Origin of the sequence: Streptomyces sp. NRRL F-5630 (genome assembly GCF_000719475.1) — a bacterium.
GTDB lineage: Bacteria > Actinomycetota > Actinomycetes > Streptomycetales > Streptomycetaceae > Streptomyces.
Map to the genome: position 1 here is coordinate 1 of NZ_JOGO01000031.1, position 57,501 is coordinate 57,501.

Genomic DNA, 57,501 nt, shown 5'->3' on the forward strand with positions numbered 1-57,501 from the left:
GGGTGCGGGTGGGGCGGTGCGGGGGCGGGCATGGAGAGGGGGACACCGCCGGAAAACGATGTCCCCCTCGTACCGCTTCAGGGACCTACGACTCCTTGCGGGCCGCCGTCAGGCGCTCCGCGTGCTCCTGGAGCGAGGCGACGCCCGTCGCGCCCCTGCCGAGCGCCTCGATGCCCTGCACGGCGGCGGCGAGCGCCTGGACCGTGGTGAGGCAGGGCACGGCGCGCGCGACGGCGGCGGTACGGATCTCGTAGCCGTCGAGACGCCCGCTGGTGCCGTAGGGCGTGTTGACGATGAGGTCGACGCCGCCCTCGTGGATGAGCTGGACGATCGTCTTCTCGCCGGCCGGGCCCTCGCCCTCGTACTGCTTGCGCACGAGGGTCGCGGGGATGCCGTGCCGCTGGAGGACCTCGGCGGTGCCGGAGGTCGCGAGCAGCTCGAAGCCGTGCTGGGCGAGTTCGCGGGCGGGGAAGATCATCGCGCGCTTGTCGCGGTTGGCGACCGAGATGAACGCGCGGCCCTTGGTGGGCAGCGGCCCGTACGCCCCGGCCTGCGACTTCGCGTACGCGGTGCCGAAGACGGCGTCGATGCCCATGACCTCGCCGGTGGAGCGCATCTCCGGGCCGAGCACGGTGTCCACGCCGCGCCCCGAGGGGTCGCGGAAGCGGGACCAGGGCATGACGGCCTCCTTGACGGAGATCGGCGCGTCCAGCGGCAGCGTGCCGCCGTCCCCGGTGGCGGGGAGCAGCCCCTCGGCGCGCAGTTCGGCGACGGTGGCGCCGAGCGAGATGCGCGCGGCGGCCTTCGCGAGCGGTACGGCGGTGGCCTTCGAGGTGAAGGGCACGGTCCGCGAGGCGCGCGGGTTGGCCTCCAGGACGTACAGGATGTCGCCGGAGAGCGCGAACTGGATGTTGATGAGCCCGCGCACGCCGACGCCCTTGGCGATCGCCTCGGTGGAGGTGCGCAGCCGCTTGATGTCGTAGCCGCCGAGCGTGATGGGCGGCAGGGCGCACGCCGAGTCGCCGGAGTGGATGCCGGCCTCCTCGATGTGCTCCATGACGCCGCCGAGGTAGAGCTCCTCGCCGTCGTAGAGCGCGTCGACGTCGATCTCGATCGTGTCGTCGAGGAAGCGGTCGACGAGGACCGGGCGGGAGGGGCTGATCTCGGTGGACTCCTCGATGTACGCGGCGAGCCGGGTCTCGTCGTAGACGATCTCCATGCCGCGTCCGCCGAGCACGTACGAGGGCCGGACGAGGACGGGGTAGCCGATCTCGTCGGCGATGGCCTTGGCCTCGGCGAAGGTGGTGGCCGTGCCGTGCTTGGGCGCGGGCAGCCCGGCCTCGGCGAGGACGCGGCCGAAGGCGCCGCGGTCCTCGGCGGCGTCGATGGCCTCGGGCGAGGTGCCGACGATGGGCACCCCGTTGTCCTTGAGCGCCTGCGCGAGGCCGAGCGGGGTCTGCCCGCCGAGCTGGACGAGGACACCGGCGACGGGTCCGGCCTTCTGCTCGGCGTGGACGATCTCCAGGACGTCCTCCAGGGTGAGCGGCTCGAAGTAGAGCCGGTCGGAGGTGTCGTAGTCGGTGGAGACGGTCTCGGGGTTGCAGTTGACCATGACGGTCTCGTAGCCCGCGGCGCTGAGCGCGAAGGAGGCGTGGACGCAGGAGTAGTCGAACTCGATGCCCTGGCCGATGCGGTTGGGGCCCGAGCCGAGGATGATCACGGCGGGCTTCTCGCGCGGCGCGACCTCGGTCTCCTCGTCGTAGGAGGAGTAGAAGTACGGGGTCCGCGCGGCGAACTCGGCGGCGCAGGTGTCGACGGTCTTGTAGACGGGCCGCAGCGCGAGGGCGTGGCGGACCTCCCGCACGACGTCCTCGCGCAGTCCGCGCACGGCGGCGATCTGCTGGTCGGAGAAGCCGTGGCGCTTGGCCCCGGCGAGGAGTTCACGGGTCAGCTCGGGGGCCTCGGCGAGTTCGTCGGCGATCTCCTTGAGGAGGAAGAGCTGGTCGACGAACCAGGGGTCGATCCGGGTGTGGTCGAAGACCTCCTCGGGCGTGGCCCCGGCGCGGATCGCGGCCATGACAGTGTTGACGCGGCCGTCGGTGGGGCGCTCGGCGACGCGGAGCAGTTCGTCCTTGTCGCCGGTGGGCCCGGCGAAGTCGAACTGGCTGCCCTTCTTCTCCAGGGAGCGCAGCGCCTTCTGGAACGCCTCGGTGAAGTTGCGGCCGATCGCCATGGCCTCGCCGACCGACTTCATGGTCGTCGTGAGGGTGGAGTCGGCGGAGGGGAACTTCTCGAAGGCGAAGCGGGGGGCCTTGACGACGACGTAGTCGAGGGTCGGCTCGAAGGAGGCCGGGGTCTGCTCGGTGATGTCGTTGGGGATCTCGTCGAGCGTGTAGCCGACAGCCAGCTTCGCGGCGATCTTGGCGATCGGGAAGCCGGTGGCCTTCGAGGCGAGAGCGGAGGAGCGCGAGACGCGCGGGTTCATCTCGATGACGATGATCCGGCCGTCCTCGGGGTTCACCGCGAATTGGATGTTGCAGCCGCCGGTGTCGACGCCGACCTCGCGGATGATCGCGATGCCGATGTCGCGCAGGCGCTGGTACTCGCGGTCGGTGAGGGTCATGGCCGGGGCGACGGTGATCGAGTCCCCGGTGTGCACGCCCATGGGGTCGAAGTTCTCGATGGAGCAGACGACCACGACGTTGTCGTTGCGGTCGCGCATGAGCTCCAGCTCGTACTCCTTCCAGCCGAGGATGGACTCCTCCAGGAGGACCTCGGTGGTCGGCGAGAGCGTCAGGCCCTGACCGGCGATGCGGCGCAGTTCCGCCTCGTCGTGCGCGAAGCCGGAGCCCGCGCCGCCCATCGTGAAGGAGGGGCGCACGACGACGGGGTAGCCGCCGAGCGTCTCGACGCCGGCGAGGACGTCGTCCATGGAGTGGCAGATGACCGAGCGCGCGGACTCGCCGTGGCCGATCTTCTTGCGGACCTCCTCGACGACGCCCTTGAACAGGTCGCGGTCCTCGCCCTTGTTGATCGCCTCGACGTTGGCGCCGATGAGCTCGACGCCGTACTTCTCCAGCGTCCCCGCGTCGTGCAGGGAGATCGCCGTGTTGAGCGCGGTCTGCCCGCCGAGGGTCGGCAGGAGGACGTCGGGGCGCTCCTTGGCGATGATCTTCTCGACGTACTCGGGCGTGATCGGCTCGACGTACGTGGCGTCGGCGATCTCCGGGTCGGTCATGATCGTCGCCGGGTTGGAGTTGACGAGGATCACGCGCAGACCCTCGGCCCGCAGGACGCGGCACGCCTGGGTGCCCGAGTAGTCGAACTCGGCGGCCTGGCCGATGACGATCGGGCCGGAGCCGATGACCAGGACGGACTGGATATCGGTGCGCTTAGGCACGCTGGCCCTCCATCAAAGACGTGAAGCGGTCGAAGAGGTACGCGGCGTCGTGCGGACCCGCGGCTGCTTCCGGGTGGTACTGGACGCTGAAGGCGGGCCGGTCGAGGAGCTGGAGCCCTTCGACGACGTTGTCGTTGAGGCACACGTGGGAGACCTCGACGCGCCCGTAGGGGGTCTCGGAGACCTGGTCGGTGGGCGCGTCCACGGCGAAGCCGTGGTTGTGCGCGGTGACCTCGACCTTGCCGGTGGCGCGGTCCTGGACGGGCTGGTTGATGCCGCGGTGGCCGTACTTGAGCTTGTACGTGCCGAAGCCGAGCGCGCGGCCGAGGATCTGGTTGCCGAAGCAGATCCCGAAGAGCGGCGTGCCGCGCTCCAGGACCTCGCGCATGAGGGCGACGGGGTGCTCGGCGGTCTCGGGGTCGCCGGGGCCGTTGGAGAAGAAGACGCCGTCGGGGCTCACCGCGTAGACGTCCTCGGCGGTCGCCGTGGCGGGCAGGACGTGCACCTCGATGCCGCGCTCGGCCATGCGGTGCGGGGTCATGCCCTTGATGCCCAGGTCGATCGCGGCGACGGTGTACTTCTTGGTGCCGACGGCGGGGACGACGTACGCCTGCTCGGTCGCGACCTCGGCGGAGAGGTCGGCGCCCTTCATCTCGGGGGCCCGCCGGACCCGCTCCAGGGCCTCGGTGTCGCTCGGGAGCGTCTCGCCGCTGAAGATGCCGACGCGCATCGCGCCGCGCTCGCGCAGGTGGCGGGTGAGGGCGCGGGTGTCGATCCCCGAGATCCCGACGACGCCCTGCCGCTCCAGCTCCTCGTCCAGGGTCCGCCGCGAGCGCCAGTTGGACGGGCGCCGCGCGGGGTCGCGGACGACGTAGCCGGCGACCCAGACGCGGCGGGACTCGGGGTCCTCGTCGTTGACCCCGGTGTTGCCGATGTGCGGGGCCGTCATGACGACGACCTGGCGGTGGTAGGAGGGGTCGGTCAGGGTCTCCTGGTAGCCGGTCATGCCGGTGGAGAAGACGGCTTCGCCGAAGGTCTCCCCCACGGCCCCGTAGGCACGGCCGCGAAAGACACGGCCGTCCTCCAGGACGAGTACGGCCGCGGGCGTCTGCGGGCGCCCCTGAGTGGAGGTCGTCATCGTGCGGCGCCTTCCGTCGTGGTGGTCGGGTGGTTCTGCGCGGGGATGCCGCTCGCGGCGTTGAGGGCGGCGACCCACGCGGGGTGCTCGGCGGCCCGCTCGGAGCGGAAGCCGGAGTCGATGAGGGTGTCCCCGTGGGCCCAGGTCACGACGAGGAGGCCGTTCTCGGTGAGGACCTTCCCGGCGATGCCCTTGTCGAGGCGGGCGCCGCGGAGGGCGGCGGTGGGGACGAAGAAGTCGGGGGCGCCCTGGCGCTCGACGGTGAGCCCGGCGGGGCGCAGGCTCAGCTCGGCGCGGCTGCGCGTGCCGAGGCCGTGCGCGACGATCCGGTCGAGCCACTGCCCGGCGGTCGTCGAGCCGTGGTAGCGGCCGGTGAGCGTGAGGCTCGGCTCGGCGGGGTCCTCGGGGACCCCGGGGAGTGCGGGCAGGCCGGACTGGAGGGTGCCGCGCCACTTCCAGCCCTCGCGCATGAGCCAGTACACGAGGGTGACGAAGAGCAGCAGTCCGACGATCCAGCCGACGCGGCCGGCCCAGTCGGTCACGTCGGCGGACTTCTGCCCGTCCGCGAGCAGGGTGTCCGCCGTGGCGGTGAGGTAGGTCACGCGAGGGTCCCGTCGACGAGGGTCGCGCGGCCCCGCAGGAAGGTGTGGGTGACGCGTCCCGGCAGGTCCAGGCCCCGGTAGGGGGTGTTCCTGCTGCGGGAGGCGAACCCGGCGGGGTCCACCGTTCCACGGTAGCCGGGGTCGAGCAGCGTCAGGTTCGCGGGCTCACCCGCGGCGATCGGCCGGCCGTGGCCTTCGAGGCGGCCGATCCGCGCCGGCCGGAAGGACATGCGCGCGGCGACGCCGGCCCAGTCGAGGAGCCCGGTGTCGACCATGGCGTGCTGGACGACGGAGAGGGCGGTCTCCAGGCCGACCATGCCCATCGCGGCGGCGGCCCACTCGCAGTCCTTGTCCTCCTGCGGGTGCGGGGCGTGGTCGGTGGCGACGCAGTCGATGGTGCCGTCCGCGAGCCCGGCGCGCAGGGCCTGTACGTCGGCCTCGGTGCGCAGCGGCGGGTTGACCTTGTAGACGGGGTCGTAGCCGCGGACGAGCTCGTCGGTGAGGAGGAGGTGGTGCGGGGTGACCTCGGCGGTGACGTCCCAGCCCTTGGACTTGGCCCAGCGGACGATCTCGACGGACCCGGCGGTGGACACGTGGCACACGTGGAGGCGGGAGCCGACGTGGGCCGCGAGGAGGACATCGCGGGCGATGACGGACTCCTCGGCGACGGCGGGCCAGCCGCCGAGGCCGAGTTCGGCGGAGACGACGCCCTCGTTCATCTGGGCGCCCTCGGTGAGGCGCGGCTCCTGCGCGTGCTGCGCGACGACACCGCCGAAGGCCTTCACGTACTCCAGGGCGCGCCGCATGATCACGGCGTCGTCGACGCACTTGCCGTCGTCCGAGAAGACCTTCACGGCGGCGGCGGAGTCGTGCATCGCGCCGAGTTCGGCGAGCTTCTTGCCCTCCAGGCCCACGGTGACGGCGCCGACGGGCTGGACGTCGCAGTAGCCGGACTCGCGGCCCAGGCGCCACACCTGCTCGACCACGCCCGCGGTGTCGGCGACGGGGAAGGTGTTCGCCATGGCGTGCACGGCGGTGTAGCCGCCCTTGGCGGCGGCGCGGGTGCCGGTGAGGACGGTCTCGGAGTCCTCGCGGCCCGGCTCGCGCAGGTGGGTGTGGAGGTCGACGAGGCCGGGCAGCAGGACCTGCCCCTCGGCCTCGACGACGCTCGCGCCGTCCGCCGCGATGCCGGGGCCGACCTCGGCGATCGTCCCGCCGTCGAGGAGGACGTCGGCGGGGTCGCCGCCGAGGACGCGGGCGCCGCGGATCAGGGTCTTGTTCACGGGGGTCACGGGTTACTTCTCCTCGGCCTGGGCGGCGGGTCGGCTGTGGGTGGGGGCGGGTTCCTGGCCGCCGAGCAGGAGGTAGAGCACGGCCATGCGGACGGAGACGCCGTTGGCGACCTGCTCGATCACGGTGCAGCGCGGCGAGTCGGCGACCTCGGCGGTGATCTCCATGCCGCGCACCATCGGCCCGGGGTGCATGACGACGGCGTGCTCCGGCATCCGCGCCATGCGCTGCGCGTCGAGCCCGTAGCGCCGCGCGTACTCGCGCTCGGTCGGGAAGTACGCGGCGTTCATCCGCTCGCGCTGGACGCGCAGCATCATGACGGCGTCCGCTTCGCCCAGGGCGGCGTCCAGGTCGTAGGAGATCTCGCAGGGCCAGGTCCCGGCGCCGACCGGGAGGAGGGTCGGCGGGGCGACGAGGGTGACGTGGGCGCCGAGGGTGTGGAGCAGGTCGACGTTGGAGCGGGCGACGCGGCTGTGCAGGATGTCGCCGACGAGGGTGACGCGGCGGCCTTCGAGGCCGGCGCCCATCGCCTCGGGGCCCAGGAGCCTGCGGCGGAGCGTGAAGGCGTCCAGGAGGGCCTGGGTGGGGTGCTGGTGGGTGCCGTCGCCCGCGTTGATGACGGCGGCGTCGATCCAGCCCGTCGTGGCGAGGCGCTGCGGGGCGCCCGAGGCGCTGTGCCGGATGACGACGGCGTCGACGCCCATCGCCTCCAGGGTCTGCGCGGTGTCCTTGAGCGATTCGCCCTTGGAGACGCTGGAACCCTTGGCGGCGAAGTTGATGACGTCGGCGGACAGGCGCTTCTCGGCGACCTCGAAGGAGGTGCGGGTGCGCGTGGAGTCCTCGAAGAAGAGGTTGACCACGGTGCGGCCGCGCAGGGTCGGCAGTTTCTTGATGGGGCGGTCGGCCACCCGCGCCATTTCCTCGGCGGTGTCGAGGATCTGGACGGCTTCGTCGCGGGAGAGGTCGGCGGCCGAGATGAGGTGTCGCATCATCCGGGGCTCCTGGGGGCAGGCAGGGGGAGGTCGGGGGGTACGGCGGCGGGGCGGCGCTCGGCGCGGGGGGACCGCTCGCGGGCGTGCGGGCACACCGGCTCACCCGTTCGGGCGAGCGGGGGTCTTCGGGTGCGCGCTAGCGCGGGGCGGTGCCGCCGAGCAGCACGGCGTCGCGGCCGTCCTCCTCGGTGAGCTGCACCTTGACGGTCTCGCGCAGCGAGGTGGGGAGGTTCTTCCCGACGTAGTCGGCGCGGATCGGCAGCTCTCGGTGGCCCCGGTCGACGAGGACGGCGAGCTGGACGGCGCGGGGGCGGCCGATGTCGCCGAGGGCGTCGAGCGCGGCGCGGATGGTGCGGCCGGAGAAGAGCACGTCGTCGACGAGGACGACGAGGCGTCCGTCGAGCCCTTCGCCGGGGATCTCGGTGCGGCCGAGGGCGCGGGCGGGCTTGAGGCGCAGGTCGTCGCGGTACATCGTGATGTCGAGCGAACCGGTGGGGACCGGGCGGCCGGTGATGGTGGCGAGCTTCGCGGCGAGGCGCTCCGCCAGGTGCACCCCGCGGGTGGGGATGCCGAGCAGCACCACGTCGTCGGCGCCCTTGGCGCGTTCGACGATCTCGTGGGCGATGCGGGTGAGCACCCTGGCGATGTCGGGGCCTTCGAGCACGGGCCTGGGCCCGCCGGGCTCCTCGTCGAGGGGGTGCTCCGGGGTGGGGCTGTCCATCGAGGGACCTCCTTCTCCGCCTCACGGGACGGCTCTTAAAGGACGTCTGAATTGCGCCACCCACGCTACCAGGGGCAAGAATGAGGAGGGGCACCCCCCTGCCCCCGGGGCCGGTGACACCTGTCACCACGCCGGGAGCGGTTTCGGCGGGAGGTCCACCTGTTCCGCTTGACGCAGGCAAATCACGCTGCGTAACCTCACCGTGAGTCACCAGCCCTCTCGGCTGGCCGCACATTGTCACAGTGTCCGGGGAGCTATATGTCCAGCGAATACGCCAAACAGCTCGGGGCCAAGCTCCGGGCCATCCGCACCCAGCAGGGCCTCTCCCTCCACGGTGTCGAGGAGAAGTCCCAGGGGCGCTGGAAGGCGGTCGTGGTCGGTTCGTACGAGCGGGGCGACCGCGCGGTCACCGTTCAGCGTCTCGCCGAGCTGGCCGACTTCTACGGGGTTCCCGTCCAGGAGCTGCTGCCGGGCACCACGCCCGGCGGTGCGGCCGAGCCGCCGCCCAAGCTCGTCCTCGACCTGGAGCGTCTGGCCACCGTTCCCGCGGAGAAGGCCGGCCCGCTCCAGCGGTACGCGGCGACCATCCAGTCGCAGCGCGGGGACTACAACGGCAAGGTCCTCTCCATCCGCCAGGACGACCTGCGCACCCTCGCCGTGATCTACGACCAGTCCCCCTCGGTCCTGACCGAGCAGCTCATCAGCTGGGGAGTGCTGGACGCGGACGCGCGCCGGGCGGTGGCGCACGAGGAGGGCTGAGACCCGCCTCGCGAGAGCACGTGAAAGGGTGAGCCGGACAAACCGGCTCACCCTTTCGGCGTCATCGCGGCGGGGCGATCGAAAGCCCCGTACGGCTCGGCGGCGGCCTGAGCGGCGCCTTGGCCCTCCCCCGGCCCCAGCCGCCGCTCGCGCGGGGCGGCGAGGCGCCGCGTGCCGCTTCGGGGCGGCGAGGCGGAGGCAGCCCGCACGGGCGCGTACGGCTCCTCGCGGCCGGGAACGTGCGCGGCAGGGCTCACGTAATGGCCCCACGCCGCGCGCGGAAAGGGCCCGCCCCCGGCTCCGAGGAGACGGGGGCGGGCCCTTCGCCGTACGGCGGCGGTCAGTCGTCCTGGCCGCGCAGTTCGGGCTTGAGGTTCTTGAAGCGGCCGAGAAGACCGTTGACGAAGGCCGGGGACTCGTCGGTGGAGAACTCCTTGGCGAGTTCCACCGCCTCGTCCATCACGACCGCGTCCGGCGTCCCGTCGACCCACACGAGTTCGTGGGCACCGAGCCGCACGATGTTGCGGTCGACGACCGGCATCCGGTCCAGCGGCCAGTCCACCGAGTATTTCGCGATGACCTCGTCGATGCGGCGCGCGTGCTCCGCGTACCCCTCGACGAGCTCCATCGTGTACTCGCTGACCGGCGGCTGCTGGGTGTCGCTCCGGGAGTGACGCACCCAGTCGGCGAGCACCGTGAGGACGTCGGTGCCGCGCTGGTCGGCCTCGAAGAGGATCTGGAAGGCGCGCTTGCGTGCCGTAGTGCGAGCAGCCACAATCAGCCGTTCACTCGGCCGAGGTAGTCGCCGGTACGGGTGTCGACCTTGATCTTCTCGCCGGTGGTGATGAAGAGCGGGACCTGGATGGTGTGCCCGGTCTCCAGCTCGGCCGGCTTGTTGCCGCCGGTGGAGCGGTCGCCCTGGACGCCCGGCTCGGTGTTGGCGATGACCAGCTCGACGGCGGCGGGCAGCTCGATGTAGAGCGGGTTGCCCTCGTACATCGCGACGACGGCCTCGAAGCCCTCCAGGAGGTAGTTGGCGGCGTCGCCGACGACCTTCGGGTCCACGTGGATCTGGTCGAACGTGTCCATGTCCATGAACACGAAGTACTCGCCGTCCTTGTACGAGAACTGCATCCCGCGCTTGTCGACGTTGGCCGTCTCGACCTTGACGCCGGCGTTGAAGGTCTTGTCGACGACCTTGCCGGAGAGCACGTTCTTCAGCTTGGTGCGCACGAAGGCGGGGCCCTTGCCGGGCTTGACGTGCTGGAACTCGACGACGGACCAGAGCTGGTCGTTGTCGAGCTTGAGCACCAGGCCGTTCTTGAGGTCGTTCGTGGAAGCCACGGTTGCGGAATCTCCTGGACGATGGGGCCTCTCCCCCAGGTCCTGGGGACCTCGGGAAGAGCTGATGGACGACCGCGGCACCGTCCCGGCCCGAGGGCCGTCTGCCCTAGAGCGCGAGCAGCTCCTTGGTCGTGATGGTGAGTAGCTCGGGCCCGCCGTCCGCCTCGGGGCGCACGACGAGTGTGTCATCGATCCGGACCCCGCCCCTGCCCGGGAGGTGGACCCCCGGTTCGACGGTGACCGGCACACAAGCGTCCAGTTTACCCATGGCGGACGGGGCGAGCTGCGGGTCCTCGTCGTTTTCCAGCCCCACCCCGTGTCCGGTGAGCGCGGGCAGGTCCGCGCCGTGCCCGGCGGACTCCAGCGCCTGACGGACCGCCCGGTCCACGTCGCGGCAGGCCGCGCCGGGCAACAGGGCCTCGCGACCGGCCCGCTGGGCGGCGAAGACCGCGTCGTACAACTCGACCTGCCACTCCTCGGGCGCCGTCCCGATGACGAACGTCCGCCCGATTTCGCTGCGGTATCCGCGGTACGTGGCCCCCAGGCACACGGAGAGGAAGTCGCCCTCCTCGACGCGGCGGTCCGTGGGCCGGTGCCCGGCGAGCCCGGCGTGCGGGCCGGTGGCGACGGAGGTGGCGAAGGCGGCGCCGTCCGCGCCGTGGTCGACGAGGCGGCGCTCCAGCTCCAGGGCGAGGTGGCGCTCGGTGCGCCCGACGAGGATCGACTCCAGGAGTTCGCCGAGGGCCTGGTCGGCGATCTCGGCGGCGATCCGCAGCGCCCCGATCTCCTCCTCGTCCTTGACGAGCCGCAGTTGCTCGACGCCGCGCCCGAGGTCGCCGAGGCGCAGGCGCGGCGCCGTGTCGGCGAGGGCGCGGTGGCGGGCGACGGTGAGGTGGTGCTCCTCGACGGCGAGGATCTCGGCGCCGTCGGCCGCCGCGGTCTCGGCGGCGGCGACGGCGGGGTCCGAGGCCGGGCAGGCGAGGACGTGGACGCGCAGCGCGTCGTCCGCGAGCCCCCCGGGCGGGCTCGCGGCGAAGAGGATGTCGGGCCCTCCGGGCTCGGCGCCGAGCAGCAGGACGGAGCCCTCGGGGGCCGCGCCGCCGAGATAGCGGACGTTGGCGGGGCGCGAGACGAGGGCCGCCGTCTGGCCCGCTCCCGCGCACAACTGCCTCAGCCGGTCCCTGCGTGCCGCGTGCGCCTCAGCCATGGCCCGAGCCTAAGGGGGCGTGGCACGGGCCGCCGGAGTTGTGCGTCCGACCGGGTAGCGGGCCCCCGGGCGGCCTGCGCGCGGGGCAGCGGCGCAGGCACGGGGCGCCGCGGCCGGGCCGCTCCCGTCACTGGGGCAGGGGCGCCCGGCGCCGGGACGGGGAGGCCCGGCGGCGCGGCCCCGGGGCGCTCACCACGGGGGCGGGCTGGCTATCGCGCGGGCGAGGACTTCGTCGAGCCGCTGGGCCGTGGCCGGCACGTCGAGCTGCGAGTTGTCGATGATGGGCAGTCCCGAGCCGTACCAGCCGGCCATGCGGCCGTGGATGCTGGCGACCTCCTCGTCGCTGAGCCTGCGGTTCCCCGTGCGTTCGGCGTTGCGCTCCAGGACGACGTCGAGCCCCGGCAGGAGCACGACGGGCAGCAGCCCGGGGCCCACGTGCCGCTTCCAGCCGCCGAGACCGACGACGGGCCGGTCGGGGAAGACGGCGTCGTCGATGACGCAGGAGATGCCGTTGGCGAGGAAGTTGCGCGCGGCGAAGCCGCAGGTGCGGCGGGCGAGCCGGTACTGCACCTCGGAGTTGTCGTTCCACCCTGCCTGCGGGTCGGCGAAGCCCGCGTGCACCCACTCGCGCACGTCGTCGAGGCTGATGTGCGCGGTCGGTACGGGCCGCCGCGCCGCCCAGTACCGCGCGACGGTCGTCTTGCCCGCCCCGGCGGGCCCGATGAGGAGCACGGCGAGGATCGTCGCGCCCGTCCCGGCCTGCGGCCCCGGGACGACGCTCGGCGCGGCCACGGGTGCGTCGGGCGGCAGCGCGACATGCCCGGTGCCGTCGGGCGGCAGCGTCCGCCCGCCGGGGTGCGGCGGGGGCGCGTGGCCCGGGCCTGGCGGGAGCGGTACGGGCCCGGGGAACGGCGGGACGAGGCCGGGCGGCGCCGCGGGGCCGTCGACGCCCGGCACGGGCCCCGTGGCCGGGGTGGGGCGCAGGGGCAGGGTCGGGGGGCCGCCGTGCTGCGGACCACTGGGCTGCGGAGCGCTGTGCTGCGGGCCGCCGTGCTGCGGGCCGCCCTGCTGCTGGCCGCTGTGCTGCGGCCCGCTGTGCTGCGCGCCGTCGTGCGCAAGGCCTCCGTGGGGCATGGCCCCGTACGAGGGGCCGCCGTGCGGAGTGCCGCCGTGCGGAGTGCCGCCGTGCGGAGTGCCGCCGTGGGCCGGGCCCTCGGGGCCGTGCCCGTGCGGGGACCAGGAATCGTGAGGCGGGGTCGCTCCCGCGGAATGCCGCATCCCGTGCCAACTCCGTCTCGTACCGGCTGCTTGCGGGCGGTTCGCGCGGGAGAACCGCACGCGATGCCCGGTGCACGGTACCGTTCCCCGCCCTCGCGCGGGAAAGCGCGAGGGGCCGGAAGACCTCCGTACTCACCCCGTACGACGGCCTCCGGCCCGTGTGCGCTCCCCGCCCGCTCAGTCCTTCGCGATCTCCCCGTACGCCGCCAGGAGCACCGCCGGGTCGGGGCCCTCCAGGACGACCGGTTTGGCGAGGCCGTCGAGGACGATGAAGCGCAGGAGGTTGCCGCGCGACTTCTTGTCGAGCTTCATGTTCTCCAGCAGGCGCGGCCACTGGTCACCTCGGTAGCCCAGCGGGAGACCGACCGCTTCGAGCACCGCGCGGTGGCGGTCGGCGGTGGCGTCGTCGAGACGGCCCGCGAGGCGGCCGAGTTCGGCGGCGAAGTGCATCCCGACCGAGACCGCCGCGCCGTGGCGCCAGGCGTAGCGTTCGTTCTTCTCGATCGCGTGGCCCAGCGTGTGACCGTAGTTGAGGATCTCGCGGCGTCCGGCCTCCTTGAGGTCGCCCGAGACGACCTCGGCCTTGACGCGGATCGAGCGCACGATGAGCTCGGCCGTGTGCGGTCCCTCGGGCGTGCGCGCGGCGACCGGGTCGGACTCGATGAGGTCGAGGATGACCGGGTCGGCGATGAACCCCGCCTTGATGACCTCGGCGAGCCCGCTCACGAAGTCGTGCACGGGCAGCGAGGCGAGCGCGGCGAGGTCGCACAGGACCCCGGCGGGCGGGTGGAAGGAGCCGACGAGGTTCTTGCCCTCGGCGGTGTTGATGCCGGTCTTGCCGCCGATCGCGGCGTCGACCATGCCGAGCACGGTGGTCGGCACCGCGATCCACCGCACGCCGCGCAGCCACGTCGCCGCTACGAAGCCGGCGAGGTCGGTCGTCGCGCCGCCGCCGACGCCGACGACGACGTCGGTGCGCGTGAACCCGGACTGCCCGAGCGCCGTCCAGCAGTAGGCGGCGACCTCGGCGGTCTTCGCCTCCTCGGCGTTCGGCACCTGGATCGCGATCGCCTCATAGCCCTGCTCGGCGAGGTCGGCGCGCAGCGCCTCGCCCGTCTCGGCGAGCGCCTCGGGGTGGATCACGGCGACGCGCTGGGCCTTCTCGCCGATGAGGGCGGGGAGTTCGCCGAGCAGGTGGTGGCCGACGAGGACCTCGTAGGGAGCGCTTCCCTCGGTGCCGTCGATGGCGATACGGGTCGGGGCGGTCTCCCGCGTGCTGTTCTCGCTCACGCTTCCTTCAGCTCCAGTGCGTCGAGGACCGCGAGCGCGACCTCTTCGGGGGTGCGGTCGTCGGTGGCCACGGTGGCGCGGGCGACCTCGGTGTACAGGGGACGGCGGGCCTCCATCAGCTCGCGCCACGTGCGGCGCGGGTTGACGGCGAGCAGGGGGCGCGCGGTGGCGAGCCCGGTGCGGCGCACGGCCTCGTCGATGTCCATCGTGAGGAAGACGACGGGGTGCCCGCGCAGGCGCTCGCGCGTGCCCGCGTCCAGCACCGCTCCCCCGCCGAGCGCGAGGACGCCCTCGTGCTCGGCGAGCGCGACGCCCACCGCCTCGCGTTCGAGCGCGCGGAAGTGTTCCTCGCCGTCGTCCACGAAGATGTCGGAGATCTCGCGGCCCTCCGCGGTGACGATGTCCTCGTCGGTGTCGCGGAAGGCGAGCCCCAGCCGCTCGGCCACGAGGTGGCCGACCGTGGACTTGCCGACGCCCATCGGGCCGACGAGGACGAGCCGGGGGCCGGTCACCGGATCGGGAGGTTGTCGAGGTACGCGCGGACGTTGCGGCGGGTCTCGGGAACGCTGTCGCCGCCGAACTTCTCGGCGACGGCGTCGGCGAGGACGAGCGCGACCATGGCCTCGGCGACGATCCCCGCCGCGGGCACGGCGCACACGTCGGAGCGCTGGTGGTGGGCCTTGGTGGCCTCGCCGGTGGCGACGTCCACGGTCGCCAGGGCGCGCGGCACCGTCGCGATGGGCTTCATCGCGGCGCGTACGCGCAGGAGTTCGCCGGTCGTGAGGCCGCCCTCGGTGCCGCCGGAGCGCCCGGTGACGCGGCGGATGCCCTCGTCCGTCCTGACGATCTCGTCGTGCGCCTGGGAGCCGGGCACCCGGGCGAGACCGAAGCCGTCGCCGACCTCGACGCCCTTGATCGCCTGGATGCCCATGAGCGCCCCGGCGAGGCGCGCGTCGAGCCTGCGGTCCCAGTGCACGTGCGAGCCGAGCCCCACGGGCACGTCGTAGGCGAGGACCTCGACGACGCCGCCGAGCGTGTCGCCGTCCTTGTGGGCCTGGTCGATCTCGGCGACCATCGCCTTGCTCGCGTCGGCGTCGAGGCAGCGGACGGGGTCGGCGTCGAGCCTGTCGACGTCGGCGGGGACCGGTACGAGGCCGTAGGGGGCCTTCGCGGCGGCGATCTCGACGACGTGACTGACGATCTCGATGCCCGCCGTCTCCTTGAGGTAGGAGCGGGCGACGGCGCCGAGCGCGACGCGCGCGGCGGTCTCGCGGGCCGAGGCGCGCTCCAGGACCGGGCGGGCCTCGTCGAAGCCGTACTTCTGCATGCCGGCGAGGTCGGCGTGGCCGGGGCGGGGCCGGGTGAGGGGAGCGTTGCGGGCCGATTCCGCGAGGGCGCCGGGGTCGACCGGGTCGGCAGCCATGACCTGTTCCCACTTGGGCCACTCGGTGTTGCCGACCATGACGGCGACGGGCGAGCCGAGGGTCAGCCCGTGCCGGACGCCGCCGAGGAAGGTCACCTCGTCGCGCTCGAACTTCATCCGTGCCCCGCGCCCGTAGCCGAGGCGCCGCCTGGCGAGGTGGTCGGCGACCAGATCGGTGGTGACGGGGACACCGGCGGGAAGCCCCTCCAGCGTCGCCACGAGTGCGGGGCCGTGCGACTCTCCCGCGGTCAGCCAACGCAGCCTGCTCAACGGTGCTCCTCCTGCTCGCGCGTGGAACTGCGGCGCGACCGGGTGCGCGGCCCAGGCCGGCCGCCTCCGATCCTCCCACGAAGCGGGGCACGGACCGGAGCGGGTCCACGGAGCGGACCCGGGCGTGGCGGGAGGCGCTCCCTCACCGGGCGGCGGCACTCCCCGGCCGGGCCGGGCACTCCCGCACCGGCCGGGGCGGTCCCCGACCCGGCGCGGCACTCCCTCACCGGGCCGCGAGCGCCGCCTCCCCCGCTTCCCGCATCGCCGCGAGCGGTGCCGGGCGGCGGCCCGTCATCCGCTCGACCTGGAGGACGGCCTGGTGGACGAGGAGGTCGAGCCCTCCGAGCACCTGGCCGCCGCGTGCCGCCCAGCGGGCCGCGAGCGGGGTCGGCCACGGCTCGTACAGGACGTCGAAGAGCGTCCCTGGCGCCTCGGGCACCGCGTCGGCGAGCGCGTCCGTGCTGCCCGCCGGGGTGGTCGCGATGACGAGCGGCGCGTGCAGGCCCTTGGCCGCCTCGTCCCAGGGCTCCGTGCGGACGTCGACGCCGAGCCGCTCGCCCCAGCCGCGCATCTCGGCCGCGCGCGCCGCGCCGCGCACGTAGGCGACGACCTCGCCGTCGCAGACGCGCGAGAGCGCCGCGAGCGCCGAGGAGGCGGTGGCCCCGGCACCGAGGACGGCGGCCCCGGCGACGCGCGTCAGGCCGCGCTCGGCGAGCGCGGCGCGCAGGCCGGGGATGTCGGTGTTGTCGCCGCTGCGGCTGCCGTCGGCCTCGAAGACGACCGTGTTGACGGCGTCGACCGAGGCCGCGGTGTCACTGATCCGGTCGAGCAGCGGCAGCACCGCCCGCTTGAGCGGCATGGTCAGCGAGAGCCCGGCCCACTCGGGGCCGAGCCCGTCGAGGAAGCCGGGCAGGGCCGCCTCGTCCGTCTCGATCCGCTCGTACGTCCAGCCGCTCAGGCCGAGCGCGCGGTAGGCGGCGAGGTGGAGTTGCGGGGAGAGCGAGTGCGCGACGGGCGAGCCGAGCACGGCGGCGCGGCGCGGTTCCCCGAAGTGGTCACCGCCCGGCGTCGGACGCATTGAACTGGGCCTCCAGCTTCTTGAATTCCGTCAGCGTCTTGGCGAACTGCGTGTCTTCCTTGCCGTCCACGGCGACGAAGTACATCCAGCCGTCATTGGTCGGGTTCAGCGCGGCGGCGAACGCCTCTTCACCGGGATTCCCGATCGGCCCGGGAGGAAGTCCCTTGTGGTAATAGGTGTTGTACGGGTCGGGATCGCTGTTGATCTCCTTGCTGGAGATCTTGATCTCGCTGCGCCCGGTGAGGTAGTTGTACGTCGAGTCGAACTGGATCTTGCCGTTCGTCTCGGTGTTGCCCGGCTTGAGCCTGTTGTAGATCACCTCCGCCATCTTGCGGAAGTCCTCGTGGGTCTTGCCCTCGGCGTTGACCATGCTCGCGACGGTGACGAGGTCGAGCGGATTGTCGAGATGGAGTTTCTTGGCCTGCCCGACGACGTCGATCTTCTCGTACTGCTTATTCGCCTGGGCGACCATTTTCTTGAGCACGTCGGCGGGCTTCTGGCCCTTGCTGACGGAATACGAAGAGGGGTAGAGGAATCCCTCCAGCGGGTCCTTTATGTCGTTGTCGTCATCCGCCCACTTCGGCAGTCCGAGCTTTTTCTTGTCGCTCTTCGCGACCTCGGCCGTGGTGCCCTCCTTGAGGCCGAGGCGGCCGTCGATCTGGGCGTAGATCCAGGCGTTGCGGTAACCCTCGGGAATGATGAGGGTCTTGCGGCTCTTGGGGTCCAGCATGAGTTCCACGGCGCTTTCGCCGGACATGCCCTTGTGGAGGGTGTAGAAGCCGGACTGGAGGGTGGTGCCCTTGTCGTTCGCCTTCTGCGCCGCCGTGAACGCCTCGACGCTCTTCACGACGCCCTTCTCCTTGAGCAGGTTGCCCATCGCGATGCCGCTGGACCCGTCGGGGATCTCGACCACGACGGTGCCGCTGCCGTCGCCCGCGTAGTCCGGCGGCGGCCCGAAACGGTCCTGGTAGAGCCCGTAGCCGTAGTACGCGGCCCCGCCGCCTCCGCCGATCAGGACGACGGCGACCACGAGGCAGGCGCAGCCGCCCCGGCGCTTCTTCGGCTTCTCGCCGCCGCGCCGTCCCGCGCGCCCGTTCCCGTCCTCGTCGTCCTCGTCGTCGGCGAGGTCGTCGCGGTCGTCGTCGCGGCCCTTGGTGCGGCGCCCGGTGGCGCGGCCCGCCTCGCCGTCGCTCGCGAAGAAGGGGTGCTCGGGCTCGTCGGGGTCGGGGTCCCACTCCCCGCGCTCGGGAGCGGGGGCGGGAGCGGGGACCTGGGCCTGCGGGGTGTGCGGGGCGGGCGGCTGCGGGGTCTGGGCTCCGCGGCTGCCCGGAGGCTGCGGCGGCGGGTACGCCTCGGGGGTCGCGTAGGGGTCCTGGGCCTGCGGATAGCCGGGCTGCTGCGCCGCCCCGTAGGGGTCGTGCGGGTCGGCCCCGTAGGGCACCTGCTGCTGTCCCGTGTCCCAGCCGTTGCCGTAGGACGGCGGCCCCTGCTGGTGCGGGTAACCCTGCTGTTCGTAGCCCTGGGGCTGGACGGGCTGCTGCGGCTGGCCCTGGTACCCGGGCTGACCGCCGTACTGCTGCTGCTCGTACTGCCGCTGGTCGTAGCCCTGCTGCTGCCCGTACATCGGCTGCTCGTAGCCCTGCGGGGGCTGCTGCTGGGCGTGGGGGTCTTGCTGTCCGTACCCCTGCTGCGGATACTGCTGCCGGCCGTAATCCTGTGGAATCGGCCGGCCCCAGGCGTCGTACTGCTGCTGAGGCTGGGGCGGAGTGGGCTGCTGCGGGGGGTACCCCTGTCCCTCGGGGCCGTAGGGGGCCTGCTCCTGCTGCCCCCAGCCCTGGTCCCCGTACAAGGGGTCCTCCGGGTGCCAGGGCTCCTGGCCCTGGCCACGCCCATACTCAGTCATCGGTCCCCTAGGGCCTGTCCGACAGTGACGCCGCGTCCAGGGCCCCGAGACACGGAACCGGGCGGCCGCGGAACGGAGTCCCGGCGGTCGCCCGGCGGCTTCTTCACGGTCTCCGTCCCCGCTGTGCGTTCGCTGTTCGAACGCGGACGCACCGCGGGAACGCTACCGTACCGCCATCAGTCCGTGGCCACGACGTCTTCCCCCGGGGGCAGCCCGGTGCGCTGTTCGGATTCGAGCGCCGTCTGAAGGATGATGACCGCGGCGGCCTGATCGATGACCGACCTGCCTTTTTTGGCGTTGACGCCCGAGGCCCGCAGGCCCTGACCGGCGGTCACCGTGGTCATCCGCTCATCGACCAATCTCACCGGAACGGGCGCGACCAGCGGAGCCAGACCGCCCGCGAAGGCACGCACCTTCTTGGCGGCCGGGCCCTCGCCACCGCGCAGCGAGCGCGGCAGCCCGACGACGAGCTCGATGGGCTCGTACTCCTCCACGAGCGCCTTGATCCTGCGCTGCGCGGCGGGCACGTCCCGGCCCGGCACGGTCTCGACCGGGGTCGCGAGAATCCCGTCGGGGTCGCAGGAGGCGACCCCGATCCGGGCGTCCCCGACATCGATCGCAAGACGGCGTCCTCGTCGCATCGGCGTCAGGCCGTCTCGGTGACGAGCCGCTCGACGGCGGCCACCGCCTCGGCCACGGCCTCCGGGTTCTGGCCACCGCCCTGCGCCACGTCCGGCTTGCCGCCGCCCCCGCCGCCGAGGGTCTTGGCGGCGGTACGGACCAGGTCACCGGCCTTGAAGCCGCGCTCGCGCGCCGCCTCGTTGGTCGCCACGACGGTGACCGGGCGCCCGCCCGTGACGGCGAAGAGCGCGACGACCGCGGGGCGGTCGCCCGGGATGCGGCCCCGTACGTCGAGGACGAGCTTGCGCAGGTCATCGGCGGTCGTGCCGTCGGGGACCTGTCCGGTCACGAGCGCGGTCCCGCGCACGTCCTTGGCGCCCGCGGCGAGCCCGGCGGCGGCCTGGAGCACCTTCTCGGCGCGGAACTTCTCGATCTCCTTCTCGGCGTCCTTGAGCTTGCCGAGCATGCCCGCGATCTTCTCGGGCAGTTCCTCGGGACGGCCCTTGACCAGCTCCTGGAGCTGGGCGACGACCGTGTGCTCCCGGGCGAGGAAGTTGTACGCGTCGACGCCGACGAGCGCCTCGATACGGCGCACGCCGGAGCCGATGGACGACTCGCCGAGCAGCTTGACGAGGCCGAGCTGGGCGGTGTTGTGCACGTGCGTCCCGCCGCACAGCTCCTTGGAGAAGTCGCCGATCGTCACGACGCGGACCCGCTCGCCGTACTTCTCGCCGAACTCGGCGATGGCGCCCTGCTTCTTCGCCTCGTCGAGGGACATGACCTCGGCCTGGACGTCCATCTCGTGCGAGAGGACCTCGTTGATGCGCTGCTCGACATCGGTCATGACGGCGGCCGGGACGGCCGCGGGGGAGCCGAAGTCGAAGCGGAAGCGGCCCGGCTGGTTCTCGGAACCGGCCTGCGCGGCGGTCGGGCCGAGCGCGTCGCGCAACGCCTGGTGGGTCAGGTGCGTCGCGGAGTGGGCGCGCGCGATGGCGCGGCGGCGCCCCTGGTCGATCGCGGCCCACACGGGGGCGTCCACGGTGACCTCGCCGACCTGGACGCGGCCCTTGTGGACGTGCACCCCCGGCACGGGCTTCTGCACGTCGCGGATCTCGACGATCGCACCGTTGTCGAGCCGGATGCGCCCGGTGTCGCCGATCTGGCCGCCGCCCTCGGCGTAGAAGGGGGTGCGGTCGAGCACGACCTCGACCTCGTCGCCCTCGCTCGCCGCTGGCGCGGGCACGCCGTCGACGAGCAGGCCGACGATGCGGGCCTCGCCCTCCAGCTGCACGTACCCGGTGAAGTCGGTGGCGCCCGCGGCGTCCGCGATCTCGCGATAGGCGTGCAGGTCCGCGTGGCCGGTCTTCTTCGCCTGCGAGTCGGCCTTGGCCCGCTCGCGCTGCTCCTTCATGAGCCGCCGGAAGCCGTCCTCGTCCACGGACAGGCCCTGTTCGGCGGCCATCTCCAGGGTGAGGTCGATCGGGAAGCCCCACGTGTCGTGGAGGAGGAACGCCTTGTCGCCGGGGAGCACGGTCGAGCCGGTCGCGCGGGTCTCGGTGACGGCCGTGTCGAGGATGTTCGTACCGGCCTTGAGGGTCTTGAGGAAGGCGGCCTCCTCGGCGAGCGCGACGGTCTCGATGCGCTTGCGGTCGGTGACCAGCTCGGGGTACTGCTGCCCCATCGTGTGGATCACGACGTCCACGAGGTCCTGGACGACGGGACCGGTGGCGCCGAGGAGGCGCATGTTGCGGATGGCGCGGCGCATGATGCGGCGCAGCACGTAGCCGCGGCCCTCGTTGCCGGGGGTCACGCCGTCGCCGATGAGCATGACGGAGGTGCGCATGTGGTCGGAGACGACGCGCAGCGAGACGTCGCTCGCGTCGGCCGCGCCGTAGGCGACGCCGGTCAGCTCGGTGGCCTTGTCGATGACGACGCGCAGGGTGTCCGTCTCGTACATGTTGTGGACGCCCTGGAGGATCATCGCGAGGCGTTCCAGGCCGAGCCCGGTGTCGATGTTCTGGCTCGGGAGGTCGCCGAGGATCTCGAAGTCGTCCTTGCCGCGCCCGGCTCCGCGCTCGTACTGCATGAAGACCAGGTTCCAGATCTCCACGTACCGCTCGTCGTTGACGGCCGGGCCGCCCTCGACGCCGAACTCGGGGCCGCGGTCGTAGTTGATCTCGGAGCAGGGGCCGCAGGGGCCGGGGACGCCCATGGACCAGAAGTTGTCGGCCTTGCCGAGGCGCTGGATGCGCTCGGCGGGGACGCCGACGACGTCGCGCCAGATCTGCTCGGCCTCGTCGTCGTCCTGGTAGACGGTGATCCACAGCCGCTCGGGCTCCAGGCCGAAGCCGCCCTCGGCGACGGAGGAGGTCAGCAGTTCCCACGCGTAGGTGATGGCCCCTTCCTTGAAGTAGTCGCCGAAGGAGAAGTTCCCGCACATCTGGAAGAAGGTCCCGTGCCGGGTGGTCTTGCCGACCTCCTCGATGTCGGGCGTGCGCACGCACTTCTGCACGCTCGTGGCGCGCGGTGCGGGCGGCTTGACCTCGCCGAGGAAGTACGGCTTGAAGGGGACCATGCCCGCGGGCACGAGCAGCAGCGTCGGGTCGTCCGCGATCAGCGACGCCGACGGCACGACCTTGTGCCCGCGCTCCTCGAAGAAGCGCAGCCAGCGGCGGCGGATTTCAGCCGACTCCATCAGTGGTCCTCATTCCGGTTGTTCGGGGTGTTGGGGTGGACGGGGCGCTTCAGATCCCCGGGGCGCCCGGGGTCGGCGGGGAGGGCGCGGCCCTCGATGACGCGGGGCGCCTCGCGGCCCGCCTCGATTGCCGGGCGGCGCGGGGCCGGGAGGGCGGGCGGCTCGCTCGTGAGGCCGAGTGCCTCGTCGAGTTCGGCCTCGCGCACGGCCATGCCGTCGCGCACGTCGGCGGCGAAGGCGCGGAGTCTGCCGCCGGCTTCGACGGCGCGGTCCGCGGCCTGGGCCACGAGGGACTCGGGGGCCAGTTTGCGGAGCTTGGCGTGCGCCTTGGAGGTGGCCCAGACCCCCGCGGCCGCTCCGGCGGTGAACCAGAACGTACGGCGGAACATCGCGGCAGCGGTCCTTCCGGTGGTGGTACGGGGCGGGCGGGCGTCAGGCGCCCTTGCGCCGGGGGCGGCGCTTGCCCTTGACGGTGCGGCCGACGACCGTGCGCGGCGGCGGCGGTTCGGCGCGGCGGCCGAGGGCGCGGCGCACTCCGTAGCCGAAGGCCGCGACCTTGACGAGGGGGCCGCCGAAGGTCGAGGCGACGGTGGTGGAGAGCGCGGAGGCGTTCGAGGTGACTTCCTGGACGTCCGAGGCGATCGCGTCGACCCGGTCGAGCTGGGTCTGCGCGGAGCGCACGGTCGCGGAGGCGTCCGTGAGCAAAGGGACGGCCTGCTCGGTGACTTCGGCGACCATCTTCGTCGTGGCCCTGAGCGTCTGCGCGAGCCGCGCGAGCGCGACCGCGAGGAAGGAGACGAGAATCGCCCAGAACACGGCCACCAGCAGCCCTGCCACCTCTCCTCCGGACACTGCGCACCGCTCCTTCCGCTGGTTCGTACGACTCGTTCGTGCGCGCGCACACTCGTGGCACCGAGCCTATCGCGACGCGGGGTTGCTCCCGTCCGCGTGGCCCCGGCGGCACTTTCGCGCCACCCGGCGCGCGGGAACGCGAGCGGCCCGCTCCCCCGGCCGTGCGGACACGGCGGGGAGGCGGGCCGGAGTGCTGCGCGGTGCGCGGCGGCCTCGGGGGATCGTCAGCGGGCGTAGTACTCGACGACGAGCTGCTCGTCGCAGATGACCGGGATTTCCTTGCGGTTCGGGTCGCGGTCCAGGCGGAAGGCGAGGGCCTTCAGGTTGACCTGGAGGTAGCGCGGGGTCTCGCCGTCCGTGTCGTAGCCACCCTCACGGGCGACCTGGAACGGGTGCTTCGAACGGCTGCGCTCGCGGACCATCACGACGTCGTCGGGACGGACACGGAAGGAGGGCTTGTCGACCTTCGTGCCGTTGACCTCGATGTGGCCGTGGACGACCATCTGGCGGGCCTGGTAGATGGTGCGGGCGATGCCCGAACGCAGGACCAGGGCGTCGAGACGACGCTCCAGCTCGATGACCAGGGCCTCGCCGGTCTTGCCCTCGGCCTTGCGGGCGCGGTCGTAGGCGCGGGCCATCTGGCGCTCGGAGATGTCGTACTGCGCGCGCAGACGCTGCTTCTCCAGCAGACGGACCTTGTAGTCGCTGTTCTGCTTGCGGCCACGGCCGTGCTCACCCGGCGGGTAGGGACGGGCCTCGAAGTACTTGACGGCCTTCGGCGTCAGCGCGATACCGAGCGCACGGGACTTCTTGACCTTGGGACGCGACTGGTTAGGCACGTTCTCCAGACCTCCGAAATAGGTTAGGTTAGGCTCACCTTACTCAAGGAGATCGCATGTCTCGCCCTGGGAACACCACGCGCATCACGAACGCCCGTCGCGCTCGAAAAGGCGACGCATCGACGGAGGTCCGATCAGATCGTGGTCAGCCGCGTCCCCGCCCTGACAGCCACGGCGGCCAGGACGCCCACGACGGAAGTCCTGAGGGGGACTCCCAAGGGGAAAGGGGGCTTGAATCCACCCGGATGCCGTCAGCAGCCGAGCGCACACGAACTCTCGTACAGGGTACATGCTCCGCGGTGCTGCTCCTGCCGGGCCCCGAAGTGGCCGGTGCGCTCCCGCTCGTGCCCGAACTGCGCAGCGTGACGCCCGAGGGCGACCTCCACCTCGTCTACTCCGCCACGGCCCCCGTCGTACGGGCCGCCTCGCGCGCCCGCGAGGACGAGCTGCCCGTCGTCCTGGAGCTGACCGACGTCGCTCCCGTCTCGGTCCCCCACCGGGTACGCGGCCGGGCCTGGGTCTCCGGCTGGCTCACCCGGCTGCCCGACAACGCGCCCGAGGCCCGCGCGGTCGCGGGGCCGAGCGGGGCCGGTGGCCCGGCCTGGGCCACCCTGCGCCTGGAGCCGTACGAGATCCGCGTCGACGACCTGTGGGACGTCGCCCGCGTCGAGATCGACGACTTCGCCGCCGCCACGCCCGATCCGCTGCGCGCCTACGAGGCCGAACTCCTCCAGCACCTGCACGCGGCGCACGCCCCGCAGGTGCGGCGGCTGCGCGGACTGCTCGGCGAGCGGGCCGGGGCCGACTGCCCCGCCGTGGTGCCGCTCGCCCTCGACCGCTTCGGGCTGCGCGTCCGCTTCACCGGCCTGCGCTGCTTCGACGCGCGCTTCGACTTCCCCGAGCCGGTCGAGGACGTGCACGGGCTGCGCCGCGCCATGGCCGCGCTCTTCGAGGCGGCGGACGACTTCGCCACCGCGGACGACGCCGAGGCGCCCCGCGACTGAGCACACCGGGAGCCCGTACGGACGGGACCACGGCCTCAGGGGAGGGGCCGCCGTCCGCAGGGGGGACGGGCACCGCGGGTCACGCCCGCCCGCGCTCCGCCGCCTCGCGCACGCAGGCGTTGCGCACCCGGATCAGCCGCGGCATGTACCGGCCCAGCACGAGCCGTTCGGCGATCCGGCCGAGCGGTCCGAGGGGGGCGGCGAAGTCGACGGCGTCCCGCATGACGGTGCCGCCCGCCCCGTCCGGCGCGAAGTGGTGCGCGTGGTGCCAGCGCGCGAAGGGGCCGCTCACCTGCTCGTCCACGAAGTACCCGGGCCGCTCGTACGCGCTGATCCGCGAGGTCATCCGCCAGCGCACGCCGAAGTGCCGGGCCCGCCACGTCACGGTGTCCCCCGGGCCCATCGCCCCGGACGTCACCCCCGCGACCGCCCGTTCACCCGATCCGGCCATGGACGCCTCGTGCAGGTTGACGTCGAGCGACACGTCGAAGACCGTCTCGGGCGGCGCCGCGATCCGGGTCGTGAGCGCGAAACGGACCACCGCGGCTACTCCCTCGCCCCGCGCAGCCGCTCCCGCACCATCTCCACCACATCCGCGTACCGCGCCTCGGCCCCGTACCGCGTCGGCGTGTAGTACTGCCGGTCCTTGAGCGCGTCCGGCGCGTACTGCTGCGCGGCGATCGCGCCGGGGACGTCGTGCGGGTACACGTATCCCTGCGCGTGGCCGAGCTTCTTGGCGCCCTGGTAGTGGCCGTCGCGCAGGTGCGGCGGGACGGGGCCCGCGAGGCCCTTGCGGACGTCTTCGAGCGCGGCGCCGATCGCGAGCGTCGCCGCGTTGGACTTCGGGGCGAGCGCGAGCGCGATCGTCGCGTGGCTCAGGGTGAGCGCGGCCTCGGGGAAGCCGATCATGGCGACGGCCTGCGCGGCGGCGACGGCCGTGGGGAGCGCGGTCGGGTCGGCGAGGCCGATGTCCTCGCTCGCGGAGATCATGAGGCGCCGGGCGATGAAGCGCGGGTCCTCGCCGGCCTCGATCATGCGCGCGAGGTAGTGCAGCGCCGCGTCCACGTCCGAGCCGCGGATCGACTTGATGAGGGCGCTGGCGACGTCGTAGTGCTGGTCGCCGTCGCGGTCGTACTTCAGCGCCGCCTTGTTGACCGTCTCCTCCAGGGTCTGGAGGGTGATCGCGGGTTCCTTCTTGGCGAGGGCGGCCCCGGCGCCCGCCTCCAGAGCGGTCAGCGCGCGGCGCGCGTCCCCGCCGGCCACCCGCAGCAGGTGTTCCTCGGCGTCGTCGGGGAGCGTGACCGCGCCCTTGAGGCCGCGCTCGTCGGTGAGGGAGCGGTGCAGCAGGGCGCGGATGTCCTCGTCCGTGAGCGGTTCGAGGGTCAGGAGCAGGGAGCGGGACAGGAGCGGGGAGATCACGGAGAAGTACGGGTTCTCCGTCGTCGCCGCGATGAGGGTGACCCAGCGGTTCTCGACGGCGGGCAGCAGGGAGTCCTGCTGGGCCTTGCTGAAGCGGTGGATCTCGTCCAGGAAGAGGACCGTGTCCTTGCCGTAGCCGCCGCTCGCCCTGCGGGCGCCGTCGATGACGGTGCGGACCTCCTTGACCCCGGCGGTGATCGCGGACAGTTCGACGAAGCGGGCGTTGGTCGCCTTGCTCACGACGTAGGCGAGCGTCGTCTTGCCGGTCCCCGGCGGGCCCCAGAGGATCACCGAGGACGCCCCGGCCGGGCCGCCGTCCCCCTCCCCCACGAGCCGCCGCAGCGGGGAGCCCGCTCCGAGCAGGTGCTGCTGACCGACCACCTCGTCGAGGGTGCGCGGACGCATCCGGACGGCGAGGGGGCTGTTGCTCGGGTCCTTCTCCTGACGCTCTTCGGCGGCAGCGGTGAACAAGTCGGGTTCCACGCCGAAAGCCTAAAGGACGGCACCGACAACGCCCCGGGCGCGCTCGGTGCCGTCCCCACCTCGCCGGAGGGACCGGCTCAGCTGGTCCAGAAGTCCCACCAGCGCAGCAGGATGAGGAGGCCGATGATCCCGAGGTGCAGGACCGGCAGCACCCAGGGGAACTCGCCGAAGAAGCCGCGCGCCCAGCCGGGGGCCGGGAGGTAGCCGTTGCGCACGTTGTGCGCGGTGACGTACCAGAACATGACGACCGTCGCGACCCAGGCGAGGCAGCACCACAGGCACAGGGCGTTGATGTTGTAGAGCGACTGGTACTGGAGCCAGGTGACGAAGCCGACGCCGAAGAGCGTGCCGAAGTTGAACGTGAGCCAGTACCAGCGCGGCATCCGGGCCCCGGCGAGCAGGGTCATGCCGACGCAGATCACCACGGAGTAGGTGGCGAGGCCGAGCATCGGGTTCGGGAAGCCGAAGGCCGCGGCCTGCTCGCTCTTCATGACGCTGCCGCAGGAGACGACCGGGTTGAGGCTGCACCCGGGGGTGAAGCTCGGGTCCTCCAGGAGCTTGAACTTGTCGAGCGTGATGACCCAGGCGGCGAGCAGGCCCGCCGCGCCCGTGAGCACCAGCATCACGGCGAAGGCACGCGAGGCGCCGAGCCGGGAGACGGGGCCCCCGGGGTGCCGGGGGTCGTGCTCGTGGTCGACCTCGTCGCTGACTTCCATCGTGTCGCTCATCACGCCGTTTCCGTCGCTCGGTTGCTGGGGCTTCTGCATTGTGCCCCACCCACCTGAGAACGGGAGGGCCCAAAGAGGCCCTGGAAAAGCCACCACCCCGCCGAACGGCCCGAGTTCGCCACCCCGCGCGTGAGGCAATCCACTCCGGCGAGTGGTTTCGGGGGTGCCGGGTTGACGGACGGGCGGGCGGTGCGGAGAAGTACGGGGCGGGACGACCGGCCTCGCACAGGCTCCGCCCCCTGCCCGGGCCCGGCGCCCGCCCCGTCTCCGCGCCCTGTACCGGCGCCCGCCCCGCCCCGCTCAGCCCAGCAGGCGCTGGATCTCCGCGACCGCCTGGGCGAGCGGCACCGCGTGCTGCTCCCCGGACTCCAGGTCCTTGAGCTGGACACTGCCGTCGACGAGGTCGCGCTCCCCCGCGATGAGCGCGAGGCGGGCGCCCGAGCGGTTCGCGCTCTTCATCGCGCCCTTGAGGCCGCGACCGCCGAAGGAGAGGTCGGTCGCGATCCCGGCCCGGCGCAGCTCGGTGGCCTTCTCGAAGAGCGCGCGGCGCGCGGCCTCGCCGAGCGGGATCACGTACACGCTCGTGACGGGCGGCAGGCCGAGCTCGACGCCCTCGGCCTCCAGGGCGAGGACCGTGCGGTCCACGCCGAGCGCCCAGCCGACCGAGGGCAGCGCGGGCCCGCCGAGCATCTCGGAGAGCCCGTCGTAACGCCCGCCGCCACCGACCGCCGACTGCGAGCCCAGGCCGTCGTGGACGAACTCGAAGGTCGTGCGGGTGTAGTAGTCCAGGCCGCGGACGAGCTTCGGGTCGTCCTCGTACGCGACGCCCGCGCCGTCCAGGAGCGCGCGGACCTCCTCGTGGTACGCCTTGCACGCGTCGCACAGGTAGTCGGCGAGGAGCGGGGCGCCGCCGAGCTGGTCCTGGACCTCGGCGCGCTTGTCGTCGAGGACGCGCAGCGGGTTGATCTCGACGCGGCGGCGGGTCTCCTCGTCGAGGTCGAGGGCGCGCAGGAACTCCTGGAGCGCGGCGCGGTAGACGGGGCGGCAGGTGGTGTCGCCGAGCGAGTTGAGCAGGATGCGGTGCCCAGTGAGGCCGAGCGAGCGGTACGCCTGGTCGGCCAGGATGATCAACTCGGCGTCGAGCAGCGGGTCCTCGGCGCCGATCGCCTCGGCGCCGACCTGCGAGAAGTGGCGGTAGCGGCCCTTCTGCGGGCGCTCGTAGCGGTACTGCGAGCCCGAGTACCAGACCTTCACGGGCAGGTTCCCCGCCTTGTGGAGGTTCGACTCCAGGACCGCGCGCAGCACGGCCGCCGTGCCCTCGGGGCGCAGGGCCAGCTCGTCGCCGCCCTTGGTCGTGAAGACGTACATCTCCTTGCTGACGATGTCGGTGGACTCACCGACGCCGCGCGCGAAGAGCCGTACGTCCTCGAATCCGGGCGTCTCGATGTAGCCGTACCCCGCGTTCCGCAGCGGGGCCGCGATGGCCTCGCGGACGGCGAGGAAGCGGCCCGAGTCGGGCGGCAGGAGGTCGTAGGTGCCCTTGGGTGCCTTGAAGGTGCTCACGGTTGTTCGCTGTCACATTCCTCGTCGGGGGAACGCCTCGGCGGCGCTCCCCTGGCCGGCCGCCACCTGTCGCAGATACGGGTTGGTGGCGCGTTCACGGCCGATGGTCGTCTGGGGACCGTGTCCGGACAGGACCACGGTCGAGTCGTCGAGCGGCAGGCACACACGGGCGAGCGAGTCGAGGATCTCGTCCGCGTCGCCGCCGGGCAGGTCGGTGCGTCCGATGGAGCCGGCGAAGAGCAGGTCCCCGGAGAAGAGCACGGACGGCAGCTCCGCGCCCTCGGGGGTCCTGAAGGTCACCGACCCCTTGGTATGCCCGGGGGCGTGCGCGACGGAGAAGTCGAGCCCCGCGAGGCTCAGGCGGGCCCCGTCGCCCAGTTCCTCGATGTCGGAGGGCTCGCCGACCGTCAGCTCCCCCATGAGCGGCATCCCGATGGAGCGGCCGATACCGGCCTCGGGGTCGCTCATCATGTAGCGGTCCGCCGGGTGGATCCAGGCGGGGACGTCGTGCGCGCCGCAGACCGGGACGACCGAGGCGACGTGGTCGATGTGGCCGTGGGTGAGGACGACGGCGACGGGCCTGAGCCGATGCTTCGCGAGCGTCTCCTCGACCCCCGCGGTGGCCTGGTGGCCCGGGTCGATGATCACGCATTCCTCACCGGCGGCGGGGGCGACCACGTAGCAGTTGGTCCCCCAGGCCCCGGCGGCGAAACCGGCAATGAGCACGTTCGTCCTTTGTGTCCACGGGTGAGCGGGACCGCGTCGGGCGCGCGGCCGGGTCCGAGACTACCGGCGGTGCCGATTCCACAGCCAACCCGTATACGGTACGGGGCACACACGGCCCCCCGTCCGAACAGGGTTGCGGACGAGTAGACGACGAGGAGACACCCGGTGGTCAGCAACGATCAGCGGCGGCGCCAGCTCGCCCGGGAGAAGTTCTTGCGGCAGCAGGAGCGGCGGCAGACGGCACGGCGGCGGGCGCGTCGGCGGAACGCGGTCATCGCCTCGACCGTCGTGGTGGTGCTCGCCGTGGGGGGCGGCGCCTGGGCCGCCGGAGCCTTCGACAAGGACAAGCCGAAGGACGACGACCAGAAGACCGAGGCCGCCGCGACGCCGAGCGCGAGCCCGAGCAAGGCACCCGACCCCTGCGACAAGCCCGCGGCCGGCTCGGTGAAGAAGCTGTCGTACAAGAAGGAGCCGGCGCTCAGCATCGACAAGTCGGCCGACTACACGATGACGCTCGCGACGACGTGCGGCGACATCGGTATCGCGATGGACGCGAAGAAGGCCCCCCACACGGTGAACTCCTTCGACTACCTCGCGGGCAAGGGCTACTTCGACCACACGAAGTGCCACCGCCTGACGACGGCGGGGATCTACGTCCTCCAGTGCGGCGACCCCTCGGGCAACGGCACGGGCGGGCCCGGCTACACGCTCCCGGACGAGAACCTGAAGGACAAGAAGCTCAAGGGCAACGTGTACCCGGCGGGCACGGTCGCGATGGCCAACCAGTACAACGCCCAGACGAAGGAAGGCCGGCACACCGGCGGCAGCCAGTTCTTCCTCGTCTACCAGGACAGCCAGCTCCCGCCCGACTACACGCCGTTCGGCACCATCTCGGCGGACGGCATGAAGGTGCTCAAGAAGATCGCCGACGCGGGCGAGAACACCGGGCAGGGCGACGGGGCGCCGAACGCGACCGTGGTGATCGACAAGGCCACCGTGCGGAAGTCCTGAACGCCGGGGGCGTCCTCCGGGGGGGGCGGCCGCACCGCGTGCGCGGCGAAGTCCGCCGTTCAAGAATGCGGACAGCCGCCCCACAGGTCGCCTATGTTGGCGGTGACGAAAATGTGGACGATGCCGCGGGCCCCTCACGAGGGGCCCGGCATCATGTGGATGGAGGCGCTGTGAGCAGCGACCCGTGGGGCCGAGTCGACGAGACCGGGACCGTGTACGTGCGGACCGCCGAGGGTGAGCGGGAGGTCGGTTCCTGGCAGGCCGGTTCGCCCGCCGAGGCCCTCGCGTACTTCGAGCGCAAGTACGAGGGACTGGTCGTCGAGATCGGGCTGTTGGAGCGCCGTGTGCGGACGACGGACCTCTCGGCGAAGGACGCCCAGGCCGCCGTGGAGCACCTGCGCGCGCAGGTGCGCGGCGCGAACGCGGTGGGTGACCTTGACGCGCTCGACAAGCGGCTCGAAAAGCTCCTGTCGACGGTCGAGGAGCGCCAGGAGGTGCGGAAGGCCGAGCGCGCCAAGCAGAGCGAGGAGAGCCGCAAGGCCAAGGAGGAGCTGGTCGCCGAGGCCGAGCAGCTCGCCGAGAGCGAGCAGTGGCGGGTCGCCGGGGAGCGCCTGCGGGCCCTCGTGGACATCTGGAAGGGGCTGCCCCGGCTGGACCGCAAGTCCGACGACGAGCTGTGGCACCGCTTCTCGCACGCCCGCTCCGCGTTCTCCAAGCGGCGCAAGGCGCACTTCGCGGCGCTGGACGCGCAGCGCGAGGAGGCCCGCAAGGTCAAGGAGGGCCTGGTCGCCGAGGCGGAGTCGCTCTCGGGGTCGACCGAGTGGGGCCCGACGGCGGCGCGCTATCGCGAGCTGATGACGCGCTGGAAGGCGGCCGGGCGCGCGCAGCGCGAGGCGGAGGACGAGCTGTGGACCCGGTTCCGGGCCGCGCAGGACGTCTTCTTCTCGGCGCGCAACGAGCTCTTCGCCGAGCGTGACGTCGAGCAGGGCGAGAACCTCAAGCTCAAGGAGGCGCTCGCCGACGAGGCCGAGAAGCTGCTGCCGGTCAAGGACCTCAAGGCGGTCCGGGCCGCGTTCCGGGGCATCAACGAGCGCTGGGAGGCCATCGGGCACGTGCCGCGCGACGCGCGGCCGAAGGTCGAGGGCCGCCTGCACGCCGTGGAGCGGGCGATCCAGGAGGCCGAGGAGGCCGAGTGGCGCCGTACCAACCCCGAGGCGCGCGCCCGTGCCGCCGGTCTCACCGGTCAGTTGCAGGGGGCCGTCGACAAGCTGCGCGCGCAGATCGCGCAGGCGGAGTCGGCCGGCAACACGGCGAAGGCCGCGAAGCTGCGGAGTGAGCTGGAGGGCCGCCAGGCCCTGCTCGACCAGGCGCTGAAGGGCCTGGAGGAGTTCGGGGGCTGAGCCCGCGTACGACACGGGGAGGGGCCTGCCGGAACGTTCCGGCAGGCCCCTCCCCGCATCCCCGTCAGGGCCTGCGGGCCGAGGTCACGCGGTACACGTCGTACACGCCCTCCACGCCCCGCACCGCCTTGAGCACGTGCCCGAGGTGCTTCGGGTCGCCCATCTCGAAGGTGAACCGCGAGGTCGCCACGCGGTCCCGCGAGGTCTGCACCGCCGCCGACAGGATGTTGACGTGCTGGTCGGAGAGGACGCGGGTGACGTCCGAGAGGAGCCGGGAGCGGTCCAGCGCCTCGACCTGGATGGCGACGAGGAAGACCGAGGACTGCGTGGGCGCCCACTCGACGTCGAGCATCCGCTCCGGCTGCTTGGAGAGCGAGTCCACGTTGACGCAGTCCTTGCGGTGCACCGAGACGCCGTTGCCGCGCGTCACGAAGCCCACGATCGGGTCGCCGGGGACCGGGGTGCAGCAGCGCGCGAGCTTCACCCACACGTCCTCGACGCCCTTGACGATGACGCCGGGGTCCGACTTGGCGCGCCGCTTGCGCCGGGAGCGCGAGGGCGGCTGGGACTCGGCGAGGTCGTCCTTGGTCTCCTCCTCGCCGCCGTAGGACTGCACGAGCTTCTGGAGCACGGTCTGCGCGGGCACGTGGCCTTCGCCGATCGCCGCGTAGAGCGAGGAGATGTCCGCGTACCGCATCTCGTGCGCGAGCGTGACGAGGCTGTCGCTCGTGAGGATGCGGTGGATCGGGAGGTTCTGCTTGCGCATCGCGCGGACGAGGGCGTCCTTGCCCTGCTCGATCGCCTCCTCGCGCCGCTCCTTGGAGAAGTGGCCGCGGATCTTGTTGCGCGCGCGGGGGGACTTGACGAAGCCGAGCCAGTCGCGCGAGGGCCCGGCGCCGGCGGCCTTGGAGGTGAAGACCTCGACGACGTCGCCGTTGTCGAGCGTCGACTCCAGCGGGACGAGGCGGCCGTTGACGCGCGCGCCGATCGTGCGGTTGCCGACCTCGGTGTGCACGGCGTACGCGAAGTCGACGGGCGTCGCCCCGGCGGGCAGCGCGATGACGTCGCCCTTGGGCGTGAAGACGAAGACCTCGTTGCGCGAGAGGTCGAAGCGCAGCGACTCCAGGAACTCGCCGGGGTCCTCGGTCTCCTTCTGCCAGTCGAGCAACTGGCGCAGCCAGGCCATGTCGTTGATCGCGCCGTCGTCCTTGCCGGACTTCTTCGGCGCGTCGGTGCGCACCTTGGAGGCGCCCGCGACGGCTTCCTGCTTGTACTTCCAGTGCGCGGCGATGCCGTACTCGGCGCGGCGGTGCATGTCGAAGGTGCGGATCTGGAGCTCGACGGGCTTGCCGCCGGGCCCGATGACCGTCGTGTGCAGCGACTGGTACATGTTGAACTTCGGCATCGCGATGTAGTCCTTGAACCGGCCGGGGACCGGGTTCCATCGCGCGTGCACGGTGCCGAGTGCCGCGTAGCAGTCGCGGACGGTGTCCACGAGGACGCGGATGCCGACGAGGTCGTAGATCTCCGCGAAGTCACGGCCCCGGACGATCATCTTCTGGTAGACGCTGTAGTAGTGCTTCGGGCGGCCCGTGACGGTCGCCTTGATGCGGGCGGCGCGCAGGTCGGACTGCACCTCGTCGGTGACGACCGCGAGGTACTCGTCGCGCTTGGGGGCGCGCTCGGCGACGAGACGGACGATCTCGTCGTACATCTTCGGGTAGAGGATCGCGAAGGCGAGGTCCTCCAGCTCCCACTTGATGGTGTTCATGCCCAGCCGGTGGGCGAGCGGGGCGTAGATCTCCAGGGTCTCGCGGGCCTTCTTCTCCTGCTTCTCGCGCTTGAGGTAGCGCATCGTGCGCATGTTGTGCAGGCGGTCGGCGAGCTTGATGACGAGGACGCGCGGGTCCTTGGCCATCGCGACGACCATCTTGCGGACCGTCTCGGCCTGCGCGGCCTCGCCGAACTTGACCTTGTCGAGCTTGGTGACGCCGTCGACGAGGAGGGCGACGGTGTCACCGAAGTCCTCACGGAGCGTGTCGAGCCCGTACTCGGTGTCCTCGACGGTGTCGTGGAGCAGCCCGGCCATGAGCGTAGCGGGGTCCATGCCGAGTTCGGCGAGGATCGTGGTGACGGCGAGCGGGTGCGTGATGTACGGGTCACCGCTCTTGCGCTTCTGACCGCGGTGCCAGCGCTCGGCGACCTGGTAGGCGTGCTCGATCTGGCGCAGGGTCGCCGTCTCGATCTTCGGGTCGTTGCCGCGCACGGTGCGCAGCAGGGGCTCCAGGACCGGGTTGTACGGGTTGGAGCGCTGCACGCCGAGGCGCGCGAGGCGGGCGCGGACCCGGTTGGAGGAGCCACCGCGGTGCGTCACGGGCGGCGTGGGGCGCGGCTGCCCGTTCACGGGCCGCCCGGCGGCGCCCTGCGCGGCACCGCCCGGCGCCGGCTTCTTGGCGGGCGGGGCGGGCTTGGGCGCGGGCTTCGGCGCCGCCGCGGAGTCCTGTGCGCCGGTGGTGAGTGACTGGGCCTCGTCTGGCACGAGCGCTCCTCCTGTAGGCCCCTGGCGACCTGCCCGTGGGCGCGAGCGCGTGTGCGTGCGTCCCGGACGTGGTCCGGAGGCTGCCATCGTAGCGAGAGCCGGGCGCGCCGCCGCGCGTGCGGGCGATTCGGCGGGCGGCACAGGGCCACTGCGCCGCTTGAGAGGGGAAACGTCCCTTTCGGGGGCTTTATTTCGCTTTCGCCACGGCTCCCATGGTTGATCGCCGAGGGGCCGTGGTCAAGCGGTGCGGCGGAGGGGCCGCCCCGCCGCGGCGGCGGACCGGCCCCTTTGTGTGTCGCGGGACCCGCTCAGACCTGGAGGAGCGCCTCCAGGGGCGCCCCTTCGAGCACGGGGGCGAGCCGCGCGCGCCCGTCGAGGAAGCCGAGCTCCATGAGCACGGCGACCCCGGCGACCTGTGCGCCGACCCGGCGGATGAGGCCGAGGGACGCCTCGGCGGTGCCGCCGGTGGCGAGGACGTCGTCGATGACCATGACGCGGTCCTCGGGGCCGAGGTCCTCGGCGTGCACCTCGATCTCGGCGGTGCCGTACTCCAGCTCGTAGCGCTGCGAGAGCGTGGCCCCCGGGAGCTTCCCGGCCTTGCGGACCGGCACGAAGCCGAGGCCCGCGCGGACGGCCGCGGGGGCGCCGAGGATGAAGCCGCGCGCCTCCAGGCCCACGACCTTCGTCGCGCCGTACTTCAGGCAGAGTCCGGCGAGCGCCTCGGTGAGGGCCGCGAAGGCGGTCGGATCGGCCAGGAGCGGGGTGATGTCCTTGAACACCACGCCCGGCTCCGGGTAGTCCGGGACGTCCCTGATACGGCTGCTCAGCAGCTCGCTGATGTCGGTCATCGGCGCTTTCCGGTCGTCCGTCCGCCCCGGCCGTCACGGCCCTGGGCGGGGGCGCCGCCCCGCGCGGGGGCGACGACCGGGGCGGCACCCGCGGTGGCCCCCTGCGGTCCGTCCCCCTCGCGCGGGCCGTCGCCGGCGGCTTCGCCCCGCTCCGCGGCGGCGCGCTTGGCGAGCACCCGCTTGGCGAGGGCCTTCATCTGCGGCTCGCGGCTCTTGAGGTCGGAGACCAGCGGGGTCGCGATGAAGATCGAGGAGTACGCGCCGGCCGCGAGGCCCACGAACAGCGACAGGGAGATGTCGTTGAGCATCCCGGCGCCGAGGAAGCCGCCCCCGATGAAGAGCAGCCCGGCGACGGGGAGGAGCGCGACGACCGTGGTGTTGATCGAGCGCACCAGCGTGCTGTTGATGCTCAGGTTGGCGACTTCCGCGTAGGTCTGCTTCGTCTGCTTCGTGATGCCCTTCGACTGTTCCTTGAGGCTGTCGAAGACCACCACGGTGTCGTAGAGCGAGTACCCGAGGATCGTGAGCAGACCGATCACGGTGCCCGGGGTGACCTCGAAGCCGACGAGTGCGTAGACCCCGACCGTGATGGTGATGTCGTGGATCAGGGCGACGAGGGCCGCGAGCGCCATGCGCCACTCGAAGGCGATCGCCAGGTAGACGACGACGAGCACCATGAAGATGCCGAGGCCCGTCCACGCCTTGTTGGCGATCTGCTCGCCCCAGGAGGGGCCGACGAGGTCGGCGTTGATGTCCTCGGCCTTGACGTCGAGGTCCTGGGCGAGCTTGTTCCTGATCTCGTCGGACTTGCCGGTGTCGATGCCGCTGATCTGGACGCGCATCCCGCCGTTGCCGAGTTCCTGGACGATCGCGTCGTGACCGGACGCGTCCTCCGCGGACCGCTCGGCGGCGGCGGCCGAGACGCTCGTCTTCGGCGTCGTGAAGACGGCGCCGCCCTCGAACTCGATCCCCATGTGCAGGCCGCGCACCGAGAGCCCGACGATCGCGGTGATCGTGATCAGGATGGAGATGCCGTACCAGATCTTGCGCTTGCCGATGAAGTCGTAGCCGATTTCACCGCGGACGAGCCGGGCGCCGAGAGTGCCGAGTCGCGACATGTCACGCCTCCTTGGGGTGATCGGCGTGGACGCGAGGGGTGCGGGAGCGGCGCAGCGGCGGCTTGGCACCGAGCCGCTTGGGGTCGAACCCGGACCAGGGATGGCCCTGGCTGAAGAACTTCCTGCGGGCCAGGAGCGTCAGCAGCGGCTTCGTGAAGAGGAAGACCGTGACGACGTCGAGGAGCGTGGTGAGCCCCAGCGTGAAGGCGAAGCCCTGCACCTTGCCGACCGTGACCACGAAGAGCACCGCGGCGGCGAGGAAGGAGACGAAGTCGGAGACGAGGATGGTGCGGCGGGCGCGCGGCCAGCCGCGCTCGACGGCGGGCCGCAGACTGCGGCCCTCGCGCACCTCGTCCCTGACGCGTTCGAAGAACACGATGAAGGAGTCCGCGGTGATACCGATCGCGACGATCGCCCCGCAGACGGCCGGGAGGTTGAGCGCGAAGCCGATGGCCGGGCCGAGCAGCGTCATGATCGTGTACGTGAGGATGCCGGAGACCACGAGGGACGCGATCGCGATGAGCGCGAGACCCCGGTAGTAGGCCACCAGGTAGATGATGACGAGCGCGAGGCCGACGGCGCCCGCGATGAGCCCGGCGTGCAGCTGCTCACCGCCGAGGGCGGCGGTCACCGTGGTGACGGTCTCCTCGTGGAAGGTGAGCGGCAGGGCGCCGTAGGAGAGGACGTTGGCGAGGTCCTTCGCCGATTCCTGGCTGAAGCTGCCGGAGATCTCGGCGCTGCCGCCAAGACGCTCGCTGACGCTGGGCGCGGAGACGACGTCGCCGTCGAGGACGATGGCGAACTGGTTCATCGGGGACTGCTGCTGCGCGAGCTTGCCCGTGATCGAGGAGAACTTCTTCTTGCCCTCCCCGTTGAACTTCATCTGCACGATCCACTGGTTGCGCTGCGTGTCGAGCACCGCGTCGGCCTTGGCGACGTTCTTGCCCTCGACCTCGGCCGGGCCGAGGAGGTACTTGGCCCACTGGCCGCCCTCGTTGCCGCAGGCGACCATCGAGGCGGTGGGCTTGACACCCGTGGTGGCCTTCACGCGCTGCGCCTTGTCGGAGCAGTCCAGGGAGCCGAAGAGCGCCGTCGTCTTGTCGTCGGGCGCGGTGGGGGCGCTGGGCGAGGGGCTCGCCTTGGCGTCGTCCTTCGTGTCGCTCTTGGTGTTCGCGGAGGGCGTGGAGTCCGCCTTGAGTGCCTGCGGGACGGCACGGCCCTGCGGGGAGGCGTCACCCGAACCGGCGGAGGCGCTGGAACCGGCGCCCGGCGAGGCGGTGGAGCCGCCCGCGTCCGCGCTCGACTTCGGCGAGGGGCTGCTCTTGCCGGAAGGGCTCGACGACGCGGAGGGGCTCGGGCTCCCCGAGGGATCGGTGGCGGGGGTGCCCGCGGCGACCTGGAGAACCGGGCGGAAGTAGAGCTGGGCGGTCGTGCCGACCTGCTCCCTCGCCTGCTTCTCGTTGGTCCCGCGCGGGATGTTGACCACGATGTGGTCGTTGCCCTGGGTCTGGACCTCGGCCTCGGAGACACCGAGCCCGTTGACACGGCGGTTGATGATGTCGACCGCCGTGTCCATGTTGGTCTTGTTGACCGCGTTCTTCTGCCCCGGCTCGTTCTGGGCCTTGAGCGTGATGCTCGTACCGCCCGCGAGGTCGATGCCGAGGCGGGGCGTCGTGTGCCCGGAGAGGAACATCCCGCCCGTGAGCGCCACGAGGGCGACCAGGATCAGAGCGAGTGCGCGGCCAGGCTTGGACTGGCTGCTGCTGCGCCCTCTGCTCTTGTTAGGTGCTGCCACCTTCTCGTTTCTCCCTGTCCAACCGCCCCGCACGGTGTGAAGAACCGGCGGGGGCGGCCCTGAAGTGATGTGGGGAATCCGCGTCCGTCCGCCCACGACCGGGCAAGGCTGTCATGGTCGTCGGCGCCCGGGTGCCACCGTCCGCGCGGGGCCCGTGTGCCACGGCATGCCCCCGGGGCCACGCCGGACCGCTCGCCCGGCGCGGGCCTCGGTCCGTGCCTACTTGCCCTCGGCCTCGCTGTCGGCCTTCTTGGCGGCGGTGTCCTCGGCCTTGTCGGCGTGCGCCTCGGCGGGTGCGGAGTCCTTGGACAGGTCGATGCGCGCGTCCTCGTCCTCGCGCTCGGCCGCCTCGCCCTCGGTGAGCGAGGACGCGTCGTCGGGAACGACGCTGTCGAAGTCCTCACCGTCGTTGACGATGCGCTCCCACTCCTCGTCGCCGACGACCGAGCCGATGGCGTTCTTGGCGTAGCGGGCGTGGACGCCGGGCGCGACCTCCAGGAGCACGGTGTCCTCACCGATCTCCTTGACCAGCGCGTACATGCCGCCGATCGTGCGCACGCCGGAGCCGGGCTGCATCTCGTTCCGCATGTTCACAGCGGCCTGCTGCTTCTTCTTCGCGGAGCGGGTCATCAGGAACATGGCCCCGATGATGAGGACGAAGGGGAGGAGGGAGAGGGGAGACACGGTGAGGATTCCTTAGCACGACCGCGCGATGCTGCGGCCTGTCGGGATCGGGGGGCACGCCGGCCACGAGGGACGGCATCGGCGGAGTCTAGGCGAGTCTCCGTCGTGGGAACAACGTTCAGCATCGCACCGTGGTTCCGGGTGTGGCCACACTCGTGCGGCGTGGACCGCTGTCTGGTGCGCCACGGCGTCGCGACTCGCGCGGCTCACGCCGGGAAGAGACCGGCTTGTCCCGGAGCGCCCTGGGGCGGGGCGAGCCCGAGGTGGGCCCACGCCGCGGGAGTGGCGACCCGGCCGCGCGGAGTGCGGGCGAGCAGCCCCTCGCGCACCAGGAAGGGCTCGGCCACCTCCTCCACCGTCTCACGTTCCTCGCCGACGGCGACAGAGAGAGTGGAAAGCCCCACAGGCCCGCCGGAGAAGAGCTTGAGCAGCGCTTCGAGCACGGCGCGGTCGAGACGGTCGAGCCCGCGCGCGTCGACCTCGTACACACCGAGGGCCGCCGAAGCGATGTCCTCGGTGATGTGCCCGTCCGCCTTGACCTGCGCGTAGTCGCGCACGCGGCGCAGGAGCCGGTTGGCGATACGGGGCGTGCCGCGCGAGCGCCCGGCGATCTCGGCGGCGCCCGCCGCGTCGATCGCGACGTCGAGGAGTCGCGCCGAGCGATGGATCACGCGTTCCAGCTCGGCCGGCGTGTAGAACTCCATGTGGGCGGTGAAGCCGAAGCGGTCGCGCAGCGGCGGGGGCAGGAGCCCGGCCCTGGTGGTGGCGCCGACCAGGGTGAAGGGCGGGAGTTCCAGCGGAATGGCGGTGGCCCCGGGGCCCTTGCCGACGATGACGTCGACGCGGAAGTCCTCCATCGCCATGTACAGCATCTCCTCGGCGGGCCGGGACATGCGGTGGATCTCGTCGAGGAAGAGGACCTCGCCCTCCTGGAGCGAGGAGAGGATCGCCGCGAGATCGCCCGCGTGCTGGATCGCGGGTCCCGACGTGATGCGGATCGGGGCGGCCATCTCGGCGGCGATGATCATGGAGAGGGTCGTCTTGCCGAGCCCGGGGGCCCCGCTGAGCAGGACGTGGTCGGCGGTGGCGCCGCGTGCGCGGGCGGCCTTGAGGACGAGGTCGAGTTGCTCGCGCACCTTCTCCTGGCCGATGAACTCGTCCAGGTCCCTGGGCCGCAGGGCCGCCTCGACGGCGGTGTCCTCGGTGTCGGCCCCGGCGTCGACGAGCCGGGGGTCGGCGCCGACGGCGCTGTCCGGTGTCTCGTCGTCCCAGTTCACGGTGGCCTCTGTTTCTCTCGTCGGTACGCGCGTGCTGCGCTTCGGTCGGCGCGTGCCCGGCCTCGGTCGGGGACGTGTCCCGCCTCGGTCGGGACGTTTCCCACCTCGGTCGGGGTGGGAGGCGCCTCGGTCATTGTGCGACCCGCTTCGGTCGGCGTCCGACGCGTCTCGGTCCGTGTGCGAGCCGCGTCGGCCGGGGTGCGGAGCAGCACGCTCCGCGTGCTTCAGCGGGGCGTCATGTGGTGCGGTTGAGCGTCTGCAGGGCCGCGCGCAGGAGCGGGCCGATCTCGGGGACGCCCTCCTGGGCCTCGGCCTGGGGGGTGACCGCTTCGACGGCCTCCTCGGCCTCGCGCGGCTGGTAGCCGAGCCCGACGAGCGCGGTGTGCAGTTGTTCGGTCCAGGGGGGCGGCCCGGCCGCGGCGCGGCGCTGGGCTCCGAGCGTGCCCGTGCCGAGCGGCTGCCCGAGGCGGTCCTTCAGTTCGAGGATGAGTTTCTGGGCGCCCTTCTTGCCGATGCCGGGCACGGCGGTGAGGGCCTTCTCGTCAGCGGTGGAGACGGCCAGGCGCAGCGCGTCGGGCGAGAGCGTGGCGAGCATCGCCTGGGCGAGCCTGGGGCCCACGCCGCTGGCGGTCTGGAGGAGCTCGAAGGTCTGCCGCTCGTCGTCGTCGGCGAAGCCGTAGAGCGTGAGGGAGTCCTCGCGCACGACGAGCGAGGTGGCGATCCGGGCCTGCTCGCCGATCCGCAGCGTCGAGAGCGTGTGCGGGGTGCACTGCACGGCCATCCCGATCCCGCCGACCTCGACGACGGCGCTCGTGGGGCCGAGGGCCGCGACGGGCCCGCTGACGAAGGCGATCACCGGGCGGCCTCGCAAGGCGCCGCGGGCCGCGCACCGCCGGGACGTGGGGAGTTCATCGCACGACCTTTCGTACGGGGGGCACGGCGCGGGCGGCGGAGCGGGCCCGTTCGTGCGCCTCCTGGAGCCTGTTCTTGGTGGGAGCACGCCAGATGTGGCAGATGGCGAGCGCGAGGGCGTCGGCCGCGTCGGCGGGCTTGGGAGGCTCGGCGAGCCGCAGGATGCGGGTCACCATCGCGCCGACCTGCGCCTTGTCGGCGCGCCCGCTGCCCGTGACGGCCGCCTTGACCTCGCTCGGCGTGTGCAGCGCGACGGGCAGGCCGCGCCGCGCGGCGCACAGCATCGCGACGGCACTGGCCTGCGCGGTGCCCATCACGGTGCGCACGTTGTGCTGGCTGAAGACCCGCTCGACGGCCACGTACTCGGGCCGGTGCGTGTCGAGCCACTCCTCGATCCCGGCTTCGACGGCGAGCAGCCGGCGCGGCAACTCCGCGTCGGCCGGGGTGCGTACGACACCGACGGCGACCAACGTCAGCGGTCTTCCCGGCACTCCGTCCACGACGCCGACCCCGCAGCGGGTCAGCCCCGGGTCCACCCCGAGCACGCGCACCGCACCACCCCCTCGCTCGCCGGTCCGAACGGCCATCTCCCGTGCGGGGCACGTTACTGGCCGCCACCGACACTAGCCGCCCGCAACGAATCGGCGCGGGCCCGGGGCGTGTCGCCCCCGGCCCGCGCCGTGCGCGCCTCGTACGCCGCTCAGGCGTCGACCTTCTCCATGACCTCGTCGGAGACGTCGAAGTTGGCGAAGACGTTCTGCACGTCGTCGCTGTCCTCCAGCGCGTCGATGAGCTTGAAGATCTTGCGGGCGCCCTCCTCGTCGAGCTCGACCTGCATGGTCGGGACGAAGTTGGCGTCGGCCGAGTCGTAGTCGATGCCGGCCTCCTGGAGCGCGGTGCGCACCGCGACCAGGTCGGTGGCCTCGCTCAGCACCTCGAAGCTGTCGCCGAGGTCGTTGACCTCCTCGGCGCCCGCGTCGAGCACCGCGCCGAGCACGTCGTCCTCGCTCAGCTCACCCTTCGGGACGACGACGACGCCCTTGCGGTGGAAGAGGTAGGAGACGGAGCCCGGGTCGGCCATCGAGCCGCCGTTGCGGGTCATCGCGACGCGCACGTCGGAGGCGGCGCGGTTGCGGTTGTCGGTGAGGCACTCGATGAGCACCGCGACACCGTTGGGGCCGTACCCCTCGTACATGATCGTCTCGTAGTCGGCGCCACCGGCTTCGAGCCCGGCGCCGCGCTTCACGGCGGAGTCGATGTTCTTGTTGGGGACCGACTGCTTCTTCGCCTTCTGCACGGCGTCGAAGAGCGTCGGGTTGCCCTCCAGGTCCGCGCCGCCCATGCGCGCCGCGACCTCGATGTTCTTGATGAGCTTTGCGAAGAGCTTGCCGCGCTTGGCGTCGATCACGGCCTTCTTGTGCTTCGTCGTCGCCCATTTAGAGTGGCCGGACATCTGCCTGTCTCCTTCGCGTTACCCATCTACCTACGAACCCCAGAGATCCTACCGGGGCCCGCCACCGCTCCTCGCCCGTGCCATCGCGGTGAAGAGCGCGTGCACCCGGTGGTCGCCGGTCAGCTCGGGGTGGAAGGCGGTGGCGAGGGCGGTGCCCTGGCGCACGGCGACGGGCCGTCCCTCGTACGTGGCGAGCACCTCGACGCCCGCGCCCACCGACTCGGCCCACGGCGCGCGGATGAAGACCCCGTCGACGGGCGGCCCCGCGACGCCGGAGACGGGCACGGGGGCCTCGAAGGACTCGTTCTGCCTGCCGAAGGCGTTGCGGCGCACGATCATGTCGATGCCGCCGATCGTCTCCTGGCCCGCGCGCGGGTCGAGGATCTTCTCGGCGAGCAGGATCATGCCCGCGCAGGTCCCGTAGACGGGGAGCCCGTCGGCGACGGCCGCGCGCAGCGGCTCCAGGAGGCCGAAGAGGCGCGCGAGCTTGGAGATGGTCGTGGACTCGCCACCAGGGAGGACGAGTCCGTCCACGGCGGCCAGTTCCTCCGGGGTGCGTACGGGGACGGGGCGCGCCCCCGCCGCGGTGAGCGCGGCCGTGTGCTCGCGCACGTCGCCCTGGAGCGCGAGCACACCGATCAGCGGCGCACCGGGCGCCGGGGCGGTACCGGTCAGCGGCTCACCAGCCACGGTTGGCGTACCGCTCGGTCTCGGGGAGCGTGTCGCAGTTGATGCCGACCATGGCCTCCCCGAGGTCGCGCGAGGCGTCCGCGATGACCTTGGGGTCGTCGTAGAACGTCGTGGCGCGGACGATCGCCGCGGCGCGCTTGGCGGGGTCCCCGGACTTGAAGATGCCGGAGCCGACGAAGACGCCCTCGGCGCCGAGCTGGCGCATGAGCGCGGCATCTGCGGGGGTCGCGACACCGCCCGCGGAGAAGAGCACGACGGGCAGCTTGCCGAGTTCCGCGACCTCCTTGACGAGTTCGTACGGGGCGCGCAGCTCCTTCGCCGCCGCGTACAGCTCGTTGTGGTCGCAGCCGCGCAGCTTGGCGATCTCGCCCTTGATCTGCCGCAGGTGGCGCACGGCCTCGACGACGTTGCCGGTGCCCGCCTCGCCCTTGGAGCGGATCATCGCGGCGCCCTCGGCGATGCGGCGCAGGGCCTCGCCGAGGTTGGTGGCGCCGCACACGAAGGGGGTCGTGAAGGCGAACTTGTCGCTGTGGTTGACCTCGTCGGCCGGGGTGAGCACCTCGGACTCGTCGATGTAGTCGACGCCGAGCGCCTGGAGGACCTGCGCCTCGACGAAGTGGCCGATGCGGGACTTGGCCATGACGGGGATCGAGACCGCCCCGATGATGCCCTCGATCATGTCCGGGTCGGACATCCGGGCGACGCCGCCGTCCTTGCGGATGTCGGCGGGGACCCGCTCCAGCGCCATGACGGCGACGGCTCCGGCGTCCTCGGCGATCTTCGCCTGCTCCGGCGTGACGACGTCCATGATGACGCCGCCCTTGAGCTGCTCCGCCATCCCGCGCTTGACGCGCGCGGTACCGGTCGCAGGGCTGGTCTCGGTGGTTTCAGGCACGACGAACCTCACAGGAGAACCGCTGGTGGAAGACACCTGAAGCAAACTCCCGGCCGGCGTCCGCCGACAAGAGCCAATCCCGAGGTCGTGGCCCGCACACCCCGCTCGCGCCCCTCACGCCTGGACACGCCTCTCGGGGGGCGCACCGGCTCGGTTCCCCCCGCCGAGGTCCCGCTCGGACACCCGCCCGCTCGGGCCCCGCCTCCACGCTCCGGGCCCCGGCCCGTCACACCGACGCGCGCTCCGCGAGCGGGCCCGGCGGCTCGTCGTCCATCTCGAAGGCCATCGGGAACGGCGCGTGCCCCGCGAGCCGGAACCACCGCACGGTCCGGTGCCGCCGCAGGGCCCGCGCGGCCCGTACGGCGTCGTTGTGGAAGCGGCGCGCCATCGGCACCCTCCGTACCGCCTCCGCGAGTTCGTCGAGCGCGGCCTCGCCCCCGGGCGCCTCGCGCACCGCGGCGACATCCTCGGCGTCCCCGAGCACGGCCCGCAACGCCTGGCTCAACTCGCTCTCGGCGACCTCTCGGTGCTCCTCCTCCGCCTGGCGCGCCGCGAAGGCCGCCTCGTAGAGCACGAGAGACGCCGCGGGGTCGAGCAGCCCGGAGGTGGCGAGTTCCTGGGCGACGGAGACGCGCCGCAGCAACTGCGCGTCGAGCCCGGCCCGTGTCGCGTCGATGCGCGCGTGCAGCCGGTCGAGCCGTCCCGCGGTCCAGCTCAGGTAGACGGCGATGAGCAGCAGCGCGATACCGGCCCACACGAAACTTGTGATCACCGCTCCAGCCTAAGGGGCGCTCACAAGGCCCTGCCCCGGCCGCGGGAAGGCGCCGGTCCTCCGACGAGCCGGCCGAAGGCCGCTGTCCGCCGCCCCGTCCCCCTACTCCCGTGCCAGCCCGAACCGCCGCCGCAGACCGCGCTGTTCCTCCGGCGCGACCGAGGCCGCGCCGTCCGTGACCGTCTCGTAGACCGCGAGGATGTCCGCGCCCACCGTGGACCAGTCGAAGCGCCGGACGTGCGCGGTCGCCGCCTCGCGCAGCTCCGCGCGCCGCTCCGGGTCGCCGAGCAGGCGGATCGCCGCGTCGGCGAGCGCTCCGGCGTCCTCGTTGGCGAACAGCTCGCCCGCCGCACCCTGGTCGAGGACCTGGGCGAAGGCGTCGATGTCGCTCGCGAGCACGGGCGCGCCCGCCGACATCGCCTCGACGAGGATGATCCCGAAGCTCTCGCCGCCGGTGTTGGGCGCCACGTACAGGTCGACGCTGCTCAGGAAGCGCGCCTTGTCCTCGTCGCTCACCATGCCGAGGAACTCGACGCGGTCGCGGTACGCGCGCGGCAGCGGCGCGAGAGCCTCCTCGGCGTCCCCGCGCCCCGCGACGAGCAGCCGCGTGTCCGGGCGCGCTTCGAGGACGCGGGGCAGGGCGCGCATGAGGACGGGCAGCCCCTTGCGGGGTTCGTCGATACGCCCTATGAACCCGATCGTGCCGCCCTGCCACTCGGGCTTCGGCTCGGCGTCGGCGAAGAAGGAGACGTCGACGCCGTTCGGGATCACGACCGCGTCACCGCCGAGGTGTTCCACGAGGGTGCGCCGCGCGTACTCGCTCACGGCGATGCGCGCGCTGATCTTCTCCAGCGCGGCCTGGAGGATGCCGTACGCGGCCGTCATCGCGCGCGAGCGCGGGTTCGACGTGTGGAAGGTCGCGACCATGGGGCCGCGCGCGGCCCAGCAGGCGAGCAGCCCGAGCGAGGGCGAGGACGGCTCGTGGATGTGGATGACGTCGAAGCGGCCGTTCTGGATCCAGCGGCGGACCCGGGCGGCCGAGATGATGCCGAAGTTGAGCCGCGCGACCGAGCCGTTGTAGGGGACGGGCACGGCGCGGCCCGCCGAGACGACGTAGGCCGGGAGCGGGGTCTCGTCGTCGGCGGGCGCGAGGACGGAGACCTCGTGGCCGAGTCGGATGAGGTGCTCGGCGAGGTCCCTGATGTGGAACTGGACGCCGCCCGGCACGTCCCAGGAGTACGGGCAGACGATGCCGATCCTCACGGGCCCACCTCGGCGGGCGGGCCCTCGCCCGCGGCAGGGGGCGCTCCGGGCGTGCGGGGCTCCCCTGGCGTATCCGCGGCGGCCTCCGTCCCCCGGCGCGCCGGGTCCTTCGCCGGGTCGAGGTCGGCGAGCCAGAACTTCTGGAGCATGTGCCAGTCCTGCGGGTGCGCGGCGACGCCGGTCGCGAAGACGTCGGCGAGCGCCTGCGTCATGACCGCCGTCTTCTCGGCCCGCGAGCCGGCCGCGGGCGGCGTGATCTCGGGGTGCACGCGTCCGCGCATGACCGGCGAGTCGTCGTACCAGAGGGTGACGGGCAGGAGCGCGGCCCCGGTGTGCTGCGCGAGCATCGCGGGCCCCGCGGGCATCCGGGTCGGCTCGCCGAGGAAGTCGACCGGGACGCCGGAGGCCGACAGATCGCGGTCGGCGACGAGGCACACCATGCCGCCCGCGCGCAGGCGCCGCGCGAGGGTCCCGAAGGCCGCTCCGCCGGTGTGCGGCAGGACCTCCATGCCGAGGCTCTCGCGGTAGGCGACGAAGCGGTCGTAGAGCGACTCGGGCTTGAGCCGCTCGGCGACCGTGGTGAAGGGCAGGCCCAGCTCGGTGGTGACCCAGGCCCCCGCGAGGTCCCAGTTGGCCAGGTGCGGGAGGGCCATTATCACGCCGCGCCCCTCCGAGAGGGGTACGTCGAGGTGGTCGAGTCCGTCGGGCGCGAAGCCGAGCCTGACCCGTCGCTCGCTCCAGGCGGGCAGCCGGAAGGACTCCATCCAGTACCGCAGGTAGGAGCGCATCCCGGCGCGCGAGAGCGCGGAGATCCGCTCCGGGCTCGCGTCGGGCACGACCCTGCGCAGGTTCGCCTCCAGCTGGCGCACGCCTTTGCCGTGCTTCTTCCAGGTCTGGTCGGCGATCGAGCGGCCGAGCGCGCGGGCGGCGGGCTCGGGGAGGGTGCGTACCGTCGCCCAGCCCAGGCCGTAGAGCCGGTCGGCGACGTCGTCCTTGTCCGGCAGGCGGCGGGCGAGTCCGCTCGGCAGTCGGCTCACGAGGTGGCCTCACTCTCCTGGAGGTGCTGCGCGGCGGCGTCGGCCTCGGCCGACTCGCGGCGCACGGTGACGACCCGCTGGACGATGGTGACGAGGGAACCGGCGGCGACGACCCACAGCGCGATGGGCAGCAGGATGTCGATGTGCGGGACGCCGAAGGTGACCCGGAAGCCCGCGAGACCGGCGAGGACGAGGGTGATGACGAGGCGCTCGGCGCGTTCGACGAGCCCGTTGACGGCGACGGGCAGGCCGATCGCCTCGCCGCGCGCCTTCGTGTACGAGACGACCTGGCCGCTCGCGAGGCAGAAGATGGCGACGGCGGCGAGCATGTCGTTGTCGCCCTTGCCCGCGTACCAGAGCGCGAAGCCGCCGAAGATGGCGGCGTCGGCGACGCGGTCGAGCGTCGAGTCGAGGAACGCGCCCCAGCGGCTGGAGATCTTCGCCTGGCGGGCCATGTTGCCGTCCACGAGGTCCGAGAAGACGAACAGCGTGATGACGATGGTGCCCCAGAAGAACTCGCCGCGCGGGAAGAACACGAGGGCCCCCGCGACGACGCCCGCCGTGCCGATGAGGGTCACGGTGTCCGGGCTCACCCCCCGCCGGAGCAGGAACGCGGCGAACGGCGTGAGGACACGCGTGAAGAACGCACGCGCGTACTTGTTCAGCATGGCCTTTCCAGAGGGTTGGGGTGCCCTGCGGCCACCACGGCCACCGGCTGCCCCATCGTAGTCACGCCCGCCCCGTCCCGTGGGCGCGGACCCGGCCGCCGTCCCCTGCTCTCCCTCCACCGTACGAAGAACCGACGGTCCTACCGGCGCGACCTGACAAGCCCCCGTGCGCCCCCCGGCGCCGCCTCCCGCTTCGCGGAATCGGTGACGTCCCCCGTACGGCCGGATACGCTGATGAACTGATCAACAGGTGTGCGAGCGGCGGGAGTCGGGAAGGCCCGACGTGACGGCTCGGCACAGCGCCGGGGTGATGGGGGCAGGATGAGCAGTTTCGACTTCAGTCCGGGGGCGCAGGTGCCGCTCGCGGGCGGCGCGGGCCAGACCGCCCCGACGGGCGCGCTCGCCTCCGCCGCGTACCGCGACGGCCCGGTGGACGCGATACTCGCCGCCAACACCGAGTGGCACAAATGCGGCGTCTCGCCGCCGAGGATCAAGCTGCTGCGGCCCGATCTCGGCGAGGCGTTCGCGCACGCGGTGCAGGCGCGGCTGCTCGGCGGCGGGCGCAAGCCGCTCATCCAGTCCTTCGGGATGGAACCGCAGGTCGTCGTCGAGCACTGCCTCGCGGCGAACAGCATCCGGCGGGCCAGGGACACCAGACTGACCCTGATCACGGTCCTGTTCGGGGTGCTGTTCCTGCCGGGTCTTTTCCTCTACCTGGGCGTCTTCGCGCTGCGCCGCAGCGTCGCCGACTCCACGAACAGGCGCGCCGGGCTCCTCGTGACCCCGCTGCTCATCGCGCTCGGCGTGCTCGGGGTGCTCTTCCTCCTCAAGATGCCCTTCGGCGGTTTCTGGGCCTGGTACCTGCGGGCCTGCGTCGTCGCGCCGCCGGTCGGCTGGTGGTTCGCCAAGCGGGTCTGCGAGGAGACCGCGCGGGATCTGCGGGACCGCTGGGAGGGGCTGCTCTCGGGCGGCGGCATCGGCGCGAAGATCCCGGAGGCGGTGCCGCGCGACCCGAACCAGAAGGCCGCCGAGGTGCTGCGCCAGTCGCTCGCGCGCCTCTCCGCCGAGCAGCGGTCCAACTCGGTCTTCTACGCCGGTCCCAAGGGCATCCTCGGCCTCGGCACCCGCTGGGGCAGCTGGCAGCTCGCCGAGGAGCTGGTCCCGCGCGAGCCCGGCGGCGAGATCCATCCCTTCCGCAGCTACGACGTGGTCCGCGCGATCCACGACCAGCTCAAGCTCCTCGCGCGCGGCCCGCTGCACACCGGCGGTTTCCCCGAGCCGGACGTGCGGCACTGGATCGTCACCCCGATCGGGGAGAACGCGGACTCCGTCTCGCGCCCCGAGGGCACCCACGTCGACGATTTCCAGATCCGCGACCACGAGGTCCAGCGCATCTGCAACGAGCAGCAGTTCGACGCCGGTGACCGGCACTATCTCGGTACGCAGTTCACGCTCTGGGACGGCCAGCTCGTCATCACGATGATGACCACGGTCACGGTGCTCCACGAGACGCTCCGCATCGAGGTCACCGGGCACGCGCTCGGCCCCGTGCACTCGCTCTTCATGGGCAAGCCCTCGCCGAAGAAGATCACCAAGCCGAAGGCGGTGCGCTTCTGGGAGACGAAGGACCACATGCTCCCGCTCGTCGACGCGAGCGAGGTCGTCCGGCTCGCGGCCCGCGCCCCGCTCACGTGGTACCCGCCGGTGCTGGAGCACCTCGGCGGCAAGCTCTCGCTGCCCGAGCCCTTCGGTCTGCGGCACGCCTGGGCGGCGCAGCCCTGGCGGCACCGCTTCATGGCGGACGACGCGCTGCGCACGGCGACCCCGGTGCTGCGCGTCGTGCACCAGGCGGCGCTGCGGGTGCTCGACGAGCACGGCGTGGACACGACGAAGTTCGGCGCCCGCTCCGGCGTCCTGAGCGGCGGCGTCCAGGAAGCGGCACCGCGCAAGGCGGACGTGTACGACGCCTGAGGCACCCCAGGGGTCGATGCGGGGCCCCGGGCGGTACGGGCACGGGCGGCGAGAGGCTCCCCTCCCCGTACCGCCCGGCCCCGCGCCGCCCCCGCCGCGCCGACTACGGCCGGGGCCTGCCGGGCCACGCCTGGGCGAGCATCCGCCGGGTCTCGCCCAGGAGTTGCGGCAGCACCTTGGTCTGCCCCACGACGGGCATGAAGTTCGTGTCCCCGCCCCAGCGCGGCACGATGTGCTGGTGCAGGTGCGCCGCGATCCCCGCGCCCGCCACGGTGCCCTGGTTCATGCCGATGTTGAAGCCGTGCGCCCCCGAGGCGGCCCGCAGGGTCTCCATCGCCTGCTTCGTGTGCAGGGCGAGTTCGTCCGTCTCCTGCGGCGTCAGCGCGGTGTAGTCGGCGACGTGCCGGTAGGGGACGGCCATGACGTGCCCGCCGTTGTACGGGTAGAGGTTGAGCACCGTGTAGACGTGGGTGCCGCGCGCGACGACGAGCCCGTCCTCGTCGGACTTGCCGGGGATCTCGCAGAAGGGGCAGCCGTCGCCCGCCGCCGGGCCGTTCGGCTTCCCCTCGCCCTGGATGTACGCCATCCGGTGCGGGGTCCACAGCCGCTGGAACGCGTCGGGCGTCCCCACTCCGATCTGCTGCTCCGGCTCACTCGTCATACCAGGCAGCATATGGCGTCACCCGCGCGGGGCGTGTCGGCCGTCCCCCCGGCCGAGGACCCGCGCCAAGCTGGGCCCGTGCCCCTCTCCCCCGCCTCCGGACACGCCCCGCACCACGAGGGCCCGCTCAACTTCGCGGCGCTGCTCCTGCTCGCGGCCTACACCGTCCGCGTGCTGGCCACCGACCTGCCCGGCTGGGCCAAGATCCTCCTCCATGCCGCGATGGGTTTCGCCTGGGCGGTGTCCCTCCTGGACCTCTCGGTGCGCTGGCGCGAGTCGAGGCTCGGGGCCGCGTATCCGCGCCGGCATCCCCTCTCGGTGGTCGTGGCGCTGCTCCCGCTGCTGCGCCCGCTCCAGTTCGTCCCCATCTACGAGGGAATTCGGCGCAGGCGGCGGCGCCCGGCGCTGTCGGTGCCGGCCCGCGTCATCACGTACACCGGGCTCGCCGTGGTCCTCACCGGCTTCACCGCGGCGCTCACGGTGTACTGGCTGGAGCGGAGCGCACCCGGCTCCTCGATCCGTTCCTTCGGGACGGCCGTGTGGTGGGCCTGCGCGACGCTCGCGACCGTCGGCTACGGGGACGCGGTGCCGGTCACGGCGTGGGGCCGGGTCGTCGCGGTCGCGCTCATGGCGTGCGGCGTCGCGCTGCTCGGAGCGGTCACGGGCGCCTTCTCGACGTACCTGCTGCGGGTCTTCGACGACGAGAAGGGCCCGCGCGAGGAGGAGCCGGGGAACGGGCGAGGGCCCGCGCGGGAGTGACACCCCGCGCGGGCCCTCGCCCTGCCCGCTCGCTCAGACCTGGACGCGCCGCTCGACGACGTCGAGGAGCTTGGCGATCGCCTCGTCCTTCGGGATGCCGTTCTCCTGGGAGCCGTCGCGGTGGCGGAAGGAGACGGTGCCCGCGTTCATGTCGTCGTCGCCGACGATGACCATGAACGGCGTCTTCTGCTTCTGGTGGTTGCGGATCTTCTTCTGCATCCGGTCCGAGGAGGCGTCCACGTCGACGCGCAGGCCCTTGCGGCGTGCCTCGGCGGCGAACTCCTTGAGGTACGGGACGTGCGTGTCGCCGACCGGGATGCCGACCGCCTGCACGGGGGCCAGCCACGGCGGCATGGCGCCCGCGTAGTGCTCCAGGAGCACGGCGAAGAAGCGCTCGATGGAGCCGAAGAGCGCGCGGTGGATCATGACGGGCCGCTGCCGCGAGCCGTCGGCCGCCGTGTAGGAGAGGTCGAAGCGCTCGGGCAGGTTGAAGTCGAGCTGGACGGTCGACATCTGCCAGGTGCGGCCGATCGCGTCGCGCGCCTGCACGGAGATCTTCGGCCCGTAGAACGCGGCCCCGCCCGGGTCGGGCACGAGCGGCAGGCCCTGCTTCTCGGCGACCTGCTGGAGGGTGGCGGTCGCCTCCTCCCACACCTCGTCGGAGCCGACAAACTTCTCCTCGTCCTTGGTGGACAGCTCCAGGTAGAAGTCGTCGAGACCGTAGTCGCGGAGCAGGTTGAGGACGAAGGTGAGGGTCTTGTCGAGCTCCTCGGCCATCTGCTCCTTGGTGCAGTAGATGTGCGCGTCGTCCTGCGTGAAGCCGCGCGAGCGGGTCAGGCCGTGCACGACGCCGGACTTCTCGTACCGGTACACCGTCCCGAACTCGAAGAGGCGCAGCGGCAGCTCACGATAGGAGCGCCCGCGCGCGTCGAAGATCAGGTTGTGCATCGGGCAGTTCATCGGCTTGAGGTAGTAGTCCACGCCCTCGTCGAGCTGCATGGGCGGGTACATGCCGTCCGCGTACCAGTCGAGGTGGCCGCTCTTCTCGAAGAGGGCGCCCTTGGTGGTGTGCGGGCTGTAGACGAACTCGTAGCCCTCCTCCTCGTGCCGGCGGCGCGAGTAGTCCTCCATCGCCCGGCGGATGATGCCGCCCTTGGGGTGGAAGACGGCGAGCCCGGGGCCGACCTCCTCGGGGAAGGAGAAGAGGTCCAGCTCGTTGCCGAGCTTGCGGTGGTCGCGCTTCTCGGCCTCGGCGAGGAAGTCGAGGTGCGCCTTCAGCTCGTCCTTGGAGGGCCAGGCGGTGCCGTAGATGCGCTGGAGCATCGGGTTCTTCTCGCTGCCGCGCCAGTACGCGGCGGCGTTGCGCATGAGCTTGAAGGCGGGGATGAGGCGGGTCGAGGGCAGGTGCGGGCCCCGGCAGAGGTCCTTCCAGCACAGCTCGCCGGTCTTCGCGTCGAGGTTGTCGTAGATCGTCAGCTCGTTGCCGCCGACCTCGACGGCGGAGCCGTCCTCGCTCGTCGAACCGCCCTTGAGGCCGATCAGCTCCAGCTTGTACGGCTCGTCGGCGAGCTCCGCGCGAGCGTCCTCCTCGCTCACCACACGGCGCGAGAAGCGCTGGCCGCGCTTCTGGATCTCCTGCATCTTCTTCTCGACGGCCTTGAGATCCTCGGGCGTGAACGGCTTCTCGACGTCGAAGTCGTAGTAGAAGCCGTCCTTGACCGGCGGGCCGATGCCGAGCTTGGCCTCGGGGAAGATCTCCTGCACGGCCTGCGCCATGACGTGGGCGGTCGAGTGCCGCAGGATGTCGAGACCGTCCTCGGAGGAGATCTCGACGGGCTCGACGGTCTCGCCCTCGCCCAGCACGTACGCGAGGTCCCTCAGCTCGCCGTCCACGCGGGCGGCGACAATGGTGCGCTCACCGGGGAAGAGGTCGGCGGCCGTAGTCCCCGTCGTCACCACACGCTCGTCCCGCTCGGAATCGCGCTGGATGATCACACGGACGTCTGACACCGGTCTCTCCTGACTGGAAGGGGACAACGTGCCGAGACACGCGGCACGTGTGGCTCCCATGCTACCGGGCCCCCTGTTCCCGCCCCTCCGCCGCTGCTCTTCCCCGGCCCGTCCGGTGCCGCGTTCACCGGCCCCTCGGACGCCGCGTTCTCCACCCCCTCGGGCGCTCCGTTCCCCGGTCCCCCGGAAGCTCCGTCGCCCGAGTCCTCGGGCCCGTCCGGCGAGGGAGGACCGGGTGGGGGCGGGCCCCGCGAAGGGGCGCACGCGCGGCAGGGCCCCCGCTCCCGCACAACGGAACGTCCCCGACTGACCGCCCGGCGGCAAGGGTATTCATCCGTCGGCGACAGGGGCGCCAACCACCTACCCGCCAGGAGAGGTTGACACGCATGAGCTGGTACGAGGGACCACTCGCCGCCTACACCGCGACCCCCACGGGCCCCCGCACGACGACGGACCGCATCCTCTCGGCGGCGGTCGTGGTGCAGGACCACGCGGACGCCCCGCCCCGGTTCGACCGCTGGCTCGTCTGCCCCGGCGTTCCGGTGCCGCGCCCCGCGCGCGAGGCACTCGGGCTGAGCGAGGACCACATCCGCCGCAACGGCCGCTGGCCGGCCCCGGTGATGGACGAGGTGGCCCGCTCCCTGCACGAGCACGCGCTCACGGGCCGCCCCCTCGTCGTCCTCGACGCGCCCGCCGCACTCGCCCTGCTCGACCACGAACTGCGCCGCCACCGGGCGACCTCACTGACGGAGCGGCTCGGCCCGAAGCCGCTGCGGGTCCTGGACCCGGGGCTCCTGGACACGCGACTGGACCGGTTCCGCAAGGGGGGTCGCGGGCTGGAGCGGCTGTGCTCGGTCTACCGGGTGCCCGGCGGCGATCCGTGCGACCCGGCGGCGCGGGCGCTGGCGGCGATGAACGTCGTCCGAGCCATCGGGCGCCGGTTCGCGGCCCGTCTCGGGCGCCTCAACGCGGCCGAACTCCACGCCCTCCAGGCAACCTGGAGCACGCGCGGCCCTGCCGGGCCCTGGTTCGGGCTCCAGGCCACGCGCACCACGGGGACGGAGGAGGGCTGGCCCCTCGGCCCCGCCCTGACGGGTGCCGCGTAGGCCCCGGAAAGAAAGCAGCCGGTCCGTCAACTCGACGGACCGGCCTACCCGGTGGGCGATACTGGGTTCGAACCAGTGACCTCTTCGGTGTGAACGAAGCGCTCTTCCACTGAGCTAATCGCCCGGGACGCAAGGAACCATACAGGGCCCGGCGCCCTTCGTTCAAACCGCTTCCCCGCTCCCCCGGGCACCCTCGTCCGCCCTGGTGAGCAGGGCGCGGAGCGCGCGCTGCCCCGCGCGCATCATGAGCAGGTGGTTGAGCCGCAGCAGGGGGCGACCCGGCAGCGACAGGAGCCGCAGCAGGGGGGTCACGACCTCGACCCGCTGCTCGAACTCGGCGAGCGTCCCCGCACCCCAAGGGCTCAGCCGCCAGCCCACCTCCCCGCGGATGTCCCCGTCGACGGCGGCCCGCAGCACCCCCACTCCGTCGGGCCCGGGCGCCTCGGAGGGGCCGGGCAGCTCACGGATCGTGACACGCAGGTCGTACGGGAGCACGGAGCGGATACGGGCCGAGCCGCTGCGGCCGTCATCGGCGGTGCGCGCGGAGCGGACCTGCGGCCACCAGCGCGGGTACTCCTCGGGCCGCGCGAGTACCGCGTACACGCGGCGCGGCTCGGCGGGGAGCAACCAACGGCTGCGGAAGCGGTAGTGGTACGGGCGCATGGCGCCAGTCTCCCGCGCGCGAGCGCCGCGGGACGCCTCGGCGGGCCCGGAGGTGTGTTCCGGTTTGGGCCCCGACTCGGCGCGGGCACCGGCGACCGCGGCCCGGACATGACCGTGACCGGACATGACCGCGGCCGAACATGACTGCGGCCCGGAGGCTTCGAAGCCTCCGGGCCGGTCCCGGGGTGGGCGATACTGGGTTCGAACCAGTGACCTCTTCGGTGTGAACGAAGCGCTCTTCCACTGAGCTAATCGCCCGGACGCAGGGAGAACATTACCCCATGTCAGAGGGTGCTCCGGCCGTGCCCGTCACGCGGGGCCGCCGGGCGCTCACTCCTTGATGTTCCAGGGCATTTCCAGGCCGAAGCGGACCACGTACACCAGGACGAGCGCCGCGATGATCACCAGGCCGACGCTGGTGAGGATGATGTTGCGACGCCGGACCCTAGGGTCGAGGGCCTTGTGCGCGGCCTCGGTGACCTTCCGCTTCGTCCAGCGGAGCACGAGCTGGGCCCAGACGAACTCGGTGGCCCAGATCGCCATGCCCCCGAAGATCACCACCCAGCCGGGTCCGGGCAGCACGAGCATGAGGACACCGGCGACGACGACCGCGAGCCCGACGACGAAGACGCCGACCTGCCAGCTGAGGTGCAGCGTGCGGCGCTCCCGGACGAAGCGCGGGGCCCGTGAGCCGAGGCCGCTCCCGGGCTTCTCCCCCGCCGGGCCCTCCGGCTCAGGCGTCCGCTCCCGCACATCGGGCTCGTTCCTCGTCTCGCTCATGGCTCCCGTTTCCCCGTCCTCGGGCCGGCCCCGCGGTGGGTTCGGACTCTACCCGAGTGGCGCGACAGCCGGGAGGGAGGTATGGGAGCAAAGAGGACTCACCCGTATGAGTGACGCAAAGCACAAGAAACCGCCCAGAGGGGTTTACAACGGCACCGTAGGAGGCATGTCGATTTCGCCGACGTGCGAATCCCCGAGCGCACACTGAGCGAAAGGCCCTGGCGCTTATGAACACCACGGTGAGCTGCGAGCTGCACCTGCGCCTCGTTGTGTCGAGCGAGTCGTCCCTGCCCGTCCCGGCGGGGCTGCGGTATGACACGGCCGATCCCTACGCCGTGCACGCCACCTTCCACACCGGAGCCGAGGAGACCGTCGAGTGGGTCTTCGCCCGCGATCTCCTCGCCGAGGGCCTCCACCGGCCCACGGGTACCGGCGATGTCCGCGTCTGGCCGTCCCGCAGCCACGGTCAGGGCGTCGTCTGTATCGCCCTCAGCTCGCCGGAGGGCGAGGCGCTGCTGGAGGCCCCCGCGCGGGCCCTGGAATCCTTCCTCAAGCGGACCGACGCCGCCGTGCCCCCCGGCACGGAACACCGCCACTTCGACCTGGACACGGAGCTCTCGCACATCCTGGCCGAGAGCTGAGAGAACCGGGAGCGGCTTCAGCCGGAAGCCGGACATCAGGAGGCACACTCGACGACCCGCACCGCCCGACTCGGGGCGGCGGTACGGGTCCCGCCCCGCCCACGACCCACCGTGGGAGGAGTACGGCACGGCCGCCGTTCCGGTACACCCGGGACGGCGGCCGTGTCGTGGTCCGGGCCCGGCCGGGACTAGCATCGGCCGTCACCGGCGGGCAGGGGGCCCGCCTCGGGCAGGGGGTCCACGGTGCTGATCACCCACGACACGCGGTGCGCGCTGGAGGCGGTGGTCGACCTCGTCAACAGCGCCCCGGCCGAGGGCCGGGCCGAGTCGCTCGCCTCGGTGGCCGAGCTGGAGGAATTCGTACGGGAGCACGACCTGAGCGACACCGGGGTACTGGACACCTCGGACGTGGAGGCCCTGCACCACGTACGGGCCCGCTTCGGGGAGGTCTTCGCCGCCCCGGACAACGCGAGCGCGGTACGGATCATCAACGACTTGGTGGCGACCGCGGGGACCACGCCCCGGCTCACCGACCACGACGGCTACGACTGGCACGTGCACTACTTCGCGCCGGGGGCCTCGCTCGCCGACCACCTCGCCGCCGACTGCGGCATGGCCCTCGCCTTCTTCCTCGTCGCGGACGAGCGCGAGCGGCTGCGCCGCTGCGAGGCCCCGGACTGCGGTCGCGCCTTCGTGGACCTCTCCCGCAACCGGTCCCGGCGCTACTGCGACAGCCGCACCTGCGGAAACCGCCTCCACGTCGCCGCCTACCGCGCCCGCCGCAAGGAAGCCTCGGCGGACTAGGGCCGCACGGGCGCGCGCGGGACGTGGCGGCCCCCCGGCCAGGGGGGCGGCGCGGGCCGATGCCGGGAGGGCGAGAGCCGACCCCGGCAGGTGGGCGTCGTGCGGTCTCGTCTCAGCTC

Annotated in this window: 54 protein-coding genes and 2 tRNA genes (1 of these 56 only partly in view); 9 read left to right on the top strand and 47 right to left on the bottom strand. The window is 72.3% G+C overall.

What is annotated here, in order from left to right; genetic code table 11:
• Positions 1-85: 85 nt before the first annotated feature.
• The 6 genes from carB to pyrR form a co-directional block, all read right to left on the bottom strand.
• Entirely contained in the window at positions 86-3,400 is a 3,315-nt protein-coding gene (gene carB, locus IF99_RS0116160; protein WP_030997199.1) for a carbamoyl-phosphate synthase large subunit, read from the bottom strand.
• Positions 3,393-4,538, bottom strand: coding sequence for a glutamine-hydrolyzing carbamoyl-phosphate synthase small subunit (carA, locus tag IF99_RS0116165; RefSeq protein ID WP_030997200.1), 1,146 nt, complete (start codon positions 4,536-4,538; stop codon positions 3,393-3,395). The genes carB and carA overlap by 8 nt, the downstream gene beginning before the upstream one ends.
• Entirely contained in the window at positions 4,535-5,140 is a 606-nt protein-coding gene (locus IF99_RS0116170; RefSeq protein WP_030997201.1) for a hypothetical protein, read from the bottom strand. Before IF99_RS0116170 ends, carA begins: the two co-directional genes overlap by 4 nt.
• The gene (locus tag IF99_RS0116175; protein WP_030997202.1) at positions 5,137-6,423 is read right to left on the bottom strand and encodes a dihydroorotase; all 1,287 of its coding nucleotides are present in this window, start codon (positions 6,421-6,423) and stop codon (positions 5,137-5,139) included. Before IF99_RS0116175 ends, IF99_RS0116170 begins: the two co-directional genes overlap by 4 nt.
• Positions 6,424-6,435: 12 nt before the next feature.
• A complete protein-coding gene (locus tag IF99_RS0116180; protein WP_030997203.1) occupies positions 6,436-7,422 on the bottom strand; it encodes an aspartate carbamoyltransferase catalytic subunit in 987 nt (328 codons plus the stop codon).
• A 136-nt stretch (positions 7,423-7,558) separates the two neighbouring features.
• The gene (pyrR, locus tag IF99_RS0116185) at positions 7,559-8,143 is read right to left on the bottom strand and encodes a bifunctional pyr operon transcriptional regulator/uracil phosphoribosyltransferase PyrR (RefSeq protein WP_030997204.1); all 585 of its coding nucleotides are present in this window, start codon (positions 8,141-8,143) and stop codon (positions 7,559-7,561) included.
• Positions 8,144-8,401: 258 nt separating this feature from the next.
• Between pyrR and bldD the strand changes: the two genes are divergently transcribed.
• Positions 8,402-8,902: a transcriptional regulator BldD gene (bldD, locus tag IF99_RS0116190; protein ID WP_007829306.1), complete on the top strand. Its 501-nt coding sequence runs from the start codon at positions 8,402-8,404 to the stop codon at positions 8,900-8,902.
• A 340-nt stretch (positions 8,903-9,242) separates the two neighbouring features.
• On the opposite strand, the gene nusB is transcribed toward bldD, so the two are convergent.
• From nusB to rpsD, 14 genes are all read right to left on the bottom strand, one after another.
• Positions 9,243-9,677, bottom strand: coding sequence for a transcription antitermination factor NusB (nusB, locus tag IF99_RS0116195; RefSeq protein WP_030997205.1), 435 nt, complete (start codon positions 9,675-9,677; stop codon positions 9,243-9,245).
• A 2-nt stretch (positions 9,678-9,679) separates the two neighbouring features.
• Positions 9,680-10,246, bottom strand: coding sequence for an elongation factor P (gene efp / locus IF99_RS0116200; RefSeq protein WP_030997206.1), 567 nt, complete (start codon positions 10,244-10,246; stop codon positions 9,680-9,682).
• Positions 10,247-10,352: 106 nt separating this feature from the next.
• Positions 10,353-11,453, bottom strand: a complete 1,101-nt coding sequence (locus IF99_RS0116205) for an aminopeptidase P family protein (RefSeq protein ID WP_030997207.1) — start codon at positions 11,451-11,453, stop codon at positions 10,353-10,355.
• Between the two features lie 189 nt (positions 11,454-11,642).
• Positions 11,643-12,587, bottom strand: a complete 945-nt coding sequence (locus IF99_RS0116210) for an AAA family ATPase (protein ID WP_420705676.1) — start codon at positions 12,585-12,587, stop codon at positions 11,643-11,645.
• A gap of 321 nt (positions 12,588-12,908) precedes the next feature.
• Positions 12,909-14,021: a 3-dehydroquinate synthase gene (aroB, locus tag IF99_RS0116215; RefSeq protein WP_030997209.1), complete on the bottom strand. Its 1,113-nt coding sequence runs from the start codon at positions 14,019-14,021 to the stop codon at positions 12,909-12,911.
• Positions 14,018-14,533 (bottom strand): shikimate kinase, encoded by a 516-nt coding sequence (locus IF99_RS0116220; RefSeq protein ID WP_030997210.1) that lies wholly within the window; start codon positions 14,531-14,533, stop codon positions 14,018-14,020. The genes aroB and IF99_RS0116220 overlap by 4 nt, the downstream gene beginning before the upstream one ends.
• Positions 14,530-15,714 (bottom strand): chorismate synthase, encoded by a 1,185-nt coding sequence (aroC, locus tag IF99_RS0116225; protein WP_030997211.1) that lies wholly within the window; start codon positions 15,712-15,714, stop codon positions 14,530-14,532. Before aroC ends, IF99_RS0116220 begins: the two co-directional genes overlap by 4 nt.
• A 223-nt stretch (positions 15,715-15,937) precedes the next feature.
• Positions 15,938-16,792: a shikimate dehydrogenase gene (locus IF99_RS0116230; RefSeq protein ID WP_030997212.1), complete on the bottom strand. Its 855-nt coding sequence runs from the start codon at positions 16,790-16,792 to the stop codon at positions 15,938-15,940.
• Positions 16,770-18,695 (bottom strand): endolytic transglycosylase MltG, encoded by a 1,926-nt coding sequence (gene mltG, locus IF99_RS0116235; RefSeq protein WP_030997214.1) that lies wholly within the window; start codon positions 18,693-18,695, stop codon positions 16,770-16,772. The genes IF99_RS0116230 and mltG overlap by 23 nt, the downstream gene beginning before the upstream one ends.
• A 176-nt stretch (positions 18,696-18,871) precedes the next feature.
• Positions 18,872-19,336: a Holliday junction resolvase RuvX gene (ruvX, locus tag IF99_RS0116240; RefSeq protein ID WP_030997215.1), complete on the bottom strand. Its 465-nt coding sequence runs from the start codon at positions 19,334-19,336 to the stop codon at positions 18,872-18,874.
• Between the two features lie 5 nt (positions 19,337-19,341).
• The gene (gene alaS / locus IF99_RS0116245; protein ID WP_030997216.1) at positions 19,342-22,011 is read right to left on the bottom strand and encodes an alanine--tRNA ligase; all 2,670 of its coding nucleotides are present in this window, start codon (positions 22,009-22,011) and stop codon (positions 19,342-19,344) included.
• Positions 22,011-22,400, bottom strand: a complete 390-nt coding sequence (locus IF99_RS0116250) for a hypothetical protein (protein WP_030997217.1) — start codon at positions 22,398-22,400, stop codon at positions 22,011-22,013. Before IF99_RS0116250 ends, alaS begins: the two co-directional genes overlap by 1 nt.
• Positions 22,401-22,443: 43 nt before the next feature.
• Positions 22,444-22,863, bottom strand: a complete 420-nt coding sequence (locus IF99_RS0116255; RefSeq protein WP_030997218.1) for a DUF948 domain-containing protein — start codon at positions 22,861-22,863, stop codon at positions 22,444-22,446.
• Between the two features lie 224 nt (positions 22,864-23,087).
• A complete protein-coding gene (gene rpsD / locus IF99_RS0116260; RefSeq protein WP_007829289.1) occupies positions 23,088-23,702 on the bottom strand; it encodes a 30S ribosomal protein S4 in 615 nt (204 codons plus the stop codon).
• 245 nt (positions 23,703-23,947) lie between these two features.
• Between rpsD and IF99_RS0116265 the strand changes: the two genes are divergently transcribed.
• Entirely contained in the window at positions 23,948-24,706 is a 759-nt protein-coding gene (locus tag IF99_RS0116265; RefSeq protein WP_037827043.1) for a DUF2470 domain-containing protein, read from the top strand.
• Positions 24,707-24,785: 79 nt separating this feature from the next.
• Here IF99_RS0116265 and IF99_RS0116270 read toward each other — a convergent pair whose 3' ends face one another.
• The 5 genes from IF99_RS0116270 to IF99_RS0116290 form a co-directional block, all read right to left on the bottom strand.
• Positions 24,786-25,247, bottom strand: coding sequence for an SRPBCC family protein (locus IF99_RS0116270; RefSeq protein WP_030997220.1), 462 nt, complete (start codon positions 25,245-25,247; stop codon positions 24,786-24,788).
• Positions 25,248-25,252: 5 nt separating this feature from the next.
• A complete protein-coding gene (locus IF99_RS0116275) occupies positions 25,253-26,608 on the bottom strand; it encodes a replication-associated recombination protein A (RefSeq protein WP_030997221.1) in 1,356 nt (451 codons plus the stop codon).
• A gap of 77 nt (positions 26,609-26,685) precedes the next feature.
• Positions 26,686-27,324: a vitamin K epoxide reductase family protein gene (locus IF99_RS0116280; RefSeq protein ID WP_051703525.1), complete on the bottom strand. Its 639-nt coding sequence runs from the start codon at positions 27,322-27,324 to the stop codon at positions 26,686-26,688.
• A 312-nt stretch (positions 27,325-27,636) separates the two neighbouring features.
• Entirely contained in the window at positions 27,637-28,899 is a 1,263-nt protein-coding gene (gene hisS / locus IF99_RS0116285) for a histidine--tRNA ligase (RefSeq protein ID WP_030997223.1), read from the bottom strand.
• A 12-nt stretch (positions 28,900-28,911) separates the two neighbouring features.
• Positions 28,912-29,625: an MBL fold metallo-hydrolase gene (locus IF99_RS0116290; protein ID WP_030997224.1), complete on the bottom strand. Its 714-nt coding sequence runs from the start codon at positions 29,623-29,625 to the stop codon at positions 28,912-28,914.
• Between the two features lie 165 nt (positions 29,626-29,790).
• Here IF99_RS0116290 and IF99_RS0116295 point away from each other — a divergent pair, with 165 nt between their 5' ends.
• Together IF99_RS0116295 and IF99_RS0116305 are read left to right on the top strand one after the other, a co-directional pair.
• Positions 29,791-30,636: a peptidylprolyl isomerase gene (locus IF99_RS0116295; protein ID WP_030997225.1), complete on the top strand. Its 846-nt coding sequence runs from the start codon at positions 29,791-29,793 to the stop codon at positions 30,634-30,636.
• A gap of 170 nt (positions 30,637-30,806) precedes the next feature.
• Entirely contained in the window at positions 30,807-32,036 is a 1,230-nt protein-coding gene (locus IF99_RS0116305) for a DUF349 domain-containing protein (protein ID WP_030997226.1), read from the top strand.
• A 64-nt stretch (positions 32,037-32,100) separates the two neighbouring features.
• On the opposite strand, the gene IF99_RS0116310 is transcribed toward IF99_RS0116305, so the two are convergent.
• The 15 genes from IF99_RS0116310 to pgsA all read right to left on the bottom strand — a co-directional run bounded on the left by IF99_RS0116310 (position 32,101) and on the right by pgsA (position 47,987).
• Positions 32,101-34,575 (bottom strand): RelA/SpoT family protein, encoded by a 2,475-nt coding sequence (locus tag IF99_RS0116310; protein ID WP_030997227.1) that lies wholly within the window; start codon positions 34,573-34,575, stop codon positions 32,101-32,103.
• Between the two features lie 308 nt (positions 34,576-34,883).
• Complete coding sequence (locus IF99_RS0116315; protein WP_030997229.1) at positions 34,884-35,423, bottom strand: adenine phosphoribosyltransferase; 540 nt, start codon at positions 35,421-35,423, stop codon at positions 34,884-34,886.
• The gene (secF, locus tag IF99_RS0116320; protein ID WP_030997230.1) at positions 35,420-36,541 is read right to left on the bottom strand and encodes a protein translocase subunit SecF; all 1,122 of its coding nucleotides are present in this window, start codon (positions 36,539-36,541) and stop codon (positions 35,420-35,422) included. Before secF ends, IF99_RS0116315 begins: the two co-directional genes overlap by 4 nt.
• A gap of 1 nt (position 36,542) precedes the next feature.
• Positions 36,543-38,336, bottom strand: a complete 1,794-nt coding sequence (gene secD, locus IF99_RS0116325; protein WP_030997231.1) for a protein translocase subunit SecD — start codon at positions 38,334-38,336, stop codon at positions 36,543-36,545.
• A 219-nt stretch (positions 38,337-38,555) separates the two neighbouring features.
• Complete coding sequence (gene yajC, locus IF99_RS0116330; protein ID WP_030997232.1) at positions 38,556-39,020, bottom strand: preprotein translocase subunit YajC; 465 nt, start codon at positions 39,018-39,020, stop codon at positions 38,556-38,558.
• Positions 39,021-39,226: 206 nt separating this feature from the next.
• On the bottom strand, positions 39,227-40,297 hold the full coding sequence (ruvB, locus tag IF99_RS0116335) for a Holliday junction branch migration DNA helicase RuvB (RefSeq protein WP_030997233.1): 1,071 nt from the start codon (positions 40,295-40,297) through the stop codon (positions 39,227-39,229).
• Positions 40,298-40,532: 235 nt separating this feature from the next.
• Positions 40,533-41,153: a Holliday junction branch migration protein RuvA gene (ruvA, locus tag IF99_RS0116340; RefSeq protein WP_030997234.1), complete on the bottom strand. Its 621-nt coding sequence runs from the start codon at positions 41,151-41,153 to the stop codon at positions 40,533-40,535.
• 52 nt (positions 41,154-41,205) lie between these two features.
• Positions 41,206-41,760, bottom strand: coding sequence for a crossover junction endodeoxyribonuclease RuvC (gene ruvC, locus IF99_RS0116345; protein WP_030997235.1), 555 nt, complete (start codon positions 41,758-41,760; stop codon positions 41,206-41,208).
• Between the two features lie 149 nt (positions 41,761-41,909).
• Positions 41,910-42,662 (bottom strand): YebC/PmpR family DNA-binding transcriptional regulator, encoded by a 753-nt coding sequence (locus IF99_RS0116350; RefSeq protein WP_030997236.1) that lies wholly within the window; start codon positions 42,660-42,662, stop codon positions 41,910-41,912.
• A gap of 48 nt (positions 42,663-42,710) precedes the next feature.
• Entirely contained in the window at positions 42,711-43,352 is a 642-nt protein-coding gene (pdxT, locus tag IF99_RS0116355; protein WP_051703524.1) for a pyridoxal 5'-phosphate synthase glutaminase subunit PdxT, read from the bottom strand.
• The gene (gene pdxS, locus IF99_RS0116360) at positions 43,342-44,247 is read right to left on the bottom strand and encodes a pyridoxal 5'-phosphate synthase lyase subunit PdxS (RefSeq protein ID WP_030997238.1); all 906 of its coding nucleotides are present in this window, start codon (positions 44,245-44,247) and stop codon (positions 43,342-43,344) included. Before pdxS ends, pdxT begins: the two co-directional genes overlap by 11 nt.
• 226 nt (positions 44,248-44,473) lie before the next feature.
• Positions 44,474-45,019: a hypothetical protein gene (locus tag IF99_RS0116365; protein ID WP_030997239.1), complete on the bottom strand. Its 546-nt coding sequence runs from the start codon at positions 45,017-45,019 to the stop codon at positions 44,474-44,476.
• A 102-nt stretch (positions 45,020-45,121) separates the two neighbouring features.
• Complete coding sequence (locus IF99_RS0116370) at positions 45,122-46,282, bottom strand: glycosyltransferase family 4 protein (protein ID WP_030997240.1); 1,161 nt, start codon at positions 46,280-46,282, stop codon at positions 45,122-45,124.
• Positions 46,279-47,319, bottom strand: a complete 1,041-nt coding sequence (locus IF99_RS0116375; RefSeq protein WP_030997241.1) for a phosphatidylinositol mannoside acyltransferase — start codon at positions 47,317-47,319, stop codon at positions 46,279-46,281. Before IF99_RS0116375 ends, IF99_RS0116370 begins: the two co-directional genes overlap by 4 nt.
• Positions 47,316-47,987 (bottom strand): phosphatidylinositol phosphate synthase, encoded by a 672-nt coding sequence (gene pgsA, locus IF99_RS0116380; RefSeq protein WP_030997242.1) that lies wholly within the window; start codon positions 47,985-47,987, stop codon positions 47,316-47,318. Before pgsA ends, IF99_RS0116375 begins: the two co-directional genes overlap by 4 nt.
• Before the next feature lie 321 nt (positions 47,988-48,308).
• Here pgsA and IF99_RS0116385 point away from each other — a divergent pair, with 321 nt between their 5' ends.
• A complete protein-coding gene (locus IF99_RS0116385) occupies positions 48,309-49,958 on the top strand; it encodes a hypothetical protein (RefSeq protein ID WP_030997243.1) in 1,650 nt (549 codons plus the stop codon).
• A 103-nt stretch (positions 49,959-50,061) separates the two neighbouring features.
• Here the strand turns inward: IF99_RS0116385 and IF99_RS0116390 are convergent, their stop codons facing one another.
• The gene (locus IF99_RS0116390; RefSeq protein WP_037827045.1) at positions 50,062-50,631 is read right to left on the bottom strand and encodes an HIT family protein; all 570 of its coding nucleotides are present in this window, start codon (positions 50,629-50,631) and stop codon (positions 50,062-50,064) included.
• Between the two features lie 66 nt (positions 50,632-50,697).
• Between IF99_RS0116390 and IF99_RS0116395 the strand changes: the two genes are divergently transcribed.
• Positions 50,698-51,378 carry a potassium channel family protein gene (locus tag IF99_RS0116395; RefSeq protein WP_030997245.1) on the top strand — a complete coding sequence of 227 codons (681 nt, stop codon included), beginning with the start codon at positions 50,698-50,700 and terminating at the stop codon, positions 51,376-51,378.
• 33 nt (positions 51,379-51,411) lie between these two features.
• Here IF99_RS0116395 and thrS read toward each other — a convergent pair whose 3' ends face one another.
• Positions 51,412-53,388 (bottom strand): threonine--tRNA ligase, encoded by a 1,977-nt coding sequence (gene thrS, locus IF99_RS0116400; RefSeq protein ID WP_030997246.1) that lies wholly within the window; start codon positions 53,386-53,388, stop codon positions 51,412-51,414.
• 386 nt (positions 53,389-53,774) lie between these two features.
• On the opposite strand from thrS, the gene IF99_RS0116405 reads away from it, so the two are divergent.
• Positions 53,775-54,494 (top strand): DNA polymerase III subunit epsilon, encoded by a 720-nt coding sequence (locus tag IF99_RS0116405; protein WP_030997247.1) that lies wholly within the window; start codon positions 53,775-53,777, stop codon positions 54,492-54,494.
• 52 nt (positions 54,495-54,546) lie between these two features.
• Here IF99_RS0116405 and IF99_RS0116410 read toward each other — a convergent pair.
• From IF99_RS0116410 to IF99_RS0116425, 4 genes are all read right to left on the bottom strand, one after another.
• Positions 54,547-54,618 (bottom strand) — tRNA-Val (locus IF99_RS0116410).
• A 38-nt stretch (positions 54,619-54,656) separates the two neighbouring features.
• Entirely contained in the window at positions 54,657-55,157 is a 501-nt protein-coding gene (locus IF99_RS0116415) for an SRPBCC family protein (RefSeq protein WP_030997248.1), read from the bottom strand.
• A gap of 186 nt (positions 55,158-55,343) precedes the next feature.
• Positions 55,344-55,415 (bottom strand) — tRNA-Val (locus IF99_RS0116420).
• Positions 55,416-55,487: 72 nt separating this feature from the next.
• Positions 55,488-55,937 carry a TIGR02611 family protein gene (locus IF99_RS0116425; RefSeq protein WP_030997249.1) on the bottom strand — a complete coding sequence of 150 codons (450 nt, stop codon included), beginning with the start codon at positions 55,935-55,937 and terminating at the stop codon, positions 55,488-55,490.
• A 227-nt stretch (positions 55,938-56,164) separates the two neighbouring features.
• Between IF99_RS0116425 and IF99_RS0116430 the strand changes: the two genes are divergently transcribed.
• Positions 56,165-56,578, top strand: coding sequence for an SsgA family sporulation/cell division regulator (locus IF99_RS0116430; protein WP_003959770.1), 414 nt, complete (start codon positions 56,165-56,167; stop codon positions 56,576-56,578).
• A 243-nt stretch (positions 56,579-56,821) separates the two neighbouring features.
• Positions 56,822-57,382, top strand: coding sequence for a CGNR zinc finger domain-containing protein (locus IF99_RS0116435; RefSeq protein ID WP_030997250.1), 561 nt, complete (start codon positions 56,822-56,824; stop codon positions 57,380-57,382).
• Between the two features lie 112 nt (positions 57,383-57,494).
• Here IF99_RS0116435 and IF99_RS0116440 read toward each other — a convergent pair whose 3' ends face one another.
• A protein-coding gene (locus IF99_RS0116440) for a hypothetical protein (RefSeq protein WP_037827046.1) crosses the window boundary here: on the bottom strand, positions 57,495-57,501 show its 3' end. It continues 353 nt past the right edge of the window; only the last 7 of its 360 coding nucleotides appear in the window; its start codon lies off the right edge, out of view; its stop codon occupies positions 57,495-57,497.

Coding starts and splice junctions, on each gene's coding strand:
- alaS (WP_030997216.1), bottom strand. CDS start 22,011: ATGGAGTCGGCTGAAATCCGCCGCCGCTGGCTGCGCTTCTTCGAGGAG.
- IF99_RS0116280 (WP_051703525.1), bottom strand. CDS start 27,324: ATGGAAGTCAGCGACGAGGTCGACCACGAGCACGACCCCCGGCACCCC.
- pgsA (WP_030997242.1), bottom strand. CDS start 47,987: ATGCTGAACAAGTACGCGCGTGCGTTCTTCACGCGTGTCCTCACGCCG.
- IF99_RS0116425 (WP_030997249.1), bottom strand. CDS start 55,937: ATGAGCGAGACGAGGAACGAGCCCGATGTGCGGGAGCGGACGCCTGAG.
- IF99_RS0116205 (WP_030997207.1), bottom strand. CDS start 11,453: ATGGCTGAGGCGCACGCGGCACGCAGGGACCGGCTGAGGCAGTTGTGC.
- IF99_RS0116405 (WP_030997247.1), top strand. CDS start 53,775: ATGAGCTGGTACGAGGGACCACTCGCCGCCTACACCGCGACCCCCACG.
- IF99_RS0116250 (WP_030997217.1), bottom strand. CDS start 22,400: ATGTTCCGCCGTACGTTCTGGTTCACCGCCGGAGCGGCCGCGGGGGTC.
- pyrR (WP_030997204.1), bottom strand. CDS start 8,143: ATGGACAGCCCCACCCCGGAGCACCCCCTCGACGAGGAGCCCGGCGGG.
- IF99_RS0116210 (WP_420705676.1), bottom strand. CDS start 12,587: ATGCCCCACGGAGGCCTTGCGCACGACGGCGCGCAGCACAGCGGGCCG.
- IF99_RS0116350 (WP_030997236.1), bottom strand. CDS start 42,662: ATGTCCGGCCACTCTAAATGGGCGACGACGAAGCACAAGAAGGCCGTG.
- ruvX (WP_030997215.1), bottom strand. CDS start 19,336: ATGCGACGAGGACGCCGTCTTGCGATCGATGTCGGGGACGCCCGGATC.
- IF99_RS0116265 (WP_037827043.1), top strand. CDS start 23,948: ATGCCGTCAGCAGCCGAGCGCACACGAACTCTCGTACAGGGTACATGC.
- IF99_RS0116430 (WP_003959770.1), top strand. CDS start 56,165: ATGAACACCACGGTGAGCTGCGAGCTGCACCTGCGCCTCGTTGTGTCG.
- IF99_RS0116180 (WP_030997203.1), bottom strand. CDS start 7,422: ATGATGCGACACCTCATCTCGGCCGCCGACCTCTCCCGCGACGAAGCC.
- IF99_RS0116385 (WP_030997243.1), top strand. CDS start 48,309: ATGAGCAGTTTCGACTTCAGTCCGGGGGCGCAGGTGCCGCTCGCGGGC.
- mltG (WP_030997214.1), bottom strand. CDS start 18,695: ATGACTGAGTATGGGCGTGGCCAGGGCCAGGAGCCCTGGCACCCGGAG.
- bldD (WP_007829306.1), top strand. CDS start 8,402: ATGTCCAGCGAATACGCCAAACAGCTCGGGGCCAAGCTCCGGGCCATC.
- IF99_RS0116390 (WP_037827045.1), bottom strand. CDS start 50,631: ATGCTGCCTGGTATGACGAGTGAGCCGGAGCAGCAGATCGGAGTGGGG.
- IF99_RS0116230 (WP_030997212.1), bottom strand. CDS start 16,792: ATGCGTCCGACGCCGGGCGGTGACCACTTCGGGGAACCGCGCCGCGCC.
- IF99_RS0116315 (WP_030997229.1), bottom strand. CDS start 35,423: ATGACCGACATCAGCGAGCTGCTGAGCAGCCGTATCAGGGACGTCCCG.
- secF (WP_030997230.1), bottom strand. CDS start 36,541: ATGTCGCGACTCGGCACTCTCGGCGCCCGGCTCGTCCGCGGTGAAATC.
- IF99_RS0116415 (WP_030997248.1), bottom strand. CDS start 55,157: ATGCGCCCGTACCACTACCGCTTCCGCAGCCGTTGGTTGCTCCCCGCC.
- carA (WP_030997200.1), bottom strand. CDS start 4,538: ATGACGACCTCCACTCAGGGGCGCCCGCAGACGCCCGCGGCCGTACTC.